Below are 57,671 nucleotides of genomic sequence, written 5' to 3'. Positions count from 1 at the left end.
CAAACCCGGTTTCTCTCATGTTCCATGTTTCCTCTAAAGGTAAAATCTAATTATTGCTTGTGATGTTTCGGACAATGCAGTTCCGCAACTTCGTGCATAGGCAGCACGGATTCTGTGAGTCTGTGAGTCTGTTTTCTGCTTCACTCTCTTTGACTTCTCGATTATGCTTTCGATGGTTTCCGCCCATCCGGAGGATCCCGCCTTGCCACCTGACCGTGGGCGGTCTGACAGCTGAGAAAAATTTAGTCGTTCCATTATGCAAAGTCAACAAACCGGTAGTGTCTCAGTTTGAATTAGACGATCAAACCGGACTGTCATTGCGAGTGGCGCACCTCGCGCCACGAAGCAATCTCATTTTCCTGCAATCGAAAATAACGCAGGATCGACAGCACGGCGAGATGAGATCGCCACGTCTCCGCCTTCGGCGGATCCTCGCGATGGCGGTTCGCTTTTTATATAGCCTATGGTCAAACTGAACAAGTACCGCTAACAGTGACGGGCGAAAAGTGAACAGGTCATAGCAGGCAGATCGTGAGTGGCGTGTTATGGGCAGCGGCTCACGACCGACAAATAATATTTTGTCAATGATTGGCCGCGGTGTAAAGCGTGGAACCTTAGAATATGTCCGCGTTATCCCTGCTGGATTCTATCATTACGACTGTCGTATCGTCAGAAGCCGGAGAGCTGCCATTGAATATTTGGACATCATTTAAAAGGCTGTCGATCGAGGATGATCGATCCGCGATATGATTTACGAGACGTGCCTCTCCATATTGTTCGGATGACAAGTTCATCGCCTCGGTAATGCCGTCGGAGTACAGGACAAGGCGGCTGTGTGCCCCTATCCCGATCGTCTGCTCGGAGAAGTCGGATTCCTGGATCCCGAGGGGCATTCCCGTGTCCGTCTTTAAGAAGCGCGTCCCGCTCGAATCGGAAAGAAGTGGATAGCAATGCCCTGCGCTTGCGAAAACGATGCTCGCGTCCTTCGGGTCGAGGATCCCATATATCATTGTGACAAACCTGGCAGTCGGGAAGTCTTTCAGTAATAAATGATTTACACGGTTCAACACCTTCGCGGGAGAATGCCCTTCTTCTGCAACCAATCGCAGGACTGTGCGGGTCGATGACATCAGCATGGCTGCGCCCAATCCTTTGCCCGAGACATCCGCGAGGACAATCCCGAGTCGACCGTCCGGAAGCGTGATGTAGTCATACCAGTCGCCCCCCACTTCCAGACATGGAAGACACTTGCCGTCGATCTTGAATCCCGTAATGTCCGGCGGCTTGTCCGGAAACAGTCCTCGCTGTATGTTTCGTGCCTCGACCAGCTCCTTCGACATCCTTTCTTTTTCTTTGCGTTCTCTCTGAAACAGCTTCGCGTTTTCTATGGCCGTTGCGATGTGACCTGCCAGGGCCTCGAGAACCTGGATGCGGTTGGAGGAAAACCCGTTGAGTTCTTTATGTTGAGCGTTCAATACTCCGATGAGTTGACCGTGTGATCGCAGCGGGATATCGACTTCCGAACGCGTTTGGCTGTCGCTCACTTCGTAATACGGATCCACGGAGACATCGGGAGCATAGTAAGTTTCACCGGTGGCACCGACATGTCCCGTCATTCCATACTCCCCAATTTTTATGCGTTCCCCTTTGATGTGCCGGTTAAAATCTCCGCCACAGTCAGCTCCGACGATAAGCTCATTTGCCAGATTATCCTTCAACAAGACCGCGAGCCGCGAGCAGCCAAACGTCTGCGACACGTCGTTGACGATTTCTTCCAGAAGGGAATCGATATCCAAATTGGAATTGATCATTTGTGCCACCCGTTGGAGCAGGACGAGATCCTGTATGAATTTTTGTTGATCCTCGCTACTCATCTCCGTGGTTATCCTTCCGAATGATCGGCTTCATGGTTCATCGATTCATTCCTAAGAACCGGCGCCGCAGGAAATTACCGGCGGTCTCCGAACCGGTTCATTGGACTGCAGCCGGAATCCATTATATCAATTTTGCCTAAATGACGCAATACTAATCGGCTATGCAACGGCCTGCCTGCAGAGATGATGGATCACGGGTGATAAGCAGCCTGCTATTTTAGGAGCATGAGTTTCTTCGTCGCAGTGTAAGTCCCGGTTTGCAGTCTGTAGAAGTACACTCCGCTCGGCAAGCCGGCCGCATTGAAAGTTACCGAATAACTTCCTGCAGCCTGGCGTTGATTGATCAATGTCTCAACTTCTCTTCCAAGAACATCGTAAACTTTCAGCGTAACATTGCTGACTACTGAAAGCTGATAACTAATGACCGTCGACGGGTTGAAAGGGTTAGGATAATTTTGTTCAAGAGTAAATTGTGCGGGCGCGATGTTTCCTCTGTCATCAACCTTCGTCGGTCCTAAAGTGGAGAGAATCAACCCGCTGTCGCCTACCGCATATCCCGTTCCATCATGCGTTAAAAATATTCCTCTTATCCCGTTTCTCGGAGTGCTTTCGGGATTCCAATGACCTCCGCCGTCCGTAGTCATCAAAAGCGTTCCCGCTCCACTAAAGTCGGCGTTAATTGCATATCCTGTACTCGTGTCCATGAAGAAGATTTTTGCTATCGCTCCGCTTGTCAAAATACCCTGCCACGTATTTCCGCCGTCGGTAGTTTTGAATAATTCTCCTGACCCGCTTTGGTAATTGCCGCCACCGACAAAACCGTTCGATTTGTCCGAGAAATACACTCCTGACATCCAGGGACTTCCTCCGACATTGACGGAATCCCAAGTATCGCCGCCGTTTGAGGTCCTGAGAATTGTGCCGAGGCTGCCAGTCGCGTACCCATCTTTCGAGTCTGGAAAATAGAAATAACTAATCCAGCCGGTTGAATAGACGGTGTCCCATGTCGTTCCGCCATTTCGTGTCTTTAAAATCTTGCTGTTCGTATATGCAGTTGTCCCCAATCCAACTATGCCGGTATCGGGATTAACAAACCATAGACCTCCAGCATGCTTATTGGGGATATTGAGAACGATATTCCAGGTGTTCCCGCCATTGGTTGTTTTCAACACGACGGAACTATCAAGGAAACCGCTTATGTATCCGTTCTCGGCATCGAGAAAATGGATGCTGCCCAACTGGCTCGTCGTTCCAGAGTTTTGAGAAACCCAGGACTTCCCGCCGTTCGTTGTTTTCAATATGATCCCGTAATTTCCGCATGCATAGCCGACAGCATCATTTGCAAAACATACATCCCAAAGAGTACTATCGGTGTTGCTTACCTGCTGTGTCCATGATGTTTGGGCGCTTGCAAGACAAGAGAGGGACATCAAACATGCCATTGTTAGTAGATGTTTCTTCATAACATTTTCCTTTCCCTGTAAAGTGCGATTGCAACCAACTATTCGAATGATGCCAGGCGGCTTCTTCGGGTCTCCCCAAGCGCATGGTCCAAGATAACCTGCCAGATAGATTGAGGACGTGGATCTCTCCCTTGTGTGCTGCGTGAATCTAGAATATTCAACTTATTTTGAAAGCCCTCCTGAGCTTTTAATTGTACCTTTTCGATGCTTTCCGCCCATCCGGAGGATCCCGCCATGCCACCTGACCCTGGGCGGTCAAAAACCATTATGAATATAGATGTTCCATTTTGTATTGTCAAGAAAAGGGGGAAAAACGTACTCACCTTGCCGCATAGGAACATTGCGGGACAGGCCCGGCCCCCCTCTCTATGAATAGAGAGGGGGTTGGGGGTGAGTTTATTACTTTAACAGCAAAAGTTTTTTCGTTAAGTTGTAACTTCCTGCCTGGAGTCTGTAGAAGTACACTCCACTTGGCAAATTGGCTGCATTGAAAGTAACCGAATGACTTCCCGCGGCCTGACGTTGATTGATCAACGTCTCAACTTCTCTTCCAAGAACATCGTAAACCTTGAGCGTGACATTGCTGACCGTGGAGAGCTGATAGCTGATGACTGTGGAAGGGTTGAAGGGATTAGGATAATTCTGATCCAATGAGTAGGCATCGGGGATTTTGATTCCATCGTTTCCTACTCCCGTTCCACCATTGGTCGTATGGCCAATGAGGCCGTAGTCGCCGGTAAACCATCCATTGTTCGCATCCAGGAAGAAAACACTAAAGATGGCGCTGTTATTATTCTTATCCCTAAAGCTCGTAGTCCAGCTTGAACCGCCATCGGTAGTGTGCAGGATTACCCTGTCAGGACCGTGTTCGGGGATGCCATCGTTTGTCCCAATCCAGCCGGTATCCGCATTCAAAAAGAAAAGGCACTTACTGTATGATAGAGGGTTAATTCCTGTATTTGTAATAGGAGTCCAGTTTGCACCGCCGTCGGTTGTTTTCAGAATTTTACCGCTATCACCAACCACCCAGCCATTATCTAAATCGGTAAACTGTATGGCATTAAGTGTCCCCGGCGATCTGTCTGTATATTGGCTGACCCAATTGACTCCTCCGTTCGTAGTGTGACAAATTAGCATGGATGAATCCTGGGAGCCGGCGACCGTCCAACCGTTATTTGCATCTACAAAATAAAAAATGCCGACAGAGTCGGAAGCAATCGAGGTCCAATTGTCTCCACCGTCAGTACTCTTCTGCAAACTTCCGCTTCCGTTGGAAAGGTTATAGATAAGAGCCCAACCATTATTGTCATCGACAAATTGGATTTGTAATCCGACTTCGCCCGAGTCTGTCGATATTATTTTCTTTTCCCAGGTGCTGCCTCCATCCGTGGTTTTGTGAATTACAGCGCCATGGGCATCACCGAAACCCGCTCCTATCGCGTTGATTTTCCAGCCATGTGTTTGACTGACCCAACTCATAGTGATTGATGGGTCAGAAAAACTCCACACAGTGTCTGAAGGAAAGGGCGTCACCACGGACCAATTTGTTCCGGCGTTTGTTGTGTGAAGCAATTTGCCCTCGCTGAGAGAGATCCAGCCTTCGGTGGAGCTTACGAATTGAATTTTGCCCCCACCCAGCGTATCTGCCGTACCTATCGTAGGATTTGTCTGATAATCCCACGATTGCGCTTCAACGGATGCCGTCATCGCTAAGAAAGCGAATGACATTATTAAACAGCTAAGTATGTTCTTGAACATGATGTTTGTCCTTTCTCAATCACATTTGATTCTAGTCTGAGCCGCTGTTATTTCAATAGCAAAAGTTTCTTTGTCTCACTGAAACTTCCTGCTTGTAGCCTGTAAAAGTACACTCCGCTCGGTAAGCTGGCCGCATTAAAAGTGGCAGAATGAGTACCGGCAGGCTGGCGCTCGTCAACTAATATCTTCACTTCTCTTCCAAGAACATCGTAAATCTTCAGCGTGACATTGCTGACCGTGGAGAGTTGATAGCCGATGACTGTCGACGGGTTAAAAGGATTAGGGTAATTCTGCAGTAGAGCAAATCCTTTTGCCGCAGTGTTTTGATTTCCTTTGACACCGGTCGTTTGTTTAACTTTTGCATAGCTGGTGGCTACAGAGGGATATTTGGTCTCAGTGCCGAAAGACGTCGGAAACGTTGTCGTATCGCCGCCGGTCGCTTTCACCAGCAGCGTATCCCCATTCATCTGCCATATCCCGAGGTCTCCTAACTTTCCATTACCGGCGTACCATGATATGTGGTGAGGGGTGACGGACGAATCGACCGAATAGTCGGAGGTCATCATGGTATCGAAATCCATCGTCATGGTAACGACTGAACCGCTGTTGAAATAATACGTCAGCACATCCGCCGGTCCGTTTGTTTTCGTCCATGTCCCGAGCAAGGAATTTCCTCCAACTGTTAACGGCACAATAAGTTTTCCATACACGTCGCCGCCGGAAAGATTCGGACTCAGCAGTGTAGCACCCAGCCTATAATGCCCGTTTGCGAAGTCGGATACACCACCCATCGCCATTTTACCACCCAATGTATCGAACACCACGAATGCGGTATCGACCGGCACACCGGTCGTACAGAAGAACCTTCCCATTACTCGCATAAGTCCGGCATTTTCTATCCACGTTGCGAGGTAGTTTGTGCCGTCAAACGCAAGCATAGGGACAAACGGACTCTTGCTCGAATCGCAGATCGTTATCTCATTCGGTGCGACTGTGCCCGAAGTGGAAACGAAGCGGCCGTAGAGATTCCAGATGCTCGAGCTCGCACCGTACACAGCTTCATCGTGAAACGCTACAAGATATCTTGAACCGTCAAAGGCCACAGACACGGGATTGTCGCTCGCGTTGGGGCTGCCGTCAATCAAAAAGTTAGAGCCGACAAGCGCGCCTTGTTTGCTGACAAACTGGCCATAGATATACTCGTGAACCTCGGACCCTTCGCACCATGCCGTCAGATAGTTCGTACCATCAAAGCCGGTCGCCATCTCCCGCGCATAGCCGCTGCTAATCTGGATCGGGCTTCCTACAAGACCGCCCGATTTGTCTATTAGTTGTCCGTATAGATGATCCTGATGATTGCCGCCCTTCTCATACATTAAAAGGTAATCCGTACCTGTAAAAATAAGTTCTCCGCGACCCTGACCGAATTTTATGTTGACGCCGGTGACAATCGTGAATGGTGTTCCCACCAGACTTCCGGATGTGTTTATGAATTGTCCGTGAAGGTCACCAATGCCATTCGTGTCGCCGCTGGCAAAGAACGGGAAGGGGTCTGTCCACACTGCGAGATAATTCGTTCCATCGAACGCGATCGACAAGCCGGTACCTGTCGCTCCCAATGAGAACCTTGGTCCGTACAGACTCACGCCGGTGCCGACGAACTGAGCGGAAAGATCATTATGATTTGAGACCAGCCCCCACAAATAGTGGGTACCGTCAAAAGCCCCGCCCTGAGCAAATGTCGAATCGCCTCCCACTGCTACGGGGAATTCCTGGGCGTTTGCAGTTGTCAGCGTAAAGCCGATGCCAACAGCCAATATTAAAGCGATGAAATATTTTCTAGACATGATATAAATCTCCTTTTTAGAATTGCGATTGGCGGTCGCGATTAAAAGCCGAACCCTGACATGCGCTATTTGTTGCGCTCTCTTTGCATGAAAGATTATATGAGGCACCCTGCCGCCGGCAGGAATTGATCCACTTTTTTTATGGACGCCCCCCAACTGACTATTAAAGTTATTTCTAATTCACATGAAATGCAAGTACCGGGTAGCGGCTCATTGGGGACGTAACCGCAAAGAGCGCTAAAGAGGCGCAGAGGGAATTGATGCTTTTTTCTGCGGACTTAGCGTCTCCTTTGCGGCTAAATAACTCCTTCAACTCCTGAAGAAATTGAAACTGAGCCATTACCAACTACCGCAGAGGGTATTCTCTCTCACGGTTCGTTGTCGGAAAAATGTGAATGTCCATGAGCTGAGTTGATCGCACGGTCAACCGGCGAATCAGCTTAGATCATGCACACGGCTATTCGTTCATTTCAAAAGCAAGAGCTTCTTCGTTGCAGTGTAGCTTCCCGCCTGAAGGCGATAGAAATAAAGTCCGCTCGGGAGGTCTCTAGCGTCGATGGTCACCGAATAATTTCCTGCCGTCTGGCGTTCGTTCACCAGCGTCTCGACTTCTCTTCCGAGCACATCGTAAACTCTCAGCGTGACATTGCTAACAACCGGCAGCTGATAACTGATGACCGTTGTCGGATTAAACGGGTTCGGATAGTTCTGTCCAAGGCTGTATTCGGTCGGAATTCCTGAGTGCTGATTCTCAACACCAGTCGCTACCGCGGAGACCTGATTACTGACACTGCTGAGGTTTCCATGGATGTCCTCGGCTCGTAGGACGTAATATGCCGTCTGGCCAGCCAACGGATGCATGTCGGTGTACACCGTACCCGATGCCGTGTCGTAGGGAGGCATCTTGTCGGAATCGGGGATCGTGCTGTCGCTTCGATACACGAGGTAATCCTTAAGATCGGGCTCAGTGTTCGCAGACCAGCGCAGCACCACTTTCCCCGACACGATCGAAGCAACTACACTCTGTGGTGGTAGCGGCGGAATGTTGTCGACCGAATAGCCGGTTTGAATATTCGAATCATAGAAAACGTTCGGATCAGCCGTCTGAGCCGAGACCATGAAGTATTCTATACCTTCATTCCCTTGCATCGAATCGTTCAGCGTCGATGCAGCATACGAGTACAGGCTGTCCTTGTGCGCAGGCTGATCCGCGAGCCACTCCCACGCAAGCGATCCTGCGCCGGTGTTTGTTACCCTCATTTTTCTGGCTTTGCCTGGGACGCCCAACTTGTCGACTGAATTTTTCAACATGACGCCCCGGGTTGCCGATTGCGGAATTGCACGCCATATGCAGTAGTATGGCATGGCGTTAACATTCGTGTCGAGCAGTGAAGCGTGCCAGATAAGCTGAACCTTGCCGCCTTGATCGAATGGTACATCTTTGACAGAAATCAAAGCGGGTGCATAAGGGGGCGGTGCGCATGTTGTGAAATTCCATATGCTTGACCAGCCGCTTGTGCCCCCATAGTTGCTGGCGTTGACTCTCCAGTAGTATTTCGTTTCATAAAGTAATCTGTTCACCGTCAAACCAGTCGCCGGTACTTCAGCGGTGTCATAGTTTGTTGTTACAAATGTCGGGTCCGTCGAAACCTGAATCCCATAGGTTTCTGCTCCCGTGCTCGCATTCCAGGAGAGTGTCGGATGATTGATAACGCCAGTCGAACCGTTCACAGGATTCGCGAGGGTCGGCGCGGAAGGAGCATTCGGTGTAATAATTATGAAAGAGGGACCTAGTTTTGCATTGCCCCAGTGAGAAGTATTCTGCCAATCGTCATCCATCAGCGAAGTATTCCACCATTTGGTTACGTGGCTGCGCCCATCTCCGTCATTGTCATCAGTCTGCAACTCAAAACTGAATCGCGTTCCCTGACCGGGCGATATCCCAAGGCTGTCCAGAGAAAACTGGAACTGCACGGCGTAGCCTCTGCAAGAGCTGAACACAGAATCGTTCCCCGTATTAGGCAAAACCCTCCATTTATACTGGCAACCCTTGCCAATTACGTTCTCAACCGAGTCGACTTTCTGTGGGAGTCTGAACGAAAATTGGCGCTGTAGTCCAGTGAGCGTGCTCCCGGAAGAGTGAATGTTTCCCGGATCAAAATAGACATCCACGCCGTCCATCTGCCAATCGATGAAGCTCGTGCTATCTACGGTAGCGTCATAAACTATGAAGAACCCATAGATGTTGTTATTATCGTACAATCCATAAAAGCGCCAATCTTGATCCTGCGGACCAGAAGGCCATGAGGCACCCTGGCCGGGATTGACCATGGTAAGCTGGTTGGCGCAGCTCCAAGCGGGATCGCTTGGGTAGCCGTCCGTCACTGTGCGCGCGGTAAGTGCAGGAGGTGCAGGAGTCTTCATGAAAACGTACGAATAAGTGTTGTCGACATCGGCCCCCGTGGTGGTATCTCCAAGAACGGCATTGCCCCAGTGCAGGGTCTGCTGCCAATCATTATCCAGGCCAGTTGCGTTTGCCCACTTCGAAATATGAATTCGCCCTGACGGAGTCCCATCATTGTCGTCTTCCTGGAGTTCGAGACTGAACTTCTGGCCTGCGCATGGCACTATGCCGAGGCTGTCCAATGGAAACTGGAACTCCACATAGTACCCCATCGGACCGCCACCGCTTATCGAAGCTGCATCCAGGAACCATCTGTACTGGAGGCCATGACCGTAGACCGCCTCAACCGAGTCAATTTTCTGTGGGAGTCTGAAAGAAAATTGTCGCTGTAGTCCGGTGAGGATGCTCCCGGAAGTGTGAGTGTTTCCCGGATCAATGTAGACATCCACGCCATCCATCTGCCAGTCAACACCTGACGTCGTATCGACGACGTCATCCATGACATAGAACAAGCCGTAAAGATTGTTGTTATCCCACATCAGCTTGCACCATCCAGAAAAGTCCGACCACTTGGTTACGGGCTCGGCACTGCAATTGAAGTATTCAAGAGGCTGGTTGTCGATGGCATTCCACACCGGATCTACCATACCATCGAGACTTGGTGCAATTTCTGTCTTTGGAATTACCCACTGGTTTGAGACGACTTTGGAAACTTTGTCGCGACGGTTTGTTTTCGCTTGCGTAAAACCTGACACTATGATTAAGCAAGCAATTGGCAGTAAGAATTTTCGAACTTTCATGATGTTTGCCTCCCTTGGCGGATTTGCCATCCGCGAGATTTTTCTTTTCGATTATCTCCGACTCGCTTTTCCAGATAACTCCGAAAGCGAGCCGGAATGGGTTTCAGCAGTCTATTTCAATAGCAATAGTCTCTTCGTCGCAGTGTAGCTTCCGGTCCCGCGAACGGGATCTACAACCTGCAATCTGTAAAAGTACACTCCGCTCGGCAAGTTGGTCGCGTTGAAAGTTACCGAATGACTTCCTACAGTTTGTGGCTCGCTCAATAAAGTCTCTACTTCTCTTCCAAGAACATCGTAAACCTTCAGAGTAACTTGGCTGTTCATTGCCAATTGATAATTAATCACCGTTGATGGGTTGAAAGGGTTCGGATAATTCTGCTCCAGCCGGAAACCGCTTGGCCGGATGTCAACCGGACCATCCACCTCCGTCACTGTCTCCGTATCAACCGAGAATGAATCCGATGTCAGACCGGCGCCGTTCTGCCAGATTTCAAATCCCGCTTCGACAGCGCCAAGACTCCACGCGGTATCCAGATAGCCGCGAGTCACCGCATCGTTCATAAAATTTCTTATGTCAAGATTACAACTGTCCCGCTTGGTGACTATCCTGTACGAAAGGGTGCTCGAATTATTCCACCAGACTTGCCAGGAAATACCATTTATGGTTGCGGTTGTCACCTGTCCGCCTGCCGGCTGAGGACCCTGATAGTTGATCCATATCATCATCTCAAGTTTGTTGTTCCCATTTTGAACAAACCAAATGTCATACGCGCAATCCCAGACTCCAGGTGCAGTTGTGCCGCTTATATTCCAGGTCGTCGAACAATTTTGTATTTTTGAAACCACAATAGGGAAGGGATCATTCATTGGAGTCGGCGTACCGCCAAAGTGGCTCCCCTTGAGAATGAATGGATAGGAGGCCGGGGCACCGTTGCTCGGCAAATTATGTCCTGTCGAATTAATTGTAAAATATGTTGAACCCGTGTCGACCGTTAATGTCTGCGGCGTTGATGCACCCCAAACATTATTATACACTCGATACTCTCCGCTTTTGACATCGACTGTTCCCCACTGGTCAGTAAGCTGAATCATCTGACCAAAAATGGTTTCAGACGGAAAAGTAACAAGCATAAAAACGAAAACATATGTTCTATTCACCATTTTGTACTCCCGAAAAAATTTAATACCCTATCCCATCAACACCAACATCTTAACGAAAATAAATTTCTGTCCATCTTGAATCGCCAAGAAAAGGAGAAAGAACGTGCTCACCTACCGCACAGGAGCATTGCGGGACAGGCCCGACCCCCTCTCTACAATGTAAAGAGGGGGAACAGGAGTGAGTTCGTTTCCCTATTTCAAAAGCAAAAGTTTCTTCGTTGCAATATAGCTTCCAGCCTGCAAGCGGTAGAAGTATACGCCGCTGGGAAGATTTGCTGCATTAAGTGTAACAGAATAATTCCCCGCGGTCTGGTGTTCGTCGACCAGAGTTTTTACTTCTCGTCCGAGCACATCGTAGACTTTCAGCGTAACATCGCTGACTGCAGAAAGCCGATAGCTAATGACCGTCGAAGGATTGAATGGATTGGGGAAGTTGTGATGAAGCGAATTGCTCAGCGGAATATCGCCGGCATTTTTCTTAACAGCCGCTATGTCCTTGTTAAAAATCGCTTTTATCGCCGCCGCAACCTGCTTGTTCTTTGAAAAATAATTCCACACCAGACCGGTTCTGTAGTTCTCGATCATTAATAATAATGTCCCGACATCGAGTCCCACATAGTCGTTCGCATACCAATCGTCAGTCGAGTCGGCGGTTCTTCCCAAATTGAAAGCGTCCTTGAAACCATAGATTCCCCATAATCGAGGATAATTGTTGTAATAGTTCTTCAACGCATGTATAGATTCATTATTTTCCGGATCGAAAAATACTATGCTGCCACCGGCGCCGTATGGTGCAATAGTCCCATCGTGGTTGGCCGGCGGATCAGCCAACGGAAAAGCCCCGTAACTCTTTGACATGCCACCGTTATATCCCCCGGGTCCGAAGCAGGCCGTCAATCCCCAGCTGCTGTCGCTGTAAGTCGAATAACTCGCCGAACTATCGATGCAGAACTGCCGGTCTGCTTTGACCGCCTGTACGGAATTATCCCACCAGTTCACCGAATCCTGGCACTGGTCGTAACCGCATTTTTTAAAATCGATCCAACAATGAGCGAACAGATATGTGAAGAGTGATCCCCACCAGCTCTGCCGAAAAGTGTAATCTCCGTATGCAGCCGGAACCCTTTGCCATGCATAGAAGACACTCGGATCAACTTTCCCCGATCCGATTGCCAGAAATGAAACGAGAATTGCTTCGTCGGTATAATAATCCCAGTGAGAATAGCTGAAGCCATCGGCAGGAGTCCATGCCATGTAGAATTGATTCTTCAGCGCATCCAGCATCCAGCGCCAGTTTACTCTATCGATGATGGTATCGGCCAATGCCCTTATCTGAATTTCACCGGAAGCAGATCCGTTGAAATACTCTCTCGCAAACATGACGCCGGCGAAAAAGAGAGAAGCATCGATCGACGAAAGCTCGCTTGTTCCATCTCTCAAGCCCGTGCCTATTCCCATCATATGATAATAGAATCCTTTGAACCCGTTGCTTCCATTTGCACTTGAATCCTGACGGGCGCTGAGGGTATTCAAGATTTTTTTCGCATCGGAAGCCGCAGAGTCTCGCGTGATCCAGCCTCTTTCGGCGCCGATACCCAGTGCAGTTAATTGAAAACCGACTGCCGCGATGCTCGTCAAGTCAAAGTTGCCGGCGCGGTCGCGAACAAGGCCGGTGACCGGATCAACCTGTTCGACAAAATATCTGAACGCCTTTTTACTGATCAAATCAAGGAAAGTGCTGTCGTTCGAATAACCTTCATGTTTATTGACAAAGTAAAAATTATCGAAATAAAGATCCCCTCTCTTTTTAGTAAGAGAACTATCCAAGACGACAGCGACATGCCTTATCTGCGTGAGATCAAATCCCGCCAAGGAGTCTTTTAACGGGATTACTTTTTCCTGGAAGCTCGCCGTAATTCCATCAACTTCAATGCGTTTCTGTTTCTGGAAATTCCCCTGGACAAACTCGATGTAAAACCTTGCCGCGTACGAGCTGTCTCCTCTGACAGAAAATCTGAACTCATCGAAATCGCTTATGTCAAATACGGGATTGTCCGGATCGCTATAGAGATATGTAAACTTTTCCCACCACCCGCATTGCGCTGACGGATCGCTTACGTCATATGTAAGTCTCAGCGAATAGTTTCTGCCACCTGCGGAGATATAACTCGCATCAATGAGAGCAGCACTATCATACCACACTCCCCTTGTGCCAAAAAAATCATTGACGTTTGTTGTTGTGTCGTTGTCAAAATCATCCAGGATATAACTTCTCTGCGGATAATGAATCGATTGTGCAAGGGTGCGGGGGACCGTCAGACATTGGAGACCAACAATCGTTAATAGGCAACTCCTGAAGATCATCTGTGAATAAATTGAGCTTGATGGACGTCTCATTTCAGCTCTCCTGTTTTAACAACATGGATACTGCGATAAGCTGGTTTTTTAACTAAGGCAATTGTGCCGCGTTCGAGTTTTACCTGAGCCCGCCGATTTTCCAGTTATCCTTCATTGATAATTCCCACCGTTCCTGGGAATCCCCTTTCCTTTAGGTCTTGAGATGGATACGACGATTATTCCACTTCGTGCAAATCCTGATCTATCTCACACGAAAAATATATCTGTTCCATGTTGTAATTTCAAGAATGCCGGTCACTAACTAATGATCCGCAGGTGACTTCTAAAGGCCTTATCGACCACCGGACTCACCAAGAATGGCGGCAAACCCAGCTGCTGTATCACTGTTCGACAGAATGATAACGGTGTTGATTCCTTTCCTGTATATGTTGTCCTGACGGCATCATCCAATCTCAACATATAGCTCTCCCCCTCGTCGATTAAGTTCTTTATTTCAAGACTGCTCGTCAAAGGAGGTGTCCATGATGTGAGCAACGTACTGTAGTTGCTGCTTGTTCTTATCCGCTCAAGAGATCTCATCAAGGCGAAGTAATCGTCATAATTCGGAATGTCATTCTTCAGCGGAATCGAATCGGCGGTAAATAGGATCTTATCCTCGTCGAAATGAATATTCACCGAGCCCTTTGAGTGTCCCGGCGAATGGATTATTCTCAGAGTGACATCGCTGTCGGCTTTCAAGATTTCTCCGCCGCTCAATGACCTGTCGACCTTAATGGACCTATCGACCAGGTTGAAAAAACCCGGCACCGGTCTCTCTTTGTTCTGAATCTCGATATTCTCAATCCAGCTAATTTCATCCCGGTGCGCTAATACGTCACAGCCTGTCAGCTCCTTGATCCTAGCAGCCGAGCCTATATGGTCAGGATGCGAATGCGATAGTATCACTGCCGCGATCTCGGAAAATTTTCTATTGTTCTCTTCTATGTACGCGAAAATTTTTTCTTCACTTCCTTTGACACCGGTGTCAATCAACGTTATCCTGTCTCCAAAGATAATGAGAACGTTGACGAACCTTGGAAGTTTCTTCGCCGGACTCAGTTCTATTTCAAAATCGATCTTAAGTAGATGTAATTTCTCTGTGAGTCTCACATGGAGTTCCTTTTCGTCGCCTGTTTCCTCATCGCACCAGATGAAAGGCGCGACATGAAGAGAGGCAGTTTTATTTCAACAACAAGAGTTTCCTCGTTGCACTATAGCTCCCCGCCTGCAGGCGGTAGAAGTATACTCCACTCGGCAAATCGCCGGCACTGAAAGTTACCGAATGACTTCCGGCGGTCTCGCGTTGGTTGACCAATGTTTTTACTTCTCTTCCGAGAACATCATAAACTTTCAAAGTGACATTACTCATGACTGGCGAGCGATAACTGATGACTGTCGTTGGATTGAACGGGTTCGGATAGTTCTGCGTCAAACTAAATTCCATGGGAATGCTTGAGGCGCCGCCTGCAGACTGCACAGGAGGCGGTGCCGGAGAATTCGTCATGGTGTAGAACATGCCGCTTACCAAGGGTTATCCAGCAGGAATATTGAGGGCAACCGAACCGGGATTCGCCGAGCCGTTGTCTTTTGTCTGGACATAATAGAAATATTTCAAACCGGCTCTTACGGTTGTGTCAGTAAAACTATGCAGGACATTTGCGGCATTGCAGGAAAAAATCAGATCAAACATAGTATCCATTCTTCCTTCTGCTCTGTATAACCTGTATCCATCGAAATTCGGACTTGCATCCGCATTGTCAGACCATGCAAGAGCGATTTTATTGTCCCCCGATGTAACCGTAAATCTATCCGGCGGCGGGGGGGGCTGCGGGATTTTATATCCGCTGTTGTAGTTAGCTATCGCTCTTCGGAATGTTTGAAATAACGAATCCTTTCCAGTAAATACCCAAGCGTTTTTATATGTATCTCCATTTTTCGTCGTCCCACCATCCCAGGGAGATCCCGGAGGAAGCGCGAGATCAACACTATCGCGTTTGCCGTTGTTATACCAGACCCACCAATTCTTTGTTATCTCTCTATTGAGTCCATGGTTAATTCCCGCAACGGCTTCTGCAATTACAATCCTGACGCTGTCACCCGGGGCGAGCGTATAAGGACCAAAACTTTGCTGGGAAGAAACTCCACCATCCTCCGCTCCTCCTTCCCATTTATTATAAACGACGTCTGTCGGCCAGCCATTCGTGTCTTCACCTACCAGTTGAGCGTGCGTTTGTCCTGAGTTGGTTTGAGTCATATTCTGGTACTGCATTCGCATCAAGCTTGAGTCAAATTGCGTGGTCGAATTTGCCGGGTCCCAGGGCAGGACGTTGAAGTTGGTTGTATTGAAGTCAATTGTATTTTCAGAAGAAGTGAATTGGGTGTTTTTGGGTTGAGTCGGATCGTCAGTTGTGTCGTGCGGTGATGTATCGGCGTGTAAAACTACTTCTCCAATGAAATGCGTCCCCCACATGATCGATCCATCCAGATAATCCGGGCCGCCAATATCGTCCGACATGAAGTCGCTCGGTGGATAATGATCGTAAGGGCGAAAGGGTCCATAATACTCAAGGACAGCGCGAAAGTTATTGGGTGCAGGAAGAGTGTGAGCCGGGTCTTGCCCCACTGCATCATTGATAGTACTCCAACCCCAATTCTCCCCGGCGCCACCCGCTAACCCCTGCCGAACATAGTACATATTGCAATCGGCGAATCGGTACCTGAAGTCGAATACCACACCGGTAAGGGTCGGAGCCGGCGCCATTTTCCCGCCGGTATTATTTATGAACCCGGTATTCTTGAATACGTATTCGTAGATGTAATAATTGTCGTTGTACTGCTGAGTGAAGGCGAGTACCTTTCTGTATACCGTTATCCCGACGGGAGTATTCACTCTATTGAAAATCATTCGATCAGCGGATAGACCGGGATCGAGTTGATCTTCTCCTCCGGCCAGATCAAGATCATTCGAATCAAGATCACTTGCGGGAGTGCCGTCAACGGTTACCGTCGGATGATTGAAGCGGCCTATGAGTCTAAATTCTTCGGGATATATTTCTGTATTCAAGTACATGAAATAATGACCGAAGTCGACAACTTTAAAAGGATAGGTTACGCCGTTAGCGGGATCGGTGAAGTTCGTCGTCCCTATCCATAATGTTTTGCCGACGTTGTGATCTTGATATTTGTACTGGGCAGGCCAGCGCAATCCGTCATTCTGTTGCTGGTTCGGATCATTTCTCCCAAATCTGCCGCACTCGATTTCCGAGCCGCCGTTCGAAAACCATTGCCGCAAAGAGCTCACCCATAACCATTTAATTTCTTGCGGCCCAAAAACCTGCGCTTGTGATTCCTGAGGACTTAGTATTCCAAGCAAACCAAGAAGTCCAACAAATATTATTGCCCGGAGCGGAAATACTGTTCTGACATAACTAAAATCACGGAGGTGATCTATGAAGTTTTCTAGATTTTGGGTCATCGCTTTATGCATTGAATTGCCCTTTCCTGTTTGCAGGGTCTTCATCAGTTCAAAACCTCTAACCTGCATAAGTCAAAGTAAGTCTTCGCGGAGGTTGGTCCATCAACGCAACCATCGAGTTCGACCGGTATACTGTCACCTTGGTAAGTATCCAGTGTATCGAATATGGTGTACATTTCCCAGATTGTGGTATCAATCTTTGTGTAACTGCCATAACGGTCCGTATTATTATGGAGCCACAAAAGAACGCCTCCCTGGCAGCTCCCCAATTGCAGATTGCCCGCGTCATATCTTCCCCAAAATGAGAATTTGTAAACATGATGGCCTGCATGAGGGTGCACGGTAAACCATATCTGGTTCCCGGAGGTGAATGTACCATTATCTATCTCTACCGACCAGCTTCCGCCGCCTGGAGGAGCATCGTGTGCCGAATGAACCATTTCTGTCTCCCACCAGCCAACGTTCCAACCCTGAAGTGAAGCTTTACCATTTGATTCAAAAGAAGAATTCACGATCAAATTGTTTTCGTCGGACGGGCCGGTGACCGTGTCTCCGGATTTCTTGCAACTGTTAAAGAGTATTCCCACGAAGATCAGCGCGGGTATCAATAGTAATTTGTACCGCATACATCCTTCTTTTTCGATGAGGCGTCTTGCACAACCAGATTGAGCGAGGTCAGGCCCAGCGACTCTTCGGCTCCACTTTTTCTCATGATTCCAAGCCGCCCATCCAGAGGATCCCGCCTTTCCACCTGACCCGAAGACGGCCAAAATCCGCTTTGAATATATTTGTCCCACTTTGTAATGTCAAGAAAGGAAGAACCATGGCAGCGCCCTGCGTCATCACCGCTCATCTTTCTGCATTTGGCATCTGGTTACAGTCCAACTTCAGAACTTTGCCTGGGTTATCAATGAGAACAGATCGAAGTACAAGTGAGCCAAAATAATTGGCATCACTCTTCTGTATTTCACGAAGTATAGCGAAAAGACAAGGAACAGGGCGGCCGTTTCAGTGGTGGGTATCAATCCCTGCTATATCAGCTCCGGCTACTGCACTACGTCATTGTCTTCGCATGCGGAAGCAACATCAAAGCTCCGATCACGGGAATGATCAGAACGTACACGAGCCAGTTCCCAACTGCAACAGCAACGGCATTGTGTAGTGCATATAAAGGAAAATAAATATACAATCCGATTTTTTTCATTTTCCAGAGGTACCAAATCACGGAAACACTGGCGAGACCGGTTGCCACTATGTAGATTTGGTACCACAGCCCAATTGCTTTCGTTGTCTCTTTAGAAAGGGCAGACGGCAACAGAATTAGTCCGAGCAATTCGAATGCACAGACAATCATAACCGTAACAGGTGGTCTAGATTTCAGAATCATGTCGGATATCCTTTCCGCCTTTGTCAGTTGTGGACTCAATTCAACACTGCAAAACGGCCATCGCTTAGTTTCAATGCGTTGATATACACAGCCTGCGTCTCCTTCATGCAATAACGGCTCGTGTCGTAAGATCCGGTTCCAGCGTAGGAATATTCGACGACTGGAAAGAGCGAAAACATCCCGCTCTGCAATGTCGCATTTTGCAAAGCGAGAACCGATAACATGCCGACGGTTGGCTCATCAGAACTGTCGGTTATCGTCGGCTCGCCCGTCATTGTCACAGTGTAGTTTACGTTTTATTCTCCTGAGTAATTGCACGTGCGGCATACAGAAAAGGGGAAAAAGTCGCCCTCATAGGTTGTTCCGGCATTGTCCGTCAGATGAACAGTATAACCATCGACGTATTCTGTCGGATTATTTTTGCCGCATCCCATCTCCAGGAATACGAGGATGACAGCAGGTGCGAGAATAGTTGTGTATAGTTTTATACAGCCTCCTTGTCAATGTTGGTTCGTTATCGTTGACGCATTTCGGTTCTATTGAGTTACGAAGCACATAATACGACCGCTACCTCTCTATATAATGTATACTCATCTACGATTGTTAGTGAGATCGCACGCTGGAGAAAGCCTCATGACGTAAACATGATAAATAACGCGAGAGAAAGAAACAACCTTTGGCGCACATCCTGCTATCCATGCCCTGCTGCCGACAGCAATGCGCGGAAATACTCAATCCCGATTCATCGTTTAGTCCCTTCAGCCCAGGAAACAGCGTACCACAACGATGGGTCCGGCCCTTCGCGCCAACTTTGGAAGGATGTTATTATCCGATCAAATTTTCTTTCTTCGAAAAGTCCCTGCCGGACTATTTCTCCTCTAGCTCCATCAATGACTCCGATCAGATTGTCGATGTATACATCAAAACGCTTTTCGCCTTTGCAGCTTCCGAAAAAAATCCATGTGTTTCTGACGGGGAGAGCCCCTGCCTCATGCAGGATAGAAACGAGCCTCCTTCCGACAATCGGATCGTTCCCGAGTTTAGCGTACGTTTGCATATATGCCGCCCACAGATCCGCAAACTCCGGTACTTCCGGGTATAACCTTAGGATATCGTGGTCGTCATCTGCGAGAACGATACGTCCTCCTTTCCTAACCGCTTTCACCATCTGTTTCACCACATTCAACGGATCAGGAACGTGCTCGAGGACAAATCGTGCGGTTGCCAAGTCGAATGTTCCCCACTCTTCTTCACGGAGAGGGAGTTGTCTCGCGTCGCCCTCGCGAAACTCCGTCAATTTTTCCTCACGATCCGTCTTCGCCTGATGTATTGCCTCCTCAATTTGTTCGCGGCTCCTCTCAATACCGAGGACGGCAGCTCCCGCCTTTCTTGCCATCGCTCGAGAAAACTGGCCTAATCCGCTTCCCACGTCGAGGATTCTTTCTCCCCCGGAAAGTGCGAGTTCTTCCAGGCAGGCTTCGTTCAGGAGAATGGTATTCAGGAGCGTGAGGCGCTGCTGCTCTTCAGAACTTGTTCCATGTATGTACTGCGACATTGCTATTCTTTCATACTGCAAAGTGAACATTGAGAACGTGAGAAAACAAACCCGTCTGCCACATAGCTGTCGACAGATGTAAGGGTCGAGCGGTCATAATCTGGTCCTTGGCCAATATCGTTGTCTCATCCCGCAATATCAATAATGACTTTTTTGCCGACGAAGGTTCCGTATTTCTCTGCTGCTCCTCTCATCAACTTCTTCTCCAATTTCTTCACTCGTCTGAACATTTTCGTTGAAATGACGACGGTGTCTTTCTTGAACATTCGGCTCCATATGCCCGCTATTCTGCCGTCGATGGCCGCCATTCGCTTAAGGATTCCTCCGCACACTGGATGAAATTGCGAAAGAAAGAATAATTGATGCAAGTTACGATCGAAATGATGCCATTCGTACTTTGCTCATCGCCTCTCCCTTTCACAAGTTGAACGGAGTTTAAACACGGATATTTTCAAATGCAACATTTGGCTGTTATATTCTCTCGGAGATCTTAAATCCCCGGAGGGTTTCAATTTTATGCCCTCGTTCGGAAACTCTTTCTTGGAAGCCATGGTTATTATATTCATCACGCGTTCGCTGTCAAATCATTATAATACATCTTTATCCGGAGAGAATTTCGTTGAAATTTCTAGAGCGTCTGAAATCTGAATATATAATGCTGGCAATTTGGTTTCTCTCTTCCGTGCCATCATTTGCCCAAATAAGGTGGTGGGGGATTTACGATTTTCAAATTTTGAAAGGCGGTGCGGATAGCAGAGAGGACCTGAATTCCCTTCCTAATGACTACCTTCAGCTCAATGTGCACGAGTTTCAACTCTTCTTAGAAGCGGATGTCGATGATAATATCACATTTACGACAAGCATCGCAAACAGTCCTCAGGATTCGCCGAACTTCAAAGGAGTCAGTTTCCAACTCGCTTACGCGACATTTTCAAATCTTGCAGGCGATGCTCTCTCACTCTCCGTCGGAAAAATCGTGACCCCGTTCGGATTGTTCGCAAAGCGCCAGCTTGCGACGGAGAACCCTTTCATCGGCTATCCTCTTTTCTTTGTTTATCCTCAGAACGTTTCTCCGCAGACCGGTTACCTCGATTCGAGCGAAGTCTCCGCAGCGAACACCCAATATGGCGGGCGTTTGAATACAATGTACACGGGCGGTTATTACATCGGCGCTGAGGCGTTCGGTTCGTTCATAGATAACTTCCTGCAGTACGACGTCGCCCTGACGAATGCGCCGCTCTCCTCCACGTCGAGCGATTACAACTTCAATGACAACCCGTCAATTCAAGGAAGAGTGGCACTGCACCCGGCAATCTGGGGAACGTTCGGCATTTCATATGCCTCGGGACCGTTCATGACTCCCTCGAGCGCGAATCAATACCTTTCTCTAGACCGGTATACACAGACGACATTAGGTGCCGACGCGGAACTCTCTTACCTGTATTATGAACTTGATGCCGAATATATTTTCAACCGTTTCAAATCGCCGTACATTAGTTATCAATATGCGAACGGGCTGCCGCAGGGAGGCTGGTTGAATCTCGACAGTCGCGAACTTCTTCTCGATTTAAGAATCGACGCCGGGTTTTATCCGGGACTCTTCTTAGCTTTCCGTTACAATCCTCTGTGGTTCAGCAACATCACCGATCCGTATCAATACTCGACGACTTACGGCAAGAGCATACCATGGGACAGCAATACAACCAGATATGCGGTGGGGGTTGGATACAAGCCGACGCATTCCGTGCTGGTCAAGCTGGATTATCAGAGGACTGACATTTCAGTAAATCCCAGGCCGAAGCTGGACATTTTGGGTCTTGCTGTTGTAATTTCCTTTTGAGAAGTTCATAGATGAAAATTTCATTTCTTTTTATTATAAGTATGTGGTTGATTGCATCCGGTCTTTCGGGCGGTACAGAAAACGGACGGCACACCGGCGGGTTTTCTCAACCAAGGAACGGGACACTTCAAGGAACCGTCGAACTCCACAACGCCACCCAGCTCATCCGGAGGGAGCCCGGAACACCGTACGGAAACCAGATGCCGAATATGTCTGACATGCCGAAGCATATCAATGAGAATGAGAATGTCGTGATTTATTTGGAAGGGAAAGAACTTCACACCGATGAAAATTCCGAACCCCGGCATGAAACCATGAATCAAAAAGATGCAACGTTCATTCCGCACGTCCTTCCGATCTTGAAGGGGACCTTCGTTGATTTCGTAAATGAAGATGATACATATCATAACGTGTTTTCTCTGTCGCCAACCAAGCGGTTCAATATCGGCCGGCGTCCCACCGGTGTAGTGGTTCCCGTCAGGTTCGACAAAACCGGTGTAGCGGAAATTTTCTGCGATATTCATTCCTACATGTCGGCTTTCATCATTGTCCTGGACAATCCGTTTTTTACAAAACCAGATGCTCATGGATTTTTCAAGATAGAAAACATTCCGCCCGGGACTTATACCATGAAAGTCTGGCATGAAAGACTTCACTCTGAAAGCGAAACCGTGACTATCACAGCGGGGAGCACGACTACGGCCCATCCTGTGTTGGAATGAGTATCCGAAGATTCCATGGACAAGACGAAACTAATCCGCAATCTTTTCGCTCCATCGCTTCGCAAGCGTATGCTGATTCTAACTTCGGCCCTTGTTGTATTGATCAGCGGCGCTGTCATTCTCATAGTAAGGGACGAAGTTCACGACCTCACCGACTCGAAAATCCAGCAGGATTTTGCAAACACTTACCAAACTTTCAAAAGATTTCTTTCCCTCCGCAACCAGAGGCTTGTCGAATCCTGCAAGTTGATCTCGGAGCTCCCCGTTTTAAAGGCGCAGCTCTCCACGAAGGACCCGGCGACGATCAGAGACTATGTGCTCAACCGGCAGGAAAGCCCCGCGAAACTGGTTCACGTCGATCTATTCACGCTCACAAACGAAAAAGGAGAGGTGCTTTTTCGGCTCGATCACCCGGAAAAATTCGGTGACACTCTTGCTTCACAGCCTTCCGTCAGCAGGGCTCTGAGCGGAAAAGATCCTTCCACGGACGACATTTCGATCTGGATAATCAATGACAAGCTTTACCAGGCGGTTACCGTCCCGATATTCCAGGATTTTCTCATAGGAACTCTTACGCTGGGCAATCTTATCACTCAGGAGGAAGCTCAGTCCCTAAAGCACGACACACAAAGCGACATTTCATTCATACAAGGCAATCGTGTCGAAGCTTCTACATTATCCGATATTGCCCAGCTCGATCTCTTGAAATCATATCTGGTGAACAGAGGATCGATCGATTCGCTGTTGAATGCCGGAAAAACATTTGAGCAAAATGTGATGCTAAACGGGGAGAATTTTTTGTGCGCATATTCGCAGGCATCGGAAGGAAATAATGCGGTGTATGTAATGTCCGTGTCTATGGATCACGCGCTCGCAAGCTTCCGGACAATCAAGAACGTCATCATCGCAGTCGGGATTGTCGCGCTCATCGTCGCGATCGTCGGTGCGTTCCTCATTGCCCAGGGCATCTCATCTCCGGTAAGGAAGCTGGTCAGCGGAACAGAACAGATTCTCAAAGGCAATTATGACTTTCAGATCGAGGTCAAGTCCAAAGATGAAATCGGCATGCTGGCACACTCCTTCAACGAGATGATCTTCGGGCTGAAGGAGCGATTTCTTATGAGTAAGTTTATTTCATCTTCGACCGTCAGGATGATCCAGCAGGACGGCGGAAAGATTCAACTCGGCGGCGAGCGGAGAAACGTTACGGTGCTTTTCTCTGACATCCGCGGCTTTACATCTATATCGGAACGCGTCGAACCCGAAGTCGTAATTGAACTTCTGAACGCATACCTCAGTTTGCAGGCAAAGATTGTAACGAAGTATAACGGTGTCGTCGACAAATATGTCGGTGATGAGCTGATCGCGATCTTCGAAGGGGAAAAGATGGCCGACGAGGCTGTCCTTTGCGCGGCCGAAATCCAGAATGAGATAGGCAAGATCGACGCAAGAGACCGCGAAGAAATCAAGGTGGGAATCGGAATAAATACCGGCATGGCCATTGTCGGAAATGTCGGAAGCGAAGACAGGATGGATCATACTGTGTTGGGAAACAACATGAATCTGGGAGCACGGCTATGCTCGATTGCTCAGCCAGGACAAATAATTATCTCGGAATCATCATGGAGACTGCTGACAACAAAAGAAATTCATACGAAGCCGCTGGAGGCAATCGCGGTGAGGGGCATGAGCCGTCCGGTCCAAACCTACGAAGTGGAATACTGACGGACCGTTTTTGACAAACTCTCCAGACGGCAAAGAACAATCAGCTGTTACCGGGATTCCAACCTTTACTTGAATTATCGGCATTTTTGAAACATCGGATGTAGTTATTTAGCTATAACTTCACCTCCGCATGCTTGACATTGAAGCGAGCACCTCTCATATTGTAACTGTCAGTTGAGCGTATTATGAAGGGATCCCTTCGTAACACACGAAGGTGGTTTGCGGTGAGAGGAAAGACCGCAGCAAGATCTTGACAAGCAATCATCGCAGATTGATACCTTCCAGGAAAATTTCAGGCAAAAAATCAGGAGGAGAACATGAGGTATGCCACATCATTGGTCATCGTCGGGCTTATGACCGCGAATGTATGGGGGCAGCAGGACACGCTTGCTAGCTGGTCGTTTGAATCAGCAGGAATATCTGGTTCCGGGACGGCACCTGCGATAACTAATCAAACAGCAGACGGAGGAGTATCGAGAATTGGTTCTTCCTTTACAGGTCAGCATGCTGCTTTATCAACATGGAGCAGTCCCTCTGGTAATGGCTCCGCCCATTCATTTTCAGTCAACAATTGGTCTGTCGGAGATTATTACCAATTTGCGTTCAGCACCAACGGTTACGGTAGCATTCAGATAATGTGGGACCAAACTGCAAGCAGTACAGGACCTAGGGATTTCAAGGTCCAGTACAGTACAAATGGTTCAAGTTTTATCGATCCAACGGGTACAAACAGCACATATTTGCTCACGGGTGATACTTGGAGTTCCAGTTCCAGAAAGACAGCCTCAACAAGAACGCTTGATCTAAGCACTGTTACAGGGTTGAATGACAAATCGACCATTTATATCAGGCTGGCTGATGACTCAACCGCAAGCATCAATGGTGGAACTGTAGCAAGCAGTGGAACAAATAGAGTTGATAACTTCACCGCATTTGGCACTGTCGATGCTTCCCTTCCTGTCACCATGAAAGGAATTACTGCGAAAGTCGACGCCGGAAGAATCTCTCTGAGCATCTCCACCGCAGCGGAGATCGACGTCGTCGGATTCAACATTTCTCGCTCGCTTGTGAAAGACGGACCCTACGAATTGATCTCCAGTTGTTTATCGAACCCGGCCTTAAAAGCTTCGGGCAACCCCACGCATGGCGGCACGTATTCGTTCGTCGATGCAAAAGTGGTCGGCGGACAGACATATTATTACAAGATAGAATCCGTGAGCAAATCCGGCGCGACTCAGCAGGCTGGTGAAATCTTACAGGTGCAAGTGCAGCTTCCGAAGGATTACGCTGTCTACCAGAATTATCCGAAAGGATGTGTTGCCAAAGAAGGCGAGTTCGAGGATTGAGGAAGCATCCACAAATGGATGGATATTTCATCACCGGCTACGGTTATCTTCTCGGTGATGGTTTCGACGATCTTCCGTTTATCCTCAAAGGTGAGGTTCGGCCAGTGTTCCTGAAGGTTTTGGGCCTGATAGACCACCTCGTCCTGGGAAAGCCTCTGAATCTTCAGGAAGTCGATCTCCGCCTGGAGCTCAGGTATCTGGTCGTTGATCTGCTTCAAGCGCTCTTCCAGGGGCTTGTAATGGACGGCCACGGAGTCTTTGGGCAGCTCCCGGTCAAGATATAACCTGATAATCTGGTTCATTTCCTCCCTGAGCCTTTTGGCTTCCCCCTCGATCGAATCAAGCAATTCTTGTTTCCCCCTCAGAGCCCCGTCGGTCTTCTCGAAATATTCCCGCATGTCCTCAGGCGAGAAGACGAAGGATTTGAGCTGGGTCTGGAAAATCTCCTCAAGGTCATTGATGTTGATCCTGTTCCTGCACTTCGTGCAGGTATAGCTCGTGCATTTGGAAAGGACCTTCATCTTCTCCCCGCAGGAACAACGGACGAAGCCGGTGAAGAGGTGCAAGGACGGTTTCGATTTCGGGGCCAATTTCTTTTTCTGCTCGTCGAGGATACGGTTGCATTCCTCCCAGACCTCTTTCGAGACGATGGGCTCGACGGGCGTATGTATCCACTCCGATTCGGGCTTGAATTCCCACGTGCTTCCTTTCCCCAAGGTATGGGTGTAGTTCTGGAGGTACTCTCCCTTGGCGCTCGGATCCCGGAGGTTGCGGCCCACGGTGGCATCCGAGAATTTCGACCCGCTCCTCGTCCGGTACCCCTGCTCATTGAGCTTCCTCGCCACGATCTTCTTCCGCCTGTATTCGAGGAAGAGGTCGTAAATATGTTTCCTCACGGGGGCGAACTTCGGATCAACAACGAGTTTCTTTTCGACCCACCGGTATCCCAAGGGAGCCACTCCGCCCAAGGGTTTCCCGAGCTTCGCCCGTATGGGGACTGAAGCGGCAACCCTGTCGGCTATTTCCTCCCTTTCCCACTGTGCCATGGCCGCGATCATGGTATAGAAGAAGCGGCCGGATGGGGAAGATGTGTCGATGGATTCCTGAAGGGATATGAGATCAGCATTGTACTCCCTGAAGTATTCTGCAAACTCCAGAAGCTCCTTCGTGTTCCGAGCAAGGCGGGCGAGCTTGGAGAAGATAAGGCCGGTGATATGACCTGACTTAATATCATTGAGCATCCTCTTGGCTTCTGGATGTTCCTTGACCGACTTACCTGATACCGCTTCGAGGTGGTACACCTCTTTCACGTCCCAGCCTTTGGACTCGGCATAGTATTTCGCACGCTTCTCGTGATGTTCCGGGCTTTCGCCTTTAACCTGGTCTTCGGTCGAGACCCTTATCCAGATGCCTACGGCTTTGGTTTGCCCGTTTGATCCATCATATTTCATTTTAATTCCCTCCCAAGAAAGTTACGGGAAAATATATAGACCAATTCGTACCGATACAAGGAAAAGGAAATTGCCCCTTTAGTAAAATTTGCCCGTCTTATGCCACCGTTTCTCCCTCGATATGATGGACTCCAGTTCATCAAAAGAAAGGAGATGAGATTATGGAAATTGCGATCCACTATGCTGGGACGGCGGAGAGTTCTGAAGCAACCGGAGAGCTTACAGTCGGAAGAGCGAAGGCACATCATGCGCAGTCGAGATTTCGCGGTACTCGGGAAGTTAAGAGCGCCTTTTTATTTTCTCGATTCTTTGGTAAAATGAAGACAATGCACGTGGAAATTCTCGATGTGAGAAGGAAGAAACTCCTCCCCAAGTTCGGTTTCCTCAACCGGTACGGCTTCTACCTGGCCGGCGGCACTGCCCTCGCGCTCCAGATCGGCCACCGGACATCCCTCGATTTTGACTTCTATACGAAGAAGGACTTCGATCCGGATAAGTTGCTTAAGAAACTTGAGACAAGATTTGAGGAAGTCGTCCTTTTACAGAAAGACAAGGGGACGCTCATCGTTACGGTTGATAAGGTCGCAGCGAGCTTTTTCCAGTATCAATACCAACTCATCAAACCGTTAAGAGAAGTTGAAGGCGTAAAGCTTGCATCGAAGGAGGATATCGGAGCGATGAAGATCGTTGCCGTGACCGGCCGTGGTACCGAGCGGGACTTCGTCGATCTGTACTTTCTCCTCCGGGAATTTTCCTTGGATCAGATCCTTAAGTTCACCAAGAAGAAATACCCCCAATTCAACATCTACGTGGGGCTTCGGAGCCTCACCTATTTCGCGGACGCGGAGAAAAAGCAGGCGAGGAAACTCAGGATGCTAAAACCAGTTTCCTGGAACGAAGTCAAGAAGCGCATCGTTGAAGAAGTGAAACGGTACCAGAACCATGCGTAAGAACGGAATTAAAATCCCCGAATCTATGGAATGGCTTTTCTGGTCGTATGACCCGGAGAGCTTGGACCTACGGGCCGACAAGGAGTACATCGTGACCCAGGTCCTGAACTACGGAAAGTGGGAGGACGTGCAGTGGCTTTTCAGGAGGTACGCGCGCAAAGAGATCGTCGAGATCGTGAAGAATCCCCGGAGAGGGAGCTGGTTCCCCAATGTCCTCGGTTACTGGCAGATGATCTTCGGTATCCGGATCAGAAAAGATATTGCGGAGAGGGCGATCAGGTCAGTGGGGTGATGGATACATGGAACGTGCTCAACACATTACTCCAACCGTTGCCAATCAAATAATGCTTTCCACCAGCCTGACCAACGGGCTGGTTTTTTTGTTCACCTTAGACTCCGATCTCATTTTCGATAAAACACAAAGCACCTGAAGTCATTCTGGTCTGCCGAGAGTAAATTCGCAGATCAGGATTTGCCGCTTTCGTATATTTTGCCCTCCTTATGCCATCTCTTCTCTTTCGATATGATGAACCTCAGTTCATCAAAAGAGAAAGGAGATGAGATTATGGGAATCACGATCCACTATGCCGGAAAGGCCAAGAGTATTGAGGCAATCGACGCACTAATAAAGGTCATGACTGTAAGAGCTTCGGTGCTCCATTGGCCAACGAAGCTCATCGATCAAGATTTAAATGGCAAGCTCTATCCCAACTGGGGCCATGGGTATGAATACGTCCCTTCGAAAGAAGAAATGAAGGAGGACAAGATCGAATTCTTCCTCAAGATGGTCACGAAGAAGTGTAACGGCCATTTCGAGATATTCGACAGCCCGTTTGCAAGAAAAGTACGGAATGCCTTGAGGAGAGGGAAATATCCGGAGTTCCACATTGACACCCATGCAAAGGGAATACTCCTCTATCCTCACAAGAAATGCGAATCATTAGAGTTTGTCTTTGATCTCAAGACCATGGAACTTGTGAGTTACGAAACATGGGACAATGAGCCGGGCATGGTTTATGGGGGAGATAATTCCTGTTCCTGCCGGACACAGTTCTCGAACTTCAGGATTCATGCGCTTGTGTGCGAAACAATCAGGTTTGCCGAAAGATACATCAACTTTTCCGAGATCAGAGACGAGACCGGATACTACCACTCAAAAAATCTCAAGTTGGGAGCCAAGAAGTTCAATGATATGATCTGGTCCATAAAGGAAATGGAGAAAATACTGGACGAGATCGGAAGGATGTAGGATTGAAAGCGACTAGTGGAAAGACGTTTGATATAATAACCTCACCGTGGTGAGGTTATTATTTTTGCCGAATGGTTTACGCCGATTACGATTTCAATATTTTTCTTAAAATCACTGCCCTTAAGAACTCAACACAAATGTCCCCAAGTTTGTCATTGTTAAACTCATCATCTGAGTATGGATAACACTTTAAACCCTTTCGAACTAGATCTGGAAAACTACCTGAACCGACATATTTTTCAGGAGTAAGTACGAACATCTTTGTCGCAATTTTGGATGAGTTACTATACTTAGCAATTTCTTCGCCAGCACCCCTTGATGCATCTAAAGCAATGATTGCGTCCGCAATTAAAGCTTGTGCTCCTTCCTCGTCTTGTTCATCGAGAAAACGACCACCTGTGAGGATTTTAAGATCTTTGTCCTCACTCATCCGAATATCTACATTGGGCAAATCTCTCTTAACTCTATCGACTATTGCCTGTCTCTTTGGAAAATCCGGGCTTACCGTCCCCGGCCCCCAAGACAAGACTAATAATGGCCACGCATCTATCTGCAAACATAATTTCTTGTAATCTTCATCCCAAGACACTTCGGTTACCAGATTTGTTTAGTTGGAAGTCCAATCGTGAACATACTCAAGTCAGAATTTTGTTGAGGATTCTCTTTATAAAATCTTTCCCTTCGGGGGTTAATATAATTTCATCTTCCCGCGCAGTTATGAGTCTTGTTGTAAAGAGATTAGCGACCGCTTTTACAAATGTATCCGGAAATTGTTTCTGAATTTCGGAGAACGGCAGTGCGCCCGATTCATATAGCTGGTGCACTATCCCGAACGCAGTGCTGTTATTTAAAGCATCTGCCCTTTGCAGTTCGAGGTTATTTGATTCAAGTTCCAGCAGCAAAGAAGGGTCGGGAGTATCTTCGAGTTGGCCTTCCTTATTTACGATCAACTTGGAAGAAGATTGTTCGCTGAGAATAAGCTTTTCCGATAATAAACCGATAAGTTTATCCACATCTTCAATACTCACGAAGGGATATTTAGTCTGTGTCCTCGCGCTTCGCGTGACCAGGGTAAACGTCTGCTCAGCCCATTCATAGTGGTCACTATTACCGCTGAATACAATAATGGAGTCGCTCGGACTTAGGCCAAGGAAATTCCGTTGCGCTGTTAGAACTCCATATGTCAGCATTATGTTTTCGCCTATTTTTTGGATCGTGTCTCCACCTAAGAACTGGAGTGCTACAGGGACTTGGTCTTTCTTTTCAAATAACATTCCCCATTGGTTGGACCATTTGATCTTCTTAAGGTTAATCTGAGGCGTAACCTCTATCTCGGAGTCGTCCAATCTGGTTTTTATCAACTTGCGCAGATTGTCGTAAGCGATCCTATCCTGCCACGACAATGGTTGCATACCTACCGATTTAGGTAAGACCAAGAAACTTATGGCCGCTATGGATTCTACGAAACCTAATATTTTCTCACCATCAAAGGAGTCAACATCAAACTCACTGCAAAACCATTTATAGTTCTCATTTTTTTTAAGTTCATTCCGCTCAAGTAATTTTTTAAGCCATCTCGAATATTTCCTAGGAAGGTTTTTGCTAAACACGTCCAAACCATATGAAGATAGATATTGATCCAACACTCCATCGTCGTGAAGGAGTACTTTTTCATTTTCAATCCTTACGCTAAATGTTAATCTTCTATCGTCATACAGCATAAAGGGCGTTTCAACCGATACTTCCTTGACATAACCTTTCCCCATAGTCTCCTTGGCGGTTGTAGCCGAAGCGATATGTTCGGCAAGCAAATTTACTATCCTTTTTGATAACTCGCTGATTGTCTCACGAGGGTCCATTAAATAAACCTCCTTGTGTATGGTTCTCAATCAAAGGAATTTTTTCAATATTCGAAATTTTCCAGCAGTCTTTTACCAAGGTGAGGATTCTTGATATATTTCCTCCGATCTCATAGTAAATCGGAGTATTTAAGACATAGTCATGTTCGTCGTAAATAAACTCCGCCCATTTGCCTCTGATGGCGTCGTGTCTTATTTGGGCAACCTGCCTCTCTTGTTTTGCTGCGGTGCAAGATAGTGTGAAAACCATTTTTGTGACTGGTAAAACAAGATGAAGTCTCAACTTAGATGACAAATCGTCACTCTTACCAGCTTTGAAGTCTAATTTGTATTCTTTGTAAAGTTTTTTCTCTTTCGTAACGATAAGCTTGCGGGGATTTCTGGATATTATCAATTCCTTTTCGGACACACGAACGATTTTGTAAGCCTCATTGGGAGGGATTATAAGAGTGTCATATGAATCCATCTCGATGAAAAGATGTAAAAAACTTACATGAAAATCAACTTTATGTGAAAGGTGTTCCCCTAGATATTTGCTAAAAAATCGGCTCACATTTGTCTCCCACATTTTAAAACACCAAGCCTTTCTTTAACAATTAATGATGTTTGACGGAGAAACTATTTTTGAGGTAACCTAATCTTAGGAGCTTAACATGGTTATTGAATGTTATTGATTTGATAATGGGGTAGGTAGGATAGTATTTGAAGCTAGATGTTTAAAGACCGGAGGTAGATATGATCATCCATATCTTTGACACTATCGAACCACCAAAGTTTGGAAGTCATATAATTACAGATTGCGGTAAAGAGACCCTCTTTATAACAATCGACCGTTCTCGGTATCCGAAAGAAGGTAACCTTTGTGATAAGTGTACTAACCTTCATCGAAATATCGGAGAAGACCAATCCATTCAGACTTTCGCTGTCGTTGATCGCAATTTTCTTTGCAGGCGATGCAACGGAATCTTAGTTGAGGTACGGAAAAACTCGGAAATGAGAAGTGTCTTCAACTGTCAAACATGCAACCAGAACGAACTTTTTGAATGTACGGTATGCCATATGCCACGTTCAATATGGTCAGATGACGGAGACGTATGTGGCCTATGTGCTTTGGACATGATAGAGGGTAAGAGGGAGCCGACGAAGGTTCAACTGAAAGGAATCGCGAAGTGGATGGTAAGGTTGATGCCGTGGTGACCCCAAACTTTTTCACCAAGATCGCAGATCAAACAATTCTGCGATCTTTTATTTTTATGAACCATTAGGTGAAAACATCGTCTACCTTTTTTTTCTTGACGGGTTTTTCGTGATACATAGTGTACTGCCGTCGCTTCTTAGTTCACCTGAACGGTGGGCAAAATATCCGCTCTCATCAATTCTGCCCCTCTTATTAACCCTTTCCTTCTGACCCACACTTAGGGAGATCCCCCCATGATCTACCAAGAAAGGCTGGAAAAACTCAAACAGTTATTCAGAGAGGACGGCATCGAAATATCTGATGCTGCCGCCCTGGAAGCTGGCCTCTGGCTCATTGAACGGGTAAAAGCTGTCTGTGTCCCTATCCCTCCTGAAAAGGAAGCTCTGTACCATGAAATAGCCAGGGAAATAGAGCCTCTCTGGGCCCTTTACAAAAATCAAAAGGCCTAGAATAATTGGCCAACTCCATGCAAGGAAACATAAAGGGGCTCATCATCATCCAATATCGCCGGAAGTCAACGGAAGGAGACGAACGGCAGATCGCATCATTGCCTGACCAAGCAACAGCCATTCTGAGCCTGAGAGAACACCTGGGCATAGAACCTCCCCAAATCTTGGATGACGTGGAGGAGGCCAAAAGCGCCAAGGAGCCGGGAAGGATCGGCTTCAATACCAAGTTGATTAATCAGATCGCCAAAGGTCATGCCAACGCCATCATGTGCTGGCACGCTGATCGGCTTTCGAGGAATGCTATCGACACAGCTGCCCTCGTGAACCTCATGGATGTGGGGAGACTCCAGGCGATCATCACGAACCAGCAGATATTCTGGAACACCCCGATGGACAAGTTCATGCTGGCACTCCTCTGTGGTCAGGCAAAACTTGAGAACGATAACAAGAGCATTAATGTCAAGCGTGGTCTTCAAGGAAAGGTGCGGAGAGGCTGGAGGCCCGGTGTCGCTCCCATCGGGTACCTCAACAGCAAAGTCAAAGAAAAGGGTGAACGGGACATCGTGATCGACGAGGAGAGGTTCCCTCTAGTACGGAAACTCTGGGACTTGTTCCTTTCAGGAAAATACTCCGTGAGGCGGATACACAGGATTGCAAAAGATGAGTTAAGACTAAGGACGAGAGAGACAAGAAAGAAAGGCGGGAAACCGTTATCCGTCTCCCACATATACAAAATCCTAACCGATCCATTTTATTACGGTTCATATCTTTGGATTAACTCCGATACCGAGAAGAAGGAGCTCGTGAAAGGCAGCCACCGTCCCATGATATCCGAAGATGAGTACCGGAAGGCTCAGATGATTTTGGGAAGACCTCTGAAACACCAATCTCATACCCATTTCTTCCCTTATACCGGCCTCATTCAATGCGGCGAATGCAGAGCACAGGTCACCGCCGAGGAGAAGTGGCAGGTTATCTGCGGCTCCTGCAAGGAGAAGTTCGCCTCAGAGAACAGGGACAGGTGTCCTTCCTGTGATACCCGTATCCCTGATATGGAGAACAAGAAACTCCTCCACTACGTCTATTACCACTGCACGAAGCGGAAGAACCCTCACTGCTCGCAGAGATCGATCCACGCCGAGGAGATTGAGGAAGAAGTCAAACAAGTCCTCAAGGCAATCAGTATCAAGAAGAAGTTTCTGGAATGGGCAACCGACGACATGAAGGCTGAGACGGAGGAAGACACAGTGCCGAAGCAACGAAGCCTCTCCAATGTCAGAAAGGAAATATCGAAACTCGAGGAGGAATTAGCCGAGACCAACAGATTTATCATCCACCAGGAGGCTTCAGGCTGGACAATTATGGCAAAAGAGGATGCGATGGCTGAGAGGTCGCGGATCGAAGAACAGCTCAAGGAACTTGAGGAGCATGCCTCCAAAGAAAAATTGGAGGCCTCCCTTGATGGTGCCATGGATACGTTGAGATTCGTCTATAACGCAAATTTCTGGTTCCGTGAAGGCGCCATGGCACAGAAAAAGGCTATTGCCGAAGTTCTCGGTTCGAACCTAACCTTGAAGGACAAAAAACTCAGTATTAATCTCAGGTATCCACTCCCTGAGATCGCACACATGATCCAGATCGCTCCTTGGATTTCAGGAGAGTTCGAACCTAAGAATTATGAAGAAGAGAAAAGGGCTTTTGACTCTTTTCGAGCAAAAATTCCTTTGCTGCGGCGGAGTCTGAACGCTGTTCGAACCTGCCCACTTAGTCAACTTCTTCCGTTCAGTGAACTCGTGAGATCATTTTCTGATAAAGAGAATCAGAAAACAAGTAGGGCATAGTTGCTACTTACGGCAATTTTTTTGATTTTTTTCCGGCTGATCTTTTTGTGAATTCTCTCTTCAGGTAATCCAGCCAGATTTTGTTCTCTTTTACTATCTCCTTGTATTTATCCATCATTTCCTCGGGGATCTGAACGCATACCGCTTTTACACGCTCAAGAAGCCATAAACCAGCCTCCAATGCGGCACCATCGGATACCTCGATCCCGTCCTCTTTGTATAGCCTCTTGAACTCGTCAAGATGCTCTTTGGTGATGGCCATGGTACTAGATAGTACCGGCCTCGTTAGGCTTTATCAAACTAATCCTATTGGATTTATTATACTACGCTCCTCGGAGTTGATTTACTGACTACTTAGTACTATTCGGTTTTTCAAATTTCTTTTTTACTTGGTTGTCGAACCTCATGCCTCGCTGGACATTTAGAGTAACTTGTTTGGATGATCTTTTTACTATCTCTGATTTGTATGGCTTGCTAAGGTAATCATATATTTTGACTGCATTGTTACATGCCTTCTTATAGTTCCCAATTATCATCCAGGATACATGCACTGAATCCCAATCTGTGTCGCTACCATTGACTATGTTTTTGAATTCAGGGTGATTTAATAAATGTCTTCTGGCCTCAATTTCTCCGAAGGCGTTGCATAATTCCTGGGACAGTTTTGGAATACCCAGTTCTTGAGGAATGAGGTATTTTATTTTCTGATCCAATCTTCTCTTCTTCCATTCCTGTGCTTTACCAAGACCCCGTGAGCATTCTATCGCAAAGTATTCGAGCGCTAGGTATGAAAATAGGACAACACACTGAGAATGAAGAAAAAAGTCCTCGATCAATTGATTGTCAAATACAAGACGACAATTCGATTTATCAAGAGGTTTAGAAAGTATCTCCTCACGAAGTTTTTCAGCTTCAGCTAAGTGGTGCTTTGCTGCCTTGAAATAAAAATCGGTGTGGTCAATAACCGGGAACATGACCGCCCCGTATACAGGATCGATTGCAGTTTGAGTGAGCACGAAAGTCGAGCCTGCTTCATGTGCATGGGCAAGACTTTGTTCACCAACTTGTTTTTGTTTATTACCTGCCATAAACGTAAGAACTAGTTATCGCTTTATCCTCGTGGTGCAAGATTTCTAAAAGCGTACATGAGTGTAATTAATCCCAGAGAAGATCGTGTAGATCTGAATCAATATCTTCACGTTTTGCCTGGTGCTCGTAAAATTCCGCCATTGAGCGAAGCATTAACGCCGTCCGCGGCCATTTTGTTCTAACCGCATCGCTCATTTTCTTGAACTTTTCAGCGAGCTCTCGTTCTTGCTTGCCGCCGTCATTGAGACCTCTCGAGACAACACCGCGACTGTTATAAATTTCATTTTGAATATGCCGATCAACGGTCTCATTGTTCAGACGTTCTATGAGATTGCGGACAGCGACATGAGGCCATGTACCATCACTGTCCGCTGGAGCGTGTGCCAAAATAAACCCGATCTCCAAGTCTCCACCTGTCACATGACCAGTTTCCGCACATTTCTTACGAGCGGTTTCAACCCACTCGGTAAGTTCTTTTTCATCAAGTGTACCATTGTCTTTAAGTCCTGGTATCAAATACCAAGAATCTAAAACATCACGGGTTACGCGTGCCCGCCCTTCGAACATTTCCTTATTCATGCCATCACGAGTAGAATCCGGTGCTCGGTCATCCCGTTTGTATATGAACGTAATAAGCTGTGCGAAAAATTGTGGATCTTTCTGTAAAACACGATGAAGTGCCATCGGAGAAGACGTGTAGCGTTTAAATTCATTAAAGAGAGCGGCGAACGGCCACTCTAGCTTTGCTATTTCTTCAATAGATAGTTCGTTCTTCTTGTACAATTGATTGAACACATGTCCTAGGTAGAATTCTTCCGTTGTCGCAGCCCAAAGTTTCTTATCTCCCATCATCAAAAGCTCTTGAAGTAAGCGTTGAAGTAATGTGCTTGGAATAGAAACCTGGGGGTCGCCGGCAATATGAAGTGCAGCTTCCGGTCGTCTGACCTCCAGCAATTTTTCGACGGCAATAAGGGCATCTTTCTTTCTACTGGTGTGCGAAAATCCGCTCGCTTCTTCCCAGTATGCACTTTCAACATCTTTGCCTCGGACAGCTACCGCTGACCAAGTAGGCTCACCTTCTGGCAAACCAAAATACAGAAGCGCACATGCTGCAGGTGAATAATTACCTTTTGTCGTCATTCGTTCGATCTGTATATCTATCCAGCTAGATCCGTTAATCTCAACCCGGCCGCCAGCATATCCACGAATGAGGGCCTGCATATCAGCAACGTGCGGCAAAATGGCATCTAGCACGGCGACATCTTCTTTTTCATCACGCACTGCTTTTGCAAGAGAATAACCGAGGACACCGGGATACTGAATCGTGCCAGCAAACTCAAGAATTTTATCTAATGATGCCTGATCTAAAACCTCTCTCGCGGCTTCTTGTTGCGCTGTCTTTACAACGTTGTCTTTGGCATCGTATTTTTCAGGTTCGCCCTGTGGCAAACGTGGCCATGGAGTACTCAACAACCAAGCCACACGGTCAATTACATCTGTAGGCGCAAATCTTTTCAATATATGATTAAGAGTTGGTACCTGCTTACGCCGTTCTTCGTCGCCATAACTGTTTGTCCAGTTCAAGGCATCTCTGATGCATCGAAGCAATTCTGCACACTCGTCTTTTGAAAAAGTTGCCGGATCTGTTTTTCCCAGCACCTCAAGTAATCGCTCCCGTATGTCACTGGGGAGTCGTGTAAAACCGTCAGCAGAAGTTATAATATTTTCTTTTGCAACCGCAAGATCACTTAACTTTGGTAGAAAAGCAGTGAGGTATTTTCGGTCGCTCTCTTTATCTTCTGGCTCCAATCCTATGCGTTCACCGCCGTCGTCGCGCCAACGAAAACGATGCGATTCACTAAAGCTTCCGCCACTGAAATAAACTTGTGAAAATTCCCAAACCTTTTTTGGGAATTTGGCGATAAGCGAATCCAAAGCAGTAAGTCGCTGTTCTGGAGTAGCGTACGTTTGGGGATAACCCGGCAAAAAAACATCCTTGATACTATTTATAGCTCGATTGCTCCACCGGCCGCCCGGATCTATACTGGCCAATTCAGCCAAAACATTTACAGCACGAGCAAAATATTCCGGGCTCCATGCTATGCCTTCAAGGGCCCAGAGGAGACCACAATGCCGACATTCTCCCAATACACCCGGATCATCTTTCATCAGCTCTTGGAAAATTGCCGGATTTTTTGTCATAACTTGCTCAACTACCTCTATAAACATATTGGGTGCGGCTTCCGAAAGCAGTGGCGTTGCATCTTTCATAGAAGCCCATGCCTCCCACTTGTTTGCGGCAGCAAATACCTCTCTCACAACGTGATCAGCAAACGCTTGAGTAGAATCGACGTGTGGAGATCGATCACCGTAAACAGCGAGGAGTACGAGTGATTCAACAAGACCAGTCCGAAGCCATTCAGAGCACGGGTTTGATTTGTCATATATGGCGGCCGCCCAACGCTTTTCTGGTTCCAAATCGTATTTGGGGTCTGTTTTTGTAAGTACGCTTAGTAAAGATTTTTCGAAGAGTTTTAAAGAATCCGGCGTAAAATGTTGCGCGAGAAGAAACCATGCATCTAATGGCGATTTAATCATCCAAACACTTCCAACTTTGCGTATCGGAGAGTCATCCATGGATAAAAAAGGAGTGAGGGCTTTGACAAAGTCATCATGGCTCATGCCCGAAAGAATTTCCATTACTTGGCGATCTCCACCTTTTTTCTCATCCCATGCATTGGCAAATAAAACTGGTAAAAGTGTGCTTGCTGATACACCGTTAGCCCACGCTGGAGCACTGACAGCATTGGATTGAAATAGGTGTCGGCGAAGCACTGGGATACTACGTCCAGAGTCCCTCGCAATACGCTGGGCGTCAGCATCTGATAGGCCGCTCTCATGTAAAATCTTTTCTACAACCTCGCGTCGCGGCCGAGCCAACCGAAGAATATCCCTAATACCAATAACCGTCGCGTCCATACGGATAAATACGTGGTGACCTTTAGCAATGGCGAGAGGAGCGGCGTTGATGCATTCGCCAGGTGCAGCAATGATCAATGGGTAGTTTTGGAAGGCTTGAGTTACCTGCCTCAAATCGTTGATATTTTCAACCACGATACAACGTGCAAGGGCCTGAGATTTTGCGGGTTCAGGGAGAGTAATGATCGATGCGTATAAAAACGCGAAAGCTTCATCAGGATGATCTCCTTGGACCTCAAGAATTCTTGGGCTATCAGTGATCCATTTCTGAATTACTTCAACATCTTTTGCACGACCACCTATCACAAGAGCTGGTGTCATGACCGGTTTTGTTCCTATAGACCATTCTTCCCAAACTGCCTCCAAATCACGAATGCCATTCGAGACTACTTTGCCTATCTGCCGCGCAAGCCACAAAGCAACCGCGGGCGCGGAATCAAGCCACTGTTCAAGGCCATCCGCGTTTATTACACAGACATCTTTCCATTTTCCACTTTTACGTTTGCCGTTCTGCCACCTTATGCGTCCGGGCCATGAGCGCGGAGTTACAAATACAAAAGTTGTATCGGCAACTGCAAATCCTAAAGGATCTCTTGTACGTTTTCTGTAGTCCGATTCAGCTTTTGTCCCCGCAGATTTTTCAGCACCTAGTTCCCAGCCTGAATGTCCACTTGGGAAGAATGGCGAGACAACCGGCGTTTTAAGACGGCCATCCCAGCCGCCGGTGGCGATACTATCGCCGCTGGGAAAATCAAATTCCTCGATGGCATTTGCTGTATGAGCCAAAATAAGACGACGAACAAGCTCTGGCAAAGTCTGCTCACAATGCCTTTGCTTGCTGGCAATCCAATTTTTAATATCTCCTGTGTTGATCCACTTCATATTATTTAAATGTAGATGTTAACTTAGAAAACTACAGTCTCCGAACTGACTACTTCGGTCATACTATACAGCAAAAACACCCATCTTGTAAGGTGGGTGTGTTGGACTAAGTGGTCAACTTTTGCTGCGGAGCTTGAACGCTGTTAGAATTTGTGGACTTACTCAACTTCTACCGCTCAGTGAACTCGTGAGATCATTCTTGCAGAAAGGGGATTGAAGGAAAAGAGAAGAGAAAATGACTGAGGGAACAACTATTGAGGAAACGATCCTGCATGACATTGCAAAGAAGTTTGAGGAGGAGTCATTCGGTGAACGACTGACAAAGAATAGTTAATGAAACTCGTGCCATTATTCCTCTGCTTTGATCCACTCCTGAGCCTTTCCATTTGATAAGCGATAACGAGACCTTAGTCGCTTTCCACTAGCGCGTTCTTTCATCCATACCGTCATCTCCGAATTCTTGTGAATCATAATCTTCGACTCCCTCCAAACATTTCTGTATTTAGCAATTACGGTTTTTAGAAGGTAAAGCGCATCTACAAGCACATCTCTGCTAAGCGGTTGTATATCGAGAACAACTAATCCCGGGCAACAATTAGGTGGAAATTCACGGTCATTGAGGAAATCTTTGTCATAGGTTAGAAGAATTCGATCTTCTTTGTAAGCATAAGCCATATGTTCGGTGTCATCTCTATGAACAAGGCCTGCTTCATTCGCAGTCACAACATCTAATTTTAAATCCCTCATGATTTCTACAACGACCTGTTCAATGTTCTCGTCTGTATAAAACTTCGCTTTCCGGTAGAATTCTCGTTCAAACGCATCTAATGTAGCCTTGTCTACTTCTATGTCATTCCACATGTAATATCCTGATCTGTTTGGTTGTCTAGTTTAACCGCAACTCGTTACCCGTCAATTCTAACCACTTCTGAATTAGGGATAACAAATTGAATACTCTGTCAACGGCAAGATTTAATGTCTCCCGTTTCATCATGAAAGTCTGCAATAATCTGTCGAGGTCGTCCGCTCGGAAGTCGCCAAAATCCTCCACAACATATTTTTCGTTGTTGAGACCACGCATAAGTAAGAATCTATTTGGGAACTGCCGGTTCTCTGGATTCAAACTAGCACCCACTACAACCCTGTATCCTGTTGCAATTTCCTCAGTTACGCTGAAGTTATCCCCATTTGAAAAAAAGTCTTCTATTTGATATAGGGAATTCTTAATCTTAAGAACTATCAGAATTTGTTCATCATTCAATCTACTCATCACGAAATTGTTCTCTATGACCTTTGAGAAATAGTCATGGGTATAGGACCATGATTTAAAAAGCTGAAAGCCCAAGAACTTTCTGCCTTCGAGCAAGTTTCTCAAAGTCTCTGTATCCAGCCTTGGTAGCCGCATGGTTTCACCGAGAGATCTACCTCCTTCGATGCCGTAAATCATTTTAGATAATGTATGCAGAATTGAAAGCATGTTACTATCTATGTAGCTGCGCGCGTATCCGGAAATTTCCTTCTTGAGTTCCTTCTCGGATTTGGATTTTATGATTTCATAAAGAAAGTAAATCAACAAAACCGAGATCAAGTTTGCCGAGATACTCAAAAACCAGTTGCCCCAAAAGGCGTTCTTGAAGGTTAACACAGCAAACCAGAGAAATAGCGCCGTTGAAACTATAAGCGAGACATATGGAATTGTTTTCCAAAATACGCGATTCATTTCAAAGTGCCCAGTTTCTTGAGATCAATAACATTCTCTATTGGGCTGATGTTGTAGTCCCATAATCCAGAGTATCTGCGCGATTGATTTTTAGTCCTCTCTATATAATCAGCTATCTTTTTCTTCATCTCTTCAACATTTCTCACATCAAATAGGTCTTTTATCTTTTCGAAATACTGAAGCGAAACCATCCTGTCAAATAAATCAACATTAGAACGATGTGGTTTATATATCGAGGTTCTGGGAAACCATCCATCAGAGTTGCCGTTCAACTCCGTTATGTAGTACAGCATGAGATCAACTTGTACGATCTCTTCAAATTTAATATCCTGCCTAATGGAATGTGCTTTGATTAGGTCCGCGGTCATGCTGACACGATTCAAGTGGAGTCTATTATTTCTAAACTCATCCAGTGAACGACAATGCAAATTGAACGTCCCTATGCCTTCGCTTATTAGCTGGCTGTACTGCGGCAGACGGAAGAAATACTGCGAATTTATAAAATAGGCAATTGCCTTGTATTTCTTCAGTTGAATTAGTAGTGCGAAAAAATTCAGGACCAACTCATAGATGAAGAATTTATAGTTGTCACAATCCACCTGTGTATAGCTCTGTACATTCTCAGGAGGGTAAAAGAACGGTAAGAGTCTTTCAAGGAAAGTCTGGAATGCTTCAAGGTCAACGTCGTCCTTGTACTTAAAGACGCTGAAAGCAAATGCAATAAAATCATCCCGAAGCGGCAACATCTTTTCAATACTTTCAACTACTTTGTCATCGAACCCGGTTTGCGATCCGCCCGAAAGTCGGAAATCGCCTAGAGACTCGATGAAAGCGTCAAGATAATCCGTAATTAGTCCATTTACACCCGTTCGGCCGCTTAGGATAGCGTTCTTGATTTCAGTAACCTTGTGAGATGTTTTTAATATAATGGATTGCTCCTCCGTAATGTATGCCGGAGGCATTCCAATCGGTGGCTTCTTCAGAAGGGGCCTGTTGTAAAGATTCCTGATGAGTTTCTGGTAGTTCCCTTCAAATATTTCGTCGGAAGAAAGATCAATGTAAATCCGGCTTGCCATGTAATGGGGGATGCATGGCTTACCATCCTGGTCGTATTCTTTCACTACTGGGATAAATTTCTCCTGCCCAGTATTTTCATAAACTTCTCTTGAAATTAGCTGCGTTTCAGTCCCGACTCCTCCTTTTCTGTCATCCGCCTTGCTCTGGTACCCCCGATCGCAAATAACTAGGACCTTACTAATGCCTTTATCATTTACCATTTGTTCCATGAAGACATGTTTGTCCTGTCCTTCCTTTAAATCCCATTTATCCAAAATGACAATAACACCGTCGCCAGAGAGGCGCTCAGCGAGATCCAGAACCCACTGTTCGTGCTGCACACTTGTCCAACTGTAAGACAAGAATACTTTTGGTTGAGTTGTACTGCCTTTCATGTTCAGTCAAATTATGGGTTCTTCTTGAAATCCTCTACTTATATTGCAGCTATTTTGACGGTAATATACCACAATAGTGCCCACCTTATAAGGTGGGCACTATTGTCTAAGTAGTCAACTTGCGGCGGAGTCTGAACGCCATCCGAGCTTGTCCAATTGAGCAACTTTTGTTGTTCAGCTCTGTGGTGAAATTATTATCGCAAGGAAAAGATTGATCGGGAAGGAGGGAAAAAATGACGGGAAAGAGGTTTTTTCATTGAATGAATTCCGCTCTCTGAAACTCTCATTTAGTTGCTATAAAGATTTCAGACAGAGGGATTCTAACCCTCGAGCCCTAAGGGCTAGCTGCTCCGCTGGCAGTTGCAATCAACCACTCTGCCATTTTTCCATTTTGCGGGTGTCTAAGGCGGTATTCGGACCCGCACGACCAATTTGGCCACCCTCTTTGGAAAATCGTTAATGCGAGCAACGACTTTCCGAAAAGTACGTCTGCCGGTTTCAGTACTTGGGCCTAGTGACACGAGGTATCACTTGAATTAAAGATGTCAACACAATTAACCGAGATAAGACTTCTATCAAAAAGTCATCGCTCGAATTATTCAGGAAAATTAAATAAGATTAGATTATACCTATGAAATGGGATGATGGTTTAAAAGAGCCGGATTTATTAATTGCCAAATCTACGGCCAAGCGAATCGCTGTCAACTAAGGATATGAGATGGGACGAGACGAGGTAGACGAGTTTTATCCCAAGAAGCCATTCTTCGAGCGTCACGAATTTGTTGGCACCCTTTTCAAAGGTGACAAATCCGCGCCTGATTTACAGGTAGTTATTCAATATTCCCTAATAGAAGAAGGCGAAATCATCGCGAAAGTAGTGGGTAATGTGGACACATTCAAAAAAATACAAAGTGTCATCCATTCGGCTGGCCCGCGACTTAAGTTGTCCACAAAAGATACGCAATCTTCGGTATTTTCATTTTCTTCAGACAACGCGCTCATAGGTGGAATTATCAGCAAGCCATACTTCGGTACAGACATGTCCTATAAGGTTGCGGATCTTCGTTTTCTCGACTTGACAATGAGAAAGAAAATCCCCCTCACAGACAAAGAAGAGCGGTACCTCGTTTTCTATCTTGCGGGCCCAAGAACTCTTTGGACAACTTTCGAGACTGGCGAGGTGTCGTTCACCGGAGAAGAGAAGATAGATGTTCATGGAACGAAGATTGAGTTAGATGAACAGTTTCCCTTTGAAATTGAAACGCGCCCCTGGTATTTCTACGATACTTCTCCTTCCGAAAAGCACGTCAATCTAAAAACAAAGATTCAGGCGTTATCATTCAAGGCTACCGTGCCAACATCAGAACTTAGCGACGATGATTTTGTCGCGCTTGCCAGTTCTGTGGCGGACGATCTGACATTGCTGATCTCGTTCTTATCGCGTCATTGGGTGATGTGGTTCAGATACGAGCTGGATAGTCAAGACGGAATGCGGGCATTTATCAGAAATATTAGGAAATGTTCATCAGAGGATGTTGAATACTATGATTCTGTTGTTCCATTTGATCACGCCAGAAATTTTCTCAAAGTAGCGTTTGGCGAAATTCGGAAATTGCGGCAGACAGGTATTAACCTTCACATGCCTCTTGTGTATTATATCTCAGCTTGTGGAAAGGAATTCATTGAAGAGGGCTTTTCCACTCTTTTCCTATCACTTGAGAAGATCAAAGACATGTTTTCCATGAAACAAAACCTGCTCGAAATTATCAAGCCCGCGAAGTTTAGTAAGCTGTCTCATTCAGTCCGCGATGTGATTAGGCGAGAACTTGGAGATGACCAATCATTTGAATTAATGTCGGCAAAACTTTCCGAACTTAATCGCCCATCACTTCGCTCTGTTCTGGACAGCTTGTTTGAAAGATATGGTGTAAAATGGGATGACCTATACCCAATTAATTCTCTGTTCACGCTTATTAAGACGAGAGACATTCTATTTCACTCTTCCGATCTTATTGATGTTAACATCCTTGCAAAGGAGGAACTGCGCTTACGGTCACTACTTGAACGGCTAATGTTGTCTATGCTTGGTTGGAAGGATTCTTCGCATTCACCAGCCTATTACGAAAAGAAATGGTTGTTGGAAAAATGAACGCAATCGCGGATAGTACACCGCACTAGGTTGTGAGGAAATCAATGACTCTAAAAGAAGCTCGCATTCGAACCGGATTTGACCTACTCTCTGATGATGAGTTATCGTATTGGAGTTGGAGCACAGGCTCGGGAAGTGTCCGAGAAGGTCAGCGGTCGATGGAGAGAAAATATCCACTACATCGATTGATACGAAGAACTGCATTGAAGTATTTCAAACAACATAAATGGGACATTTATCCGAGAGGAATTACTGTGAATGGAACTGGTACATGCCCCGACTTTGCGATCTTTAATCAGCGGAAGATTATTTTTATCGAATGTCTCACGGAGCGTTTTGTTGAGACCAGCAACGTGAAAAAGAAACGTGGTGTCGAGAAGTTCGCTGAGATTCGTTTCGTTGTCGAGGAGAAGCCGAAAAACGAGTTCGATAGTAAGAGAGATTTTGACGGCTATATCAATCGTGTAAAAAGACTCGCACGAAAATGTGTGGTTTATTGGTGTAATGCAAAAAATCGACAAATAAGAATTGCTCGATTTAAGTAGTAACAACAAAACACTGGGCCTAACGCGCCAGTTCGTCATCTAATTCAAGGGAGTTGCTATGCGCCTACAAGAAATACCATTGCATCTGCTTTTCCTATCTTCCCAGAATACTCGCCATGACTTACAAGCTGGCCAAGAGGATTCAGGGATTGACGAGCTCGCAGCCAGCATACGGAAGCAAGGGTTGCTATCTCCTCTGACCGTGAGGTCAATTGTTGGCGGCAAGTATGAGGTTATTGCTGGTCAGCGTCGATTAGCGGCGTGTCAAAAAGTTGGTCTTGACCCAGTTCCTTGCTTGGTTCGAGACGATATTGATGACGCTGATGCGGTGACTATATCACTGGTCGAAAATGTTCACCGTGCTGATATGAACCCGCTAGACAAAGCGACTGCCCTTAAAGCGCTTTACGAGAAATACAACTCATACGAACGTGTTGCCCAAGAGACCGCTTGGTCAACATCAACAGTCCGTAAATACATTAAGCTACTCGACCTTCCTAATGAGCTTCAGCAGAAACTCTCGACCTCGGAAGGCCCTGCAGGCGTTGCAGTGCTGGCTAAACTAGCGTCGACTTTCTCCAGCGATGATGCACTCGATGTTTACAACAAGCTGTCCGGATTTCGGCAATCAGTCCAGGAGGAGATTCTTAAGAGAAGCGGCGGAGATGTTTCAAAAGTGGATGCGCTTGTTGATGAGGCTGTTGAAGGAGCCTTTGACATTCGCCAATGTGGTGGAAGATTTCGCTGCGAAATCATTAAGGATATCTTGGAAGGCCACTTGCGCCAGAGTGACTTCCAAGCACTGGTCACAGAGGTTGCGGATAACCTTGGTTCTGAACTCAAGAAATCTTCCTTGCGAGAAGCAGCAAGAGATTTCTGGAGGTCACTTGCTAGATCTTAGACTGCCGCACAATGCGAACCGGCGCATAAGGGACAGCAATTCACAAATGGTTCCGACGAAATAGTATCAATTATCATAATCGTAATCACCCTCGAAGCCCGGTCTTCTCTCCTCTTCAAAGATCGGGCTTCTTTTTTTGCTCTTGCTCTATTCCCCTATAAGGCTCGCTAATAGTCGTTGTAAACCTTAAGAACATAAACAATACGTATTGTTATATATATCTTGTTACTTATTATTGTTTGTGCCTCCATTTTCACACAGGTCAGTTGCTTCTGATCTAACATCCCCTGTGCCACCAGGGAACATCTGAGGAGGAAGGAGCCGATACGTGTTCCCTTTTCCTACAGCTTTTGCACAGGCTATCAACCCGCGTTCTTTGAGCTTTCTCACCGCCTTATTGACCGACCACCGAGAACAGCCGAGCATCTCAGCAATGTATCCTTGGGACGGATAGCAGGTCTGGTTCTGATCGGCCATACTGGCTAGAAGCTGGTACACCAGGGCAGGCAATCGTCCTACTTCCTTTGTGTACCTCTGAATAATAACCTTATCGACCCAGTACCACTCACCGTGCTTCATGGAACGGATGTTTCCCATGGCCAAAGAATATCAAGCCGGGTCACAAGAGATAAGGTGGGCGAAAATATTATTTCCATCAAAAATGCACCTGGTAGAGTTAGTGAATTTAAGGGATTTGCACTTCATGGAAGCGGAGAATAAATTTGGAGGTGAATTAGGAGAGGCGTCCATTAAGGAAAAAAACACACCTAAGTGTGTTTTCCCACTAGGTAGTTGCAAGCACGCCTTCCAACAAATGAGGATGTAGCCGATGATTCGAAGAAAGAGGATACTTGTAAATGATGACGAGAAGAAATCCTTTGAGCTTTTAGACGAAAGCCTTCGACATCGGAATGTTCGATTATATACAAAGGTTCGGATTGCCGATGCGCTCGACATTAACAATAGCGGATTGTCAAATGAGGAGTACAGTTTTGCACTGAAGGGCCATTTCGATTTCCTGGTTGAACCCAACGACCAACCTGTTGCTTTTGCCATTGAATTTGATGAACCCTACCATGATTCCGATCCTAAGGCTCAACATAATGACGAACTGAAGAATCTAATCTGTGAGAAGCTCGACTTGCCTTTACTGAGAATCCAAATTGACCAACTGCAACAAGTTGGCAAGTTCACCATCCTTGGTTGGCTAGTTGAACTATGGTTCCTATATCAAGGATTCATTGAGGCTCAAGAGTCTGGCTTGGTTCCCTTTGATGAACCCTTTGACTATTCGTCCATCATAACCTCTACCGATTCACAAGGAAAAACGGAGTGGTATCCATACGACCCTTTTCGTCATTATCGCGACTTACTCACAAAGCTGGTTATGTCCGATGTGGCGTCCGCTTGCGGTTCGATGAGGATTCCTTCCCAAAGCGGTTATGACGAGTGCTTTGTCAACATAACTTTGTCCGACAGTGGCGTAATAATCGGGAGAGCAAGGTGTCGAACGTTTTCTTTCCCGCCACTTGCATCATATGAATTGGCGGAAGAACTTGCGGTCAGAGATGCGTGTATCAAATACTCGCAATACAAAGACGACAGATTCAAACCAATTACCCTACAAGAAGCAGAGGCTTTGTACCAGAGCTATGAAAAACAATATAGCTCTCCTCTTGTCGGATTCAGCATGAGCAAAGGAGGGCATACCAATATTGATGATTTTTTCAACGCGCACAATAAAGGAAGGCGTGCCAGCAACTAACAACCGCAAAAAAGACGCTCGATTATTATATATCATGGAGTTCGCTTCATCACGCTTCGCCGCGCTCATCGAGCTATGCACATTTATGGCGTCGAAGCGTGACGAACTTTTTTGCGGTAGACGTTATGCGCAAGCAAAGATTCATCTTGGAATGAGGTTTCGTGGTGACTTTGATCGCCCCAAAATAACATATAATCATCAGGAGATCTCATGAAAACGAGAAATCTTTTGATAGGAATAATTGTCGCACTCGTTCTTTATACAGCAGGGATTGCTATATACGGTATGATCGTTTTCATAACTTTTTCTGATTGCCATGGAAACCTCAGCAATGCAGGTTCGTTCGGCGATATGTTCGGTGCGTTCAACGCCTTTTTCACTGGATTGGCTTTTCTGGCAGTTGCTATGACTGTCTATCTGCAGTTTCAGGAAACCACGCGGTTGCAAGCCCAGATATCCGAATCGAAGATTGAGAACAGAGTAGCTGAACGCCAAAAGTATCTCACAACCCTCATCACTATTCAGAATGAACTCGCCTTCTACAGGACAAAATTCATACAGTTATCTGGTGAAGTCGCGGCTGCTGTCATTGCGGCGCAGAATAACCAGCCTGTGATTCTTCCAACCTATCGATTGTATCCCGATTTTCTTGAGAACCAGAAGATCGAACTAAGTAAGTTTCATTTTGACAGCGAGTTGATCAAAGACGTCGGTTACTGTCATTTCGAATTGCGACATATAATTGAGCGGCTTACCCTGTACCTGGAGCAAATGATCTCCCTCAATCCGCAAAATGCTACCGTTTATCTTGGTAATGCGCTAGGCTTTAAGGGTCTGTTGGATGGTGATACCAAGACGTTCGAGGACACTATCAACAGATTCCAAGCTGAAGTTGACAAAACAAAGGACCAGATTGCTAAAAGAATTCCGTAACCTAAAGCCGGCCACTAGCCTGCGTGAGGGTGCTTGTTGTTGGCAAAGATGCCGTTCCGCAAAACGCTATTGGTATCGAACTCTGCCTATGTACAACAAGCAAGAAAAATTCTATTGAAATAAAAAGCGCACGATGAAAATTCCCATTAAGACACAGTGTCCCAAATGTGGCCGTGAATTAGACCTGTTCATTCGCCTTGATGAAGCCGAGATCCACGATTCCTGCGAATGCGGGGAAGCCCTCAACGCGACGCTGCAGGGATTTACAGTTGGAGACAAATTATTGTCTCGAGGCCGTTACGAATTCTATCACAATTCTGACTATTCTCTGTGTATTGTGTTCTCAGCAACCGCCATGGAGTGTGAGCTTTCCAGGCTATACTTCAAGTGGACACGAGCAACTCCGCCATTTCCGACCGATTCCGAAATTGAGGAATCGCTGCGGAGATTTCGAAACGTTGCTTCTAGAATTGATGAAGTCACGAAGCTTATGAAGCCTATTGGAATAACTGGATTCGTCGCCGCCAACACTGCCATAGCTAACGCAATCAAGAAAGATTTTCCAAGCTTTGACATGAATGACTTGTCTCAATCTTTTCAGAGAGAGCTGTTCTGGCCTAGGAACCGAATTCTCCATTTGGGACAAACTGGATTTGACACTAAGCAAGCGGAGCATTGCTTCAACATCGCAAGCTTAGGCCTGACAATTCTTCAGATGATGGAGAATCAACCTTAAAGGTAACTTTGCCTGCGCATAACACTTTCGTGTAATCAAAGTCGAGAGACAAAATAATCCTTTCATCGCAGAATAATAGGGTCGGAATGTCTGAGTTAGACAAAGAGACTACCGTTAGTTATCTGAGACTCGGTGTCTCAGTCAACAACTTTTCGACTTTTTCCATTTTCTCAGCTTCCGGTTCAGATTCACCTCGTTCCCATTTGCGGAGGGTCTCCGCTGCGACTCCGAGGAGGTTGGCGAACTTTCGTTTGCTGAGTCCGTGGAGGAGACGGTAAATAGCCATTCTCTGCCCTAGGGTCTCCCTCGCGTAAAAGGACGGGATGTGCCCAAGGAAATCCATGATTTTGAGACAGCTCGTGGGATGCGGCTTCTTTTTTCCGCATTCCCAGACGTAGAGGGTGCTCGGCATGATCCCGAGCATGCGGGCAGCCTCTGCGCTCGTGAGCCCCAGCTCCAGCCTTCTCTTTCTCAGGCACTCGCCCCATGTTTTGGGATTTTCAATGGTTTTTGCGGGCTTCCGCCACCTGAGCGTGACCCCCACTTTGGCAACGCGACCTAACCCATTCAATCCTGCGACCACGATTCGATTCGACCTCAAGTCCGATGCAAAGGTCACCGTCGAGATTTACAATTTACTCGGCATGAAAGTTAGAACGCTGGACAACGGAATAATGAGCGTCGGGACGCACGCGATACCCGTGGATATGTCTGGGATGGCTTCTGGAGTGTATTATTATAAGTTTATCGCTGTTGATAATTCCGGAAATTCATTTGTGCAGATACATCGTATGCTCCTGATCAAGTAGGCGTACGTACACGAATGAATTTGCCGTGCAAAAAAGTCGTCCTGGACTGAAAAAGATTTAGCTGCGGCTTACTTTCTGGTTCCGAAGGCGTCTCATAGGGAAAGAGTGGAACATTAAGTAAGTCGCAGTTTTTATTTCGTAAGGTTATATTACACATGAATCGATTGTATTGAATCGGGAGGTTAAGATGAAGTTTGCGTCCGCTGTAATTTTTGTCTTGGTTGTAACGACGAGTGTGTGGGGACAAACCACTTTGGTCGGTTGGCAAGTTTCCGGGCAAAGTTCCTTTGGGACTCAGAATCTGGCGGCTTCAACTGTCGCAACAGGAATTACCAACAGCACGGGACTGACGCGAGGCGGCGGAGTCGGGACATCAGGGACGGCCACATCGAATGCATGGGGCGGCAACAGCTGGAATTATACCACGGCAGCGGGGGCGCTGGCCTCCAACGTCTATGTCACGTTTGGCATAACGGTAAACACAGCGTACTCCGCGTCATTGGGTCAGATCGGTTTGAATTACCGGAGGTCAAACACCGGTCCACAAAACGCCGAATGGGATTATCAGTTGAATGGCGGCGCATGGACGAGCATCGGCGATTTTAGCGGTCAATTTCCGTCAAACAGTTCCAGCGGGAGCACCATTACCCCGATCAATCTGTCGGGAATAACGAATCTGCAGAATCTTCCGGCAGGTACCATTGTCAAATTTAGAATCGTTCCATATGGTGCATCGAGCTCGAGCGGAACATGGTACGTTTACGGCTCAGGAACCGATCTGACAGTCAATGGTGCGATAACATTCGTTGGCGAAGCCGGCAACGGAATTGGCTCTGCTCAGATATCCCCCGCCGCGTTGAATGCTGGACAAACTTCAGATTTTTCTATTAAGCTTGTCAGCGATCAATCAGACACTATCGGCAAGATTATTGTCGTGGTTCCTTCGGCTTTCTCATGGTCCTTGAATAGTTCTGATGTTTTGCTCTCCGGGAATTCCCTCTCGGCTGCAAGTTTGTCCGTTTCTCAAGACACCATAAGAATCAGCAATGCAGCAGTTACAAAAATAGACACGGCGCAAATACTGATTCATTCTGTTACAGTTCCGGATTCGAATCTAACCGGGATCTTTCTCGTCGAGACCGCCGTCGATACGGCCGTTCCATCACCCATTCAGAAGCAACCGTCCGTTTACGTAATGAAAGTTGAACCGATAATCGATCTTCATACAAATGATTCTCAAGGCGTTCTGGCTTCTCCTTATCAGAAGGGTGTCGTTGTCACTGTGTCGGGGATAGTCACGGCAAACCTCGTCGGCGCATCGAATATAAATTTATTTATTCAAGATGCGACCGCTGGTATAAATGTTTTCATCAATTCTTTGAATTCTCCGTTCCAGGTGGGCGACAGCGCGACGATCACCGGAGCGATAGACCAGTATCGTGGTATAACGGAAATCCACCCCGATTCCACAAAGTGGATCATTCATTCTCACGGCAATCCGCTGCCCGAGCCGCTCCTTTTGACTTGTGCGGACGTAAACCAAACATTCACCGATGACTCCACTGAGCCGAATGAAGGTCGTCTGGTTAGAGTGAACGGCGTTACGTGTAACTCATCCAACGGCACAATCACCGATATCACCGGCACGACAGGCGGATACATTCCAAAAACGTGGACTATTCCAGCCGGAACTTTCGACCTAATCGGAATTTTGAAGCAGTACAAAGGAGTGGGTGGACCGGATCCGGGGCCACCATATCTTTCCGATTATGAAATCGATCCCCGAACCCAGGCGGACATAATCGGTCATCCCGGGCCCGCTTTCACAGCAAACCCGGCCGAAAATAATCTAAAGCCCAATTCCGTCACTATCGATTTTAAAACTTCGGACAAAGCCACGGCCGTCGTCAGGTATGGCGCGACCTCGGATTATAAAGACTCCGTTGCCGTGTCTTCTTCAGACACGATCCACTCCGTTTTGCTGGATTATTTATCACCGGCGACAGTTTATCACTATCAGGTTTCAGCTACAGATAGTGCTGGCACGAACACGACGGGCGATGCGATCTTCAGCACCGCATCTCCGGCTGGATCGATAGGAACTATAAATGTTTATTTCAATCATTCAACAAACTCTTCAGTCGCCGACGGCGAGTTTGCACAGACTGTGGACATCGTCAACAAATTCCTGGCGAGAATCGACTCCGCAAAATATTCGATCGATCTTGCGTTGTACAGTCTCAGCGGCGGAGTCGGCGGCGCCATAACAGGTGCGTTGATTAACGCCGAGAAGCGCGGCGTAATGGTAAGGTTAATCACCGAGAACGACAATTTGGGCGAGTCAGGCACCGGAACTTACTTGAGCAACCTGACGGCAAATGGAATCCCCCATATCACCGATACCTTCGACCGGATCTATGCCGGCAAAGGTTTGATGCACAACAAATTTGCCGTATTCGACTTTCAGGACACGACGTCGTTTATCCATGACTGGATTTGGACAGGATCGTGGAACGCCACTGATCCAGGTGACAATGACGATGCGCAGAACTCGATCGAGATACAGGATAAGGCATTGGCGAACGCCTACACTATGGAGTTCAACGAAATGTGGGGAAGCCCGACCAACACTCCCGATGCATCTCAATCTTGCTTTGGTGCCGACAAGAAAGACATAACCCCACACAAGTTCAATATCGAAGGAACCCCGGTCGAACTCTATTTCAGCCCATCGGATCAGACTACTCTTCACATTTATCAGACTCTTGCCGCCGCTGCGCACTCTATTGACATTTGCATGTTGACCTTTACTCGTGCAGACTTGGCACAAGAGCTGGTCGCGCAAAAGGCTGCAGGTGATAGAGTTAGAGTCGTGATGGATAATAACAAGGATAGCGGGAATCAGTTTAGCTTCCTTCAAACAAACGGCGTTGATGTTCACCTTAAAGGAAGCGATGTGACCGGTCTTCTTCATCATAAATACGCCGTCATCGACGCCGAGTATCCAAACACCGATGCGATTGTAACAACCGGCTCACATAACTGGTCAACATCCGCCGAGACCTCTAATGACGAAAACGAACTCATAATACACAGCAGGCGAATCGCAAACTTGTACTTACAGGAGTTCAAAGCAAGATATCTGAATGCGGGCGGAATCGACAATATCGTTCTCAATATGAAGCGAGTTGATGGTGGCATACCAATGTCATTCGAGCTGAGTCAAAATTATCCTAACCCGTTTAATCCGACCACAATCATTTCTTATCAATTGCCGGCGGCCAACTATGTTACTTTGAAAGTATACGACATGCTCGGAAGAGATGTGGCAACTTTGGTCAGCCAGAAACAGAACGCGGGATATTATGATGTTACTTTCAATGCCGGGAGGTTCGCGTCGGGAATATATTTTTATGTGCTCAGTTCGAGCGGAAAAATGTTCGTGAAAAAAATGGTCGTGATAAAGTAAAGAATTCTGAATTAATTGTGCTCGCCGTTGTCTAGTCAAAGGAGATAGTTCACTAGATTTCGTGCACGCAAGCTCTTCGGTCTCAAACACACCAACCCCAGGGCGAGGTGACCCCGATCACTTCATGGGTATTTCAACTTGACATTACAATGATGTTCAGTTACTTTCTTCCGTAAAATATCAGGAGTGGATGTATTGGAAAAGTGGTCTGCATTAGGGCTTGAAAACCCACGGAAACCATCTTTAGAAGTGAGTGAAGCAGTGGCGTGCGTCTTGTGTCGCCTGTTCATGCAAAGCAGCGATCAAATCGTCCATTCCAGCCGTAAGTTTCATCCTACCAAGAATTATTCTCGCGTTTTCGATATAGACTATTCCTGACTAATAGTTTAGCTGGGAGAGCGTACCATGATGTACCGTGTTGTTTTTCAGAAAACCGTACTTGAAGCTGGCAGGTGGAGGTTTTCCATGTCAGAAATCGTTTTTGCTCATCGGCAGGGATGTTTGTCCAATCCAAAACGGTTTTTGAGTAAGACTTGAAGAACCCGTGGCACACCTGATGAGAAACACTCCGCAGTATCAGTTTGGAAAATCATTCTAAATAGACTAGTTCTCCAAAAATAGAAAAATCAGAGGCGGCGGAGCGCTTCTGCAATTAGCGGTCGCTTGGAAAAGTGAGAATTTTATTCGGATTCTCGGAACGCGCTCTCTCATAAAGTACACCTGAGCATAGCAGGGTATTGGCAGGTCAGCCTGACTTTTTTGGAGAGGTTTAGCATTTAGAAATGCATTCTCAAGCAAATAGGAAAGGAGAAACAATGAGATACTTTACGAAAGGCTGGTTTCCATTCTCGAACCAGTTGAAAGTTGTTGTACTCACACTTCCGTTCATGTTTGGCACAGCTCTTACACAAACGTCTAATTCAATCAAATCCATCCTCAATCCGGATGGAAGCTTAAAGACTGCCGCAACAATCGGAAGCTTCGATGCCCGCGGATACAAAATGGTCACGGAAAAAGACGGTGCACCACGATTCATACAAGCGACATCCGACCCCAATGACAAAAATTGGGATCAGTCGTTCACCGTTGCCGGTATCGGGGGATGGGGATATATTGCTGCCAATAGCGGCGATACGGTGTTATACGTCGGCGGTAATTTCGGCAGCGCTGGCAACCTCGTAACAAACAACATCGCCGCATACAACCTTACTACGAACACATGGTATTCGCTCGACACGACGAGTGCAAACCTAGGTATAAATGGCCCGGTTGCTTCCATAATTATCAACGGCAATGATGTCTATATCGGTGGAACCTTCTCATCCGCCGGCGGCATTGCCGCAAACAACATCGTTGACTATAACACATCGACAAACACCTGGAATCCGCTGGGCTCAGGTACAAACGGTGTGAATGGCGGAATTTGCGCCATGGCATATTTCGGCGGCAACTTGTACGTCGGCGGTAGCTTCACAACGGCAGGCGGAGGTTCTGTAAGTGACATTGCCCGATGGGACGGCTCTTCATGGCACGCCCTCGGGTCCGGCGTCGACAATGTGGTTTATGCGCTCGGTGTCAGTGGTGGTTACCTTTACGCCGGCGGGTCATTCACTCATGCCGGAGGCGACACTGCGCATAACATAGCGTCATGGAACGGAACAAACTGGAGCTATGTCGGCAAATCCAAAATCGACGTCAGCAACACCGTTGAAGCACTCGTTTTCGCAGGAAGTTCATTGTATATCGGTGGTTCATTCACAACTGCCGGCGGGATAACTGTAAACGGAATCGCAAAGTGGAACGGAACTGCATGGAGTGCAGTCGGAGCGGGTGTTAGCGGCAACGTTTACTACCTCACATTTTATGGAAGCAAGCTCTACGTTGCCGGTTCATTTATCACAGCCGGCTTAAGCACCGTCAACAACATCGCTGCAGTTGACACTTCGACCAACACCTGGTCTGCGCTCGGCACAGGCTCAAATGTTGGGACAAACGGTATCATAGAGTGGCCTGAAATGGGTGTTGCCAACGGAAAGCTCTACATAGCCGGTCAGTTTTCCACAGCTGGCGGAATTAGTGCAAAAGGAATCGCAAGCTGGAATGGCACGAACTGGTCGTCTCTCGGCGGCTCACCAAACTCTCCGGGTGGATCCGTTTATGCACTCGCTTTGAGTGGCTCTAACATTTATGTTGGAGGTTCATTCCCCACAGCCGGCTCCATTCAAACCAACAATATTGCCGTTTATAATACCAGCACACATACATGGTCGTCACTCGGAACAGGGACCGCTAACGGCGTAGACAACCAGGTCTATACGATTGCCGTTTCAACAGGCAGTGTTTATGTCGGAGGCGCTTTCACACATGCAGGCGGCAATCCGGCCAACCACATCGCCATGTGGGACGGCTCAAAGTGGAACACACTCGGGACTTCACCGAACGACGGAGTAAATAATTCCGTTTACGCTCTCGGAATGTTTGGAACAGACCTATACGTTGGAGGAAACTTCACCACTGCAGGAGGGTCTGCTGCCAACTACGTCGCAAAGTGGAGCAGCAATGCCTGGTCAACGCTCGGCTCGGGAGTCAACCATCAAGTCAATGCGATCGGCATCGGTGTGAACGAGATTTATTTCGGCGGTGCATTCACAACTGCCGGCGGGAGTTCGGCCAACTATGTAGCGTCATGGAACGGAACAAGCTGGTCGGCTCTCGGAACACCAACCAATGGAGTCAATCACGCAGTGAACGCTTTAGCAACTTATGCCGACACAGTATTTGTAGGAGGTGCATTCACAACCGCGGGCGGAAATGCTGCCAATTACGCTGCAAAGTGGAACACGCACCAATGGACTCCCCTTGGAGCTGGCGTTAACGGCTCCGTGAACACTCTTGCGATCAACGGCACAAATCTGTTTGTCGGAGGGAACTTCACGGCAAGCGGACTCAACAATGCCTATTATGTAGTCGAGTGGAGCATTGCGGACAGTTCTTTCTCTACTCTCGGTGATGGATTAAACGCTCCGGGTGAGGCAATCATTTCAACCGGAAATGATACCTATGTCGGAGGTGGTTTCAGCACCGCTGGCAATAAGCCATCATATTGTTTTGCGCGTTACAATACGAACATCGCTTTGATCCCGACAACTCCTGTCCTCATATCGCCTCTTAATGGTACTACCGGAGTCGCAAGAAGGACAACCTTCAGCTGGAATGCTTCCACCAACGCCACGAGCTATCATCTTCAAGTAGCAAGCAGTAATGCGATTGACAGCGTCGGAGGCTTCGTCAGCGCAAACGTCATATTCGATACGACGTTGGCCGTAACGACCGAGAAGCTTTCGACTCCTCTTACGGCTACTACTGTATACTACTGGCACATCAGTGCGACCGGTACCGCAGGAACGAGCGCCTACTCTGCTGCAACGCTGTTCACGACCGGAGTAGGGATAGATGCCGTTGACAACCCTGGCGGGATCCCGAAACAGTTTG

At 47.0% G+C, this 57,671-nt stretch carries 47 protein-coding genes (1 of these 47 running past the window's edge); 18 read left to right on the top strand and 29 right to left on the bottom strand.

Translation table 11 applies throughout. The features are described 5' to 3' along the window. The 17 genes from VLX91_01525 to VLX91_01445 all read right to left on the bottom strand — a co-directional run. Positions 1-26, bottom strand: partial view of a class I SAM-dependent methyltransferase gene (locus tag VLX91_01525; protein ID HUI28866.1) — the 5' portion only. It extends 550 nt beyond the left edge of the window; the window shows 26 of its 576 coding nt (coding positions 1-26); its start codon is at positions 24-26; its stop codon lies off the left edge, out of view. 588 nt (positions 27-614) lie between these two features. Further along, entirely contained in the window at positions 615-1,874 is a 1,260-nt protein-coding gene (locus VLX91_01520) for a GAF domain-containing SpoIIE family protein phosphatase (protein ID HUI28865.1), read from the bottom strand. A 212-nt stretch (positions 1,875-2,086) separates the two neighbouring features. Next, a complete protein-coding gene (locus tag VLX91_01515; GenBank protein ID HUI28864.1) occupies positions 2,087-3,337 on the bottom strand; it encodes a YCF48-related protein in 1,251 nt (416 codons plus the stop codon). A 399-nt stretch (positions 3,338-3,736) separates the two neighbouring features. Next, on the bottom strand, positions 3,737-5,095 hold the full coding sequence (locus VLX91_01510) for a YCF48-related protein (protein HUI28863.1): 1,359 nt from the start codon (positions 5,093-5,095) through the stop codon (positions 3,737-3,739). A 47-nt stretch (positions 5,096-5,142) separates the two neighbouring features. Beyond that, positions 5,143-6,942 (bottom strand): T9SS type A sorting domain-containing protein, encoded by a 1,800-nt coding sequence (locus VLX91_01505; GenBank protein HUI28862.1) that lies wholly within the window; start codon positions 6,940-6,942, stop codon positions 5,143-5,145. Between the two features lie 465 nt (positions 6,943-7,407). Continuing rightward, positions 7,408-10,146 carry a sugar-binding protein gene (locus VLX91_01500; GenBank protein HUI28861.1) on the bottom strand — a complete coding sequence of 913 codons (2,739 nt, stop codon included), beginning with the start codon at positions 10,144-10,146 and terminating at the stop codon, positions 7,408-7,410. A gap of 111 nt (positions 10,147-10,257) precedes the next feature. Further along, complete coding sequence (locus VLX91_01495) at positions 10,258-11,307, bottom strand: T9SS type A sorting domain-containing protein (GenBank protein ID HUI28860.1); 1,050 nt, start codon at positions 11,305-11,307, stop codon at positions 10,258-10,260. 192 nt (positions 11,308-11,499) lie between these two features. Beyond that, on the bottom strand, positions 11,500-13,704 hold the full coding sequence (locus tag VLX91_01490) for a glucoamylase family protein (protein HUI28859.1): 2,205 nt from the start codon (positions 13,702-13,704) through the stop codon (positions 11,500-11,502). 258 nt (positions 13,705-13,962) lie between these two features. Further along, complete coding sequence (locus VLX91_01485; GenBank protein HUI28858.1) at positions 13,963-14,814, bottom strand: MBL fold metallo-hydrolase; 852 nt, start codon at positions 14,812-14,814, stop codon at positions 13,963-13,965. A gap of 70 nt (positions 14,815-14,884) precedes the next feature. Beyond that, positions 14,885-15,232, bottom strand: a complete 348-nt coding sequence (locus tag VLX91_01480; GenBank protein ID HUI28857.1) for a T9SS type A sorting domain-containing protein — start codon at positions 15,230-15,232, stop codon at positions 14,885-14,887. A gap of 3 nt (positions 15,233-15,235) precedes the next feature. Next, positions 15,236-17,191, bottom strand: a complete 1,956-nt coding sequence (locus tag VLX91_01475) for a hypothetical protein (GenBank protein ID HUI28856.1) — start codon at positions 17,189-17,191, stop codon at positions 15,236-15,238. A gap of 32 nt (positions 17,192-17,223) precedes the next feature. Next, positions 17,224-17,805, bottom strand: a complete 582-nt coding sequence (locus VLX91_01470; protein HUI28855.1) for a hypothetical protein — start codon at positions 17,803-17,805, stop codon at positions 17,224-17,226. Continuing rightward, the gene (locus VLX91_01465) at positions 17,784-18,032 is read right to left on the bottom strand and encodes a hypothetical protein (protein HUI28854.1); all 249 of its coding nucleotides are present in this window, start codon (positions 18,030-18,032) and stop codon (positions 17,784-17,786) included. Before VLX91_01465 ends, VLX91_01470 begins: the two co-directional genes overlap by 22 nt. A gap of 201 nt (positions 18,033-18,233) precedes the next feature. After that, positions 18,234-18,566 carry a hypothetical protein gene (locus VLX91_01460; GenBank protein ID HUI28853.1) on the bottom strand — a complete coding sequence of 111 codons (333 nt, stop codon included), beginning with the start codon at positions 18,564-18,566 and terminating at the stop codon, positions 18,234-18,236. A 35-nt stretch (positions 18,567-18,601) separates the two neighbouring features. After that, positions 18,602-18,841 carry a hypothetical protein gene (locus VLX91_01455; protein ID HUI28852.1) on the bottom strand — a complete coding sequence of 80 codons (240 nt, stop codon included), beginning with the start codon at positions 18,839-18,841 and terminating at the stop codon, positions 18,602-18,604. A gap of 467 nt (positions 18,842-19,308) precedes the next feature. Further along, positions 19,309-20,121, bottom strand: coding sequence for a methyltransferase domain-containing protein (locus VLX91_01450; GenBank protein ID HUI28851.1), 813 nt, complete (start codon positions 20,119-20,121; stop codon positions 19,309-19,311). A gap of 125 nt (positions 20,122-20,246) precedes the next feature. Next, a complete protein-coding gene (locus VLX91_01445; protein ID HUI28850.1) occupies positions 20,247-20,429 on the bottom strand; it encodes a hypothetical protein in 183 nt (60 codons plus the stop codon). A 311-nt stretch (positions 20,430-20,740) separates the two neighbouring features. On the opposite strand from VLX91_01445, the gene VLX91_01440 reads away from it, so the two are divergent. The 4 genes from VLX91_01440 (at position 20,741) to VLX91_01425 (ending at position 25,754) form a co-directional block, all read left to right on the top strand. Next, positions 20,741-21,961 (top strand): hypothetical protein, encoded by a 1,221-nt coding sequence (locus VLX91_01440; GenBank protein HUI28849.1) that lies wholly within the window; start codon positions 20,741-20,743, stop codon positions 21,959-21,961. An 11-nt stretch (positions 21,962-21,972) separates the two neighbouring features. After that, complete coding sequence (locus VLX91_01435) at positions 21,973-22,683, top strand: hypothetical protein (GenBank protein HUI28848.1); 711 nt, start codon at positions 21,973-21,975, stop codon at positions 22,681-22,683. A gap of 15 nt (positions 22,684-22,698) precedes the next feature. Then, entirely contained in the window at positions 22,699-24,408 is a 1,710-nt protein-coding gene (locus VLX91_01430) for an adenylate/guanylate cyclase domain-containing protein (protein HUI28847.1), read from the top strand. 317 nt (positions 24,409-24,725) lie between these two features. After that, a complete protein-coding gene (locus VLX91_01425; GenBank protein HUI28846.1) occupies positions 24,726-25,754 on the top strand; it encodes a hypothetical protein in 1,029 nt (342 codons plus the stop codon). Here VLX91_01425 and VLX91_01420 read toward each other — a convergent pair. Then, positions 25,709-27,205: a recombinase family protein gene (locus VLX91_01420; GenBank protein HUI28845.1), complete on the bottom strand. Its 1,497-nt coding sequence runs from the start codon at positions 27,203-27,205 to the stop codon at positions 25,709-25,711. The two genes, VLX91_01425 and VLX91_01420, sit on opposite strands and share 46 nt — an antisense overlap. A 161-nt stretch (positions 27,206-27,366) precedes the next feature. On the opposite strand from VLX91_01420, the gene VLX91_01415 reads away from it, so the two are divergent. The 3 genes from VLX91_01415 to VLX91_01405 all read left to right on the top strand — a co-directional run bounded on the left by VLX91_01415 (position 27,367) and on the right by VLX91_01405 (position 29,404). Continuing rightward, entirely contained in the window at positions 27,367-28,155 is a 789-nt protein-coding gene (locus VLX91_01415) for a nucleotidyl transferase AbiEii/AbiGii toxin family protein (GenBank protein HUI28844.1), read from the top strand. Next, on the top strand, positions 28,148-28,447 hold the full coding sequence (locus VLX91_01410) for a hypothetical protein (GenBank protein ID HUI28843.1): 300 nt from the start codon (positions 28,148-28,150) through the stop codon (positions 28,445-28,447). The genes VLX91_01415 and VLX91_01410 overlap by 8 nt, the downstream gene beginning before the upstream one ends. A 273-nt stretch (positions 28,448-28,720) precedes the next feature. Then, entirely contained in the window at positions 28,721-29,404 is a 684-nt protein-coding gene (locus tag VLX91_01405; protein HUI28842.1) for a hypothetical protein, read from the top strand. 85 nt (positions 29,405-29,489) lie between these two features. On the opposite strand, the gene VLX91_01400 is transcribed toward VLX91_01405, so the two are convergent. Genes VLX91_01400 through VLX91_01390 form a run of 3 tightly spaced genes read right to left on the bottom strand, consistent with a single transcriptional unit; the run spans position 29,490 to position 31,816 of the window. After that, positions 29,490-29,993: a hypothetical protein gene (locus tag VLX91_01400; GenBank protein ID HUI28841.1), complete on the bottom strand. Its 504-nt coding sequence runs from the start codon at positions 29,991-29,993 to the stop codon at positions 29,490-29,492. A 46-nt stretch (positions 29,994-30,039) separates the two neighbouring features. Continuing rightward, positions 30,040-31,263, bottom strand: a complete 1,224-nt coding sequence (locus tag VLX91_01395) for a hypothetical protein (protein ID HUI28840.1) — start codon at positions 31,261-31,263, stop codon at positions 30,040-30,042. After that, positions 31,250-31,816 carry a hypothetical protein gene (locus VLX91_01390; GenBank protein ID HUI28839.1) on the bottom strand — a complete coding sequence of 189 codons (567 nt, stop codon included), beginning with the start codon at positions 31,814-31,816 and terminating at the stop codon, positions 31,250-31,252. Before VLX91_01390 ends, VLX91_01395 begins: the two co-directional genes overlap by 14 nt. A gap of 878 nt (positions 31,817-32,694) precedes the next feature. Here VLX91_01390 and VLX91_01385 point away from each other — a divergent pair. Together VLX91_01385 and VLX91_01380 are read left to right on the top strand one after the other, a co-directional pair. Continuing rightward, a complete protein-coding gene (locus VLX91_01385) occupies positions 32,695-32,910 on the top strand; it encodes a hypothetical protein (protein ID HUI28838.1) in 216 nt (71 codons plus the stop codon). Positions 32,911-32,927: 17 nt separating this feature from the next. Then, the gene (locus VLX91_01380; GenBank protein ID HUI28837.1) at positions 32,928-34,751 is read left to right on the top strand and encodes a recombinase family protein; all 1,824 of its coding nucleotides are present in this window, start codon (positions 32,928-32,930) and stop codon (positions 34,749-34,751) included. 7 nt (positions 34,752-34,758) lie between these two features. Here the strand turns inward: VLX91_01380 and VLX91_01375 are convergent, their stop codons facing one another. The 6 genes from VLX91_01375 to VLX91_01350 all read right to left on the bottom strand — a co-directional run bounded on the left by VLX91_01375 (position 34,759) and on the right by VLX91_01350 (position 42,872). Beyond that, positions 34,759-35,013 (bottom strand): hypothetical protein, encoded by a 255-nt coding sequence (locus VLX91_01375; GenBank protein HUI28836.1) that lies wholly within the window; start codon positions 35,011-35,013, stop codon positions 34,759-34,761. A gap of 88 nt (positions 35,014-35,101) precedes the next feature. Then, a complete protein-coding gene (locus tag VLX91_01370; GenBank protein HUI28835.1) occupies positions 35,102-35,839 on the bottom strand; it encodes a hypothetical protein in 738 nt (245 codons plus the stop codon). Positions 35,840-35,906: 67 nt separating this feature from the next. Then, positions 35,907-39,701: a hypothetical protein gene (locus VLX91_01365; protein ID HUI28834.1), complete on the bottom strand. Its 3,795-nt coding sequence runs from the start codon at positions 39,699-39,701 to the stop codon at positions 35,907-35,909. A gap of 348 nt (positions 39,702-40,049) precedes the next feature. After that, positions 40,050-40,562 (bottom strand): DUF5615 family PIN-like protein, encoded by a 513-nt coding sequence (locus VLX91_01360; GenBank protein ID HUI28833.1) that lies wholly within the window; start codon positions 40,560-40,562, stop codon positions 40,050-40,052. A gap of 25 nt (positions 40,563-40,587) precedes the next feature. Beyond that, complete coding sequence (locus tag VLX91_01355) at positions 40,588-41,421, bottom strand: hypothetical protein (protein HUI28832.1); 834 nt, start codon at positions 41,419-41,421, stop codon at positions 40,588-40,590. Then, positions 41,418-42,872, bottom strand: a complete 1,455-nt coding sequence (locus VLX91_01350; GenBank protein HUI28831.1) for an SEFIR domain-containing protein — start codon at positions 42,870-42,872, stop codon at positions 41,418-41,420. The genes VLX91_01355 and VLX91_01350 overlap by 4 nt, the downstream gene beginning before the upstream one ends. A gap of 718 nt (positions 42,873-43,590) precedes the next feature. On the opposite strand from VLX91_01350, the gene VLX91_01345 reads away from it, so the two are divergent. The 3 genes from VLX91_01345 to VLX91_01335 are packed head-to-tail and all read left to right on the top strand — an operon-like array spanning position 43,591 to position 46,467. Next, positions 43,591-45,021 carry a hypothetical protein gene (locus tag VLX91_01345; protein ID HUI28830.1) on the top strand — a complete coding sequence of 477 codons (1,431 nt, stop codon included), beginning with the start codon at positions 43,591-43,593 and terminating at the stop codon, positions 45,019-45,021. A gap of 44 nt (positions 45,022-45,065) precedes the next feature. Next, entirely contained in the window at positions 45,066-45,566 is a 501-nt protein-coding gene (locus VLX91_01340; GenBank protein HUI28829.1) for a hypothetical protein, read from the top strand. Between the two features lie 58 nt (positions 45,567-45,624). Then, positions 45,625-46,467: a ParB/RepB/Spo0J family partition protein gene (locus tag VLX91_01335; protein ID HUI28828.1), complete on the top strand. Its 843-nt coding sequence runs from the start codon at positions 45,625-45,627 to the stop codon at positions 46,465-46,467. Between the two features lie 225 nt (positions 46,468-46,692). On the opposite strand, the gene VLX91_01330 is transcribed toward VLX91_01335, so the two are convergent. Then, the gene (locus VLX91_01330; GenBank protein HUI28827.1) at positions 46,693-47,046 is read right to left on the bottom strand and encodes a helix-turn-helix domain-containing protein; all 354 of its coding nucleotides are present in this window, start codon (positions 47,044-47,046) and stop codon (positions 46,693-46,695) included. A 250-nt stretch (positions 47,047-47,296) separates the two neighbouring features. Between VLX91_01330 and VLX91_01325 the strand changes: the two genes are divergently transcribed. From VLX91_01325 to VLX91_01315, 3 genes are all read left to right on the top strand, one after another. Continuing rightward, positions 47,297-48,232 (top strand): DUF2726 domain-containing protein, encoded by a 936-nt coding sequence (locus VLX91_01325; protein HUI28826.1) that lies wholly within the window; start codon positions 47,297-47,299, stop codon positions 48,230-48,232. 210 nt (positions 48,233-48,442) lie between these two features. After that, on the top strand, positions 48,443-49,165 hold the full coding sequence (locus VLX91_01320) for a hypothetical protein (protein HUI28825.1): 723 nt from the start codon (positions 48,443-48,445) through the stop codon (positions 49,163-49,165). A gap of 133 nt (positions 49,166-49,298) precedes the next feature. Further along, entirely contained in the window at positions 49,299-49,901 is a 603-nt protein-coding gene (locus VLX91_01315) for a hypothetical protein (protein HUI28824.1), read from the top strand. 118 nt (positions 49,902-50,019) lie between these two features. Here VLX91_01315 and VLX91_01310 read toward each other — a convergent pair whose 3' ends face one another. Beyond that, positions 50,020-50,520, bottom strand: coding sequence for a helix-turn-helix transcriptional regulator (locus VLX91_01310; protein HUI28823.1), 501 nt, complete (start codon positions 50,518-50,520; stop codon positions 50,020-50,022). Here VLX91_01310 and VLX91_01305 point away from each other — a divergent pair. From VLX91_01305 to VLX91_01295, 3 genes are all read left to right on the top strand, one after another. Beyond that, entirely contained in the window at positions 50,405-50,710 is a 306-nt protein-coding gene (locus tag VLX91_01305) for a T9SS type A sorting domain-containing protein (protein ID HUI28822.1), read from the top strand. The genes VLX91_01310 and VLX91_01305 overlap by 116 nt on opposite strands. 187 nt (positions 50,711-50,897) lie before the next feature. Beyond that, a complete protein-coding gene (locus VLX91_01300; GenBank protein ID HUI28821.1) occupies positions 50,898-54,179 on the top strand; it encodes a phospholipase D-like domain-containing protein in 3,282 nt (1,093 codons plus the stop codon). Positions 54,180-54,994: 815 nt separating this feature from the next. Next, a partial coding sequence (locus tag VLX91_01295; protein HUI28820.1) for a hypothetical protein occupies positions 54,995-57,671 on the top strand: 2,677 nt, incomplete at its 3' end.

The organism is Candidatus Acidiferrales bacterium, assembly GCA_035515795.1.
Classification (GTDB): Bacteria; Bacteroidota; Ignavibacteria; order Kryptoniales; family JAKASW01; genus JAKASW01.
Note: the sequence above shows the minus strand (reverse complement) of the source record. Positions and strands in the feature narration are given on the sequence as shown.

What these genes read in the sequence shown, in the direction of transcription:
- VLX91_01410 (HUI28843.1), top strand. Translation starts at nt 28,148, where the DNA reads ATGCGTAAGAACGGAATTAAAATCCCCGAATCTATGGAATGGCTTTTC.
- VLX91_01315 (HUI28824.1), top strand. Translation starts at nt 49,299, where the DNA reads ATGAAAATTCCCATTAAGACACAGTGTCCCAAATGTGGCCGTGAATTA.
- VLX91_01500 (HUI28861.1), bottom strand. Translation starts at nt 10,146, where the DNA reads ATGAAAGTTCGAAAATTCTTACTGCCAATTGCTTGCTTAATCATAGTG.
- VLX91_01375 (HUI28836.1), bottom strand. Translation starts at nt 35,013, where the DNA reads ATGGCCATCACCAAAGAGCATCTTGACGAGTTCAAGAGGCTATACAAA.
- VLX91_01300 (HUI28821.1), top strand. Translation starts at nt 50,898, where the DNA reads ATGAAGTTTGCGTCCGCTGTAATTTTTGTCTTGGTTGTAACGACGAGT.
- VLX91_01435 (HUI28848.1), top strand. Translation starts at nt 21,973, where the DNA reads ATGAAAATTTCATTTCTTTTTATTATAAGTATGTGGTTGATTGCATCC.
- VLX91_01360 (HUI28833.1), bottom strand. Translation starts at nt 40,562, where the DNA reads ATGTGGAATGACATAGAAGTAGACAAGGCTACATTAGATGCGTTTGAA.
- VLX91_01490 (HUI28859.1), bottom strand. Translation starts at nt 13,704, where the DNA reads ATGAGACGTCCATCAAGCTCAATTTATTCACAGATGATCTTCAGGAGT.
- VLX91_01445 (HUI28850.1), bottom strand. Translation starts at nt 20,429, where the DNA reads ATGGCGGCCATCGACGGCAGAATAGCGGGCATATGGAGCCGAATGTTC.
- VLX91_01430 (HUI28847.1), top strand. Translation starts at nt 22,699, where the DNA reads ATGGACAAGACGAAACTAATCCGCAATCTTTTCGCTCCATCGCTTCGC.
- VLX91_01475 (HUI28856.1), bottom strand. Translation starts at nt 17,191, where the DNA reads ATGCATAAAGCGATGACCCAAAATCTAGAAAACTTCATAGATCACCTC.
- VLX91_01325 (HUI28826.1), top strand. Translation starts at nt 47,297, where the DNA reads ATGATTCGAAGAAAGAGGATACTTGTAAATGATGACGAGAAGAAATCC.
- VLX91_01455 (HUI28852.1), bottom strand. Translation starts at nt 18,841, where the DNA reads ATGACGGGCGAGCCGACGATAACCGACAGTTCTGATGAGCCAACCGTC.
- VLX91_01335 (HUI28828.1), top strand. Translation starts at nt 45,625, where the DNA reads ATGCGCCTACAAGAAATACCATTGCATCTGCTTTTCCTATCTTCCCAG.
- VLX91_01380 (HUI28837.1), top strand. Translation starts at nt 32,928, where the DNA reads ATGCAAGGAAACATAAAGGGGCTCATCATCATCCAATATCGCCGGAAG.
- VLX91_01345 (HUI28830.1), top strand. Translation starts at nt 43,591, where the DNA reads ATGGGACGAGACGAGGTAGACGAGTTTTATCCCAAGAAGCCATTCTTC.
- VLX91_01370 (HUI28835.1), bottom strand. Translation starts at nt 35,839, where the DNA reads ATGGCAGGTAATAAACAAAAACAAGTTGGTGAACAAAGTCTTGCCCAT.
- VLX91_01495 (HUI28860.1), bottom strand. Translation starts at nt 11,307, where the DNA reads ATGGTGAATAGAACATATGTTTTCGTTTTTATGCTTGTTACTTTTCCG.
- VLX91_01385 (HUI28838.1), top strand. Translation starts at nt 32,695, where the DNA reads ATGATCTACCAAGAAAGGCTGGAAAAACTCAAACAGTTATTCAGAGAG.
- VLX91_01405 (HUI28842.1), top strand. Translation starts at nt 28,721, where the DNA reads ATGGGAATCACGATCCACTATGCCGGAAAGGCCAAGAGTATTGAGGCA.
- VLX91_01425 (HUI28846.1), top strand. Translation starts at nt 24,726, where the DNA reads ATGAGGTATGCCACATCATTGGTCATCGTCGGGCTTATGACCGCGAAT.
- VLX91_01505 (HUI28862.1), bottom strand. Translation starts at nt 6,942, where the DNA reads ATGTCTAGAAAATATTTCATCGCTTTAATATTGGCTGTTGGCATCGGC.
- VLX91_01350 (HUI28831.1), bottom strand. Translation starts at nt 42,872, where the DNA reads ATGAAAGGCAGTACAACTCAACCAAAAGTATTCTTGTCTTACAGTTGG.
- VLX91_01510 (HUI28863.1), bottom strand. Translation starts at nt 5,095, where the DNA reads ATGTTCAAGAACATACTTAGCTGTTTAATAATGTCATTCGCTTTCTTA.
- VLX91_01420 (HUI28845.1), bottom strand. Translation starts at nt 27,205, where the DNA reads ATGAAATATGATGGATCAAACGGGCAAACCAAAGCCGTAGGCATCTGG.
- VLX91_01470 (HUI28855.1), bottom strand. Translation starts at nt 17,805, where the DNA reads ATGCGGTACAAATTACTATTGATACCCGCGCTGATCTTCGTGGGAATA.
- VLX91_01415 (HUI28844.1), top strand. Translation starts at nt 27,367, where the DNA reads ATGGAAATTGCGATCCACTATGCTGGGACGGCGGAGAGTTCTGAAGCA.
- VLX91_01365 (HUI28834.1), bottom strand. Translation starts at nt 39,701, where the DNA reads ATGAAGTGGATCAACACAGGAGATATTAAAAATTGGATTGCCAGCAAG.
- VLX91_01465 (HUI28854.1), bottom strand. Translation starts at nt 18,032, where the DNA reads ATGAGCGGTGATGACGCAGGGCGCTGCCATGGTTCTTCCTTTCTTGAC.
- VLX91_01520 (HUI28865.1), bottom strand. Translation starts at nt 1,874, where the DNA reads ATGAGTAGCGAGGATCAACAAAAATTCATACAGGATCTCGTCCTGCTC.
- VLX91_01330 (HUI28827.1), bottom strand. Translation starts at nt 47,046, where the DNA reads ATGAAGCACGGTGAGTGGTACTGGGTCGATAAGGTTATTATTCAGAGG.
- VLX91_01395 (HUI28840.1), bottom strand. Translation starts at nt 31,263, where the DNA reads ATGGACCCTCGTGAGACAATCAGCGAGTTATCAAAAAGGATAGTAAAT.
- VLX91_01355 (HUI28832.1), bottom strand. Translation starts at nt 41,421, where the DNA reads ATGAATCGCGTATTTTGGAAAACAATTCCATATGTCTCGCTTATAGTT.
- VLX91_01450 (HUI28851.1), bottom strand. Translation starts at nt 20,121, where the DNA reads ATGTCGCAGTACATACATGGAACAAGTTCTGAAGAGCAGCAGCGCCTC.
- VLX91_01340 (HUI28829.1), top strand. Translation starts at nt 45,066, where the DNA reads ATGACTCTAAAAGAAGCTCGCATTCGAACCGGATTTGACCTACTCTCT.
- VLX91_01460 (HUI28853.1), bottom strand. Translation starts at nt 18,566, where the DNA reads ATGATTCTGAAATCTAGACCACCTGTTACGGTTATGATTGTCTGTGCA.
- VLX91_01320 (HUI28825.1), top strand. Translation starts at nt 48,443, where the DNA reads ATGAAAACGAGAAATCTTTTGATAGGAATAATTGTCGCACTCGTTCTT.
- VLX91_01515 (HUI28864.1), bottom strand. Translation starts at nt 3,337, where the DNA reads ATGAAGAAACATCTACTAACAATGGCATGTTTGATGTCCCTCTCTTGT.
- VLX91_01305 (HUI28822.1), top strand. Translation starts at nt 50,405, where the DNA reads ATGGTTTTTGCGGGCTTCCGCCACCTGAGCGTGACCCCCACTTTGGCA.